The sequence below is a fragment of the Providencia sp. genome, from assembly GCF_003533305.1.
Taxonomy (GTDB): Bacteria; Pseudomonadota; Gammaproteobacteria; order Enterobacterales; family Enterobacteriaceae; genus Providencia.
The window spans coordinates 1-57671 of sequence record NZ_DOEH01000032.1; the positions used below are offsets into that span (position 1 = coordinate 1).

A 57671-nucleotide genomic window follows, 5' to 3' on the forward strand; every position below is an offset into this window, starting at 1 on the left:
AGGATAAGTGACTTAGCGTAAACTGGTTGAAATATCGCTATATAACTCTAACAAAAACACCAAAAACGAGCTATATCAGAATAATCATCGAGCAAAGAATAAGCAAAACAGCAATAAGCCCAGTAAGTTCTAATGTACATAAAAATAAACTATGTAACGAAGTATTGCAAACTTAAAAATGCATCTTAATCATTTGATTTATATCAATATAATACCGATTAATAATAAGAAATGTTAATATCATGATTATCAAAGCAATATAGCTCGATATATTAAATATAAAAATTAAAATATTTTAGAATTTAATATCGAAATCAGAAAAAAATCAAATTAGTATGTAAGTTTAACCGTTTTTAACGACGTTGAGTTCACGGTATTATTCAAAAAACAGGCTGGCTAAAATAAGGGATATTTAATCGATAGTACAACAAGGGAAATCAATACCAAATCAAAAAGTCGTTTTTACTTAGGTGATGTTATCAATGCTATCTCTGGTGGGTACTCTGCATTAAATGAGTACACCACTGAGTAAAAAAAATAAATATCGAAATAAAATCATTACAATTCAATTTGATAATCTATAAATCACCGTTTAACGTGTAAGCTTACAGTTTAGGCTCATACTGTTTCATAAAGTATCAAATTATTATTACGCAGCATAAAATTCATAGAGTTAACTTGGATTTATGCTGCTTATTGTCTCACTGAAAAACCCCACCACTAAATGAGTATGTAGATAAGTACAACTTATTTGCCTTCTCTTCCCAAATGAGTCAATCAAGTTAACTTACATAACCAATTGAGCTTATTGATATTCACGTGACTGACCCTGACTGATAATGAACAAAATTGTTGAAATCAGTCACTGAATAATCTAATAATTTACCTGTTTAAATTTCTACAATCACTACACCGCGAGCTTTGCCTGAACAGGCTGCTTGTAAAGCAAGAGGTGCTGATTCTAAACCTTTAAATAACGTTGATGAGAATGTGATTTCTGCCCATTCGGGTTCATCAAGGCGAGCTATCCATTCCGAAAACATTTCTGGATTATTATCAGCACTATAACCACGCATAGTTACGCCTTTAACAATCAGCGAAAAAGAATCGATTTCAACTGGCGCAAACTTAGTTGATTCCTTATCTGCCAGTTCAGCTGAAAGTGCACCAAGCAATACCAAACGTGCACCCTCTCTAGTATGTGAAACCGCCGCAGCTAATTGTTCACCACCGACAATATCCACAAATATATCAATGCCATCCGGAGCGTATCTGTGTAACTGTTCACTGATAGTGCCCTCCCCTCGAATAATCACTTGGTCATATTTGAGAGTTTGTTTCATCCATTCAACCTTATTCAGAGAACCAGTACTACCGATAATATATTTGGCTCCCATTTTACGAGCAATCTGGGCTGCCATTGAGCCAATTGCTCCAGCCCCACTCGATATAAAAACGACATCACCTGAGTGGACTTGAATACCTTTAGAAAGAGCGGCATAAGCTGTCCAGCCATGACCCAGATAAGCGGCTGGATGATGAATGTGAGTACCTAAAAATATACAATTTTCTTGTTTAACCATGGCGAACTCACGCCAACCGTAGGGATGAAATACGTAATCTCCGGGTTTTAGATAACTATTCGTTGGTGCACTAATGACTTGCCCTATGGCTGCATCTGCCAGAGTATCTCCTATTGCGATAGGTGGAAAAGGAATACCTTCCACAGTCTCAGCTTCTTCACTCATCATCAGACGAGTAGAAATAGAGACACGAAACCAGCGGTTGCGGATCAATACATCACTGTTTCCATTAGTACATAAAGGTGTTTCCACTATTTGAAAATTATCGGGCTGAGGCATGCCCGTCGATCTTTTGCTAAGGCATATCTCTCTATTTTTTCGCTTTTCAAATAACAATTTGCTTTCCTTTAATAATGTGAGTTAATACTCATATTATCTATTGGAGAAGACAATTTGAAAACTCGCGTTCCAGAATCTCCCATTGTAATGCGTAGAGCACCAAGTCAGAACCGTTCACGGATGATGGTAAGTGTGATCCTTGAATCTGCAACTCGCGTCTTAGCTGAAACTGGTTGGTCCAAATTTACTACGAATCAAGTTGCAAGTATTGCAGGTGTGAGCATTGGATCGCTTTATCAATACTACCCTAATAAACTTGCACTGGCGGAAGCCATACGTCAGCAACATCTTGAGGATATTCTACAGGTGCTTGATGCGTGTAACAGGCAAAAAACTAACGTGACAAATGAGTTGCAATTGACTGATAGAGTTGAAGGATTAATTGATGGGATTGTGGCAGTTCATTTAATTAACCCAAATTTACATCGCATTCTATTGGAAGAAGTTCCGCTATCAGAGCGAAATGTTCACCAGAACTTTGAGCTTCTTTATGCGAATCATTACCTTAATTTCACTACTCAAATACTCGGAGAGGATTCTCCTCGCAATAAAGTGGTCAGTAAGATCCTCGCTTCGACAATAGAAGGCGTAATGCACAATGCTGCACGCCATGGGGAACTTAAATCTTCCGAAATCAAGCAAGAATTGATGTTACTGATCTGTTCGTATCTTAAAAACTAAAGAGGCCATAAGATCAAGCACTAAACCAATTTGTTTGAAAAAACCTCTTGATGAGATAGAACTTAAGAGTAATTCTATTTCCTACTCAGCAACCAAGAATGAATAGAGAGTCATCACCATTAGCAGTATCCCACCCCCAATGTTAATCACTTTTTTTAATTTAATGACATCAATTTTCTTTGAAGAGTATATTAACAAGCTGCATGCCAATATCAGCCATAGTGACATCATAATAATATGAATTAAGGATAAAATAATAAAGTCAGCTAAAAATAGCAGCTTATTAAAGCTAACTCAATAAAGTAAAATAAAAAATGGAGAGCTCTTTTTCCATTGTCATTTAACTGTGTATTTTCAGCTTTACCTCATTATTGTCTACTAAGCCCTTCTCCACTCTATTTTGATATTCACTTTGTGCTCCAAGTTGATCCTGCAAAAACTCAATCAATACTGCAACTTTTCTTGGTAAGTATTTTTTTTCTGGATAAACGACATAAATGCTATGATCAGGTAGCTCATGATCAACGAGTATTGGTACTAAATGATTATTAGTTTCATCGGCTAAAGTGATAAAATTTGGCAATAAAGCAATCCCTATCCCCTCCTCCACCATTTTTACTAAAGCTTGGCTATTATTAACACGAAAACTACCTTTAGGAATATGGCTAAATTTTTGTCCTTTATAGTAAAAAATCCATTCCTGCCCCGCTTGATAAAATGAATATGCTAAGCAATTGTGATTTTTTAAATCTGAAACTTTTTTCGGTATTCCATTTCTTGCCAGATATTCTTTAGATGCATAAAGTTGGCTCTTACAGGGAGATAATCTTCTCGCTACCAATAACGAGTCAGATAACTCACCGATACGCAAAGCGATATCATATCCACCACTAATTAAGTCAGTCACCTTATCATCTAAGAATAATTCAATCTCTAAATTAGGATATTTACGCATAAATAATGGCATCAATTTAGATAAATGTAATGTACCAAATGACATTGGTGCACATATCCGAAGTATGCCTGAAGCCTTTTCACTATATTGCGAAATCATATCATCAGCTGTAATAGCCAATTGATGAGATTGCCGAATATAGTCAATATAAATGATACCAACCTGAGTAAGACTGATACTACGTGTCGTTCGGTAAAATAACTTAACGCCTAATTTATCTTCAACGCCTTGTAAAGCCTTACTTACCGCAGATTTAGTGAGATTTAATGATTCTGCGGCCTTAGTTATATTTAAGTTATCTGCCACAGCAATTAAAATAGGAAAAACATTCATATCAATCATGTAATCACCCATTGTCAACTATAAGTAAACAGTATGTTTTCTTGTCAGCCAAAATAAAAAAGCATATCTTATCCATACAAAAATACAACTTAAAAAAATATATCAATATGAATAACAAGTATATTTTATCATTATATGCATTCATTTCGGGAGTACTTCTCTCATTAATGATTATGAGCAATAGCTACCTAGCTCATTTTACTACCCCCCTAACCGCCTCTTGGATAACCCATGCAATTGGCTCTCTTGTTTCCTTAATTATATATTTTTTGTATCTGAACAAAAAGAAAGTCATTCACTCAGAACATAGAACTATTAAAATAATTTATTATCTCGGTGGAATACCTGGAGCATTCACGGTTCTTTTAGCTGCAATTACAGTTAATAGCACTTTATCATTATCTGGAAGTATTATTTTGATGATAACCGGACAAATACTTTTTAGTTTATTAATAGATGCATTTGGATGGTTTGGCCTGAAAAAAAGAAAAATTAAATTTAAAGATTTTTTAATGTGCATTCTGCTACTTAGCGGTAGTGTTTTATTAATTGTTAGCAGGTAATTAAATGACTATTTATATTTTTATTGCACTATTAAATGGTATTTGTATTGTAGCTAGTCGCACGCTAAATGGAAAACTAGCTTATCAATATAACCCATTCTATAGTGCTTTAATTAATCATGTGATCGGTTTTATATTTCTAACCTTTTTTATACTAATATTCAAAGATTACCAATCTATTAACTTAACTGAAATTCCACTAATTACTTTTGTTGGTGGCATTATTGGCGCATTTTTTGTCGTCATTAATAGTTATGTATTGCCACTATTAGGCGTTATGTTGACCTCTGTTCTAGCTATTTGTGGCCAAATGATTTCAAGCTTACTCATTGATATTTTTAATAGTGCGCAGAACCATAACTTATTATTACAACTTGTGGGTGTCTGTTTGATTGTTGCAGGTGTTTTAATCAATTTCACTGAAAAAAACAGATAGTTCGCAAAGCTAAAACGGCACTTTAAACACTACATTAGTAGTATGCTTAAAATGCCGTTTTAATACGTTATAACTCAATTTGTTTTTATTGCGCTTGAACCCAAAAAACCCCACTACCATCTAATGCAGTAAACGTTTTATGCAAATAATCGCTATCGGCTTGAGGGTCAAGATCAGCAAATAATTCAGGATGGATGAATTTTGCTATGGCTTCCACGGCGATAATATTAAATGGCGTATCATAATATTGCTGATACAGCGCCAAAACGCGTTTATGTTGAAAAGCCTCTAGAGGACGTAATTTAGGACGCTCTAATAAAGCGGCAAGTCTATCCTGTGACTTTTGCTTTTCTCCTGTATAGCCTAGTGGCACTGATACACTGCCTTTTCGTGTACTGTCCCAATCTGCAGCCGTCATAAGATAGTAATATGGATTGCTATGAATTAATTGTTCCTCATTAATTTCACCGCCCATACCGGTAGAAAACCATTGGGAACCTAAATTATTACCACCCGCTGTTTCAACAAACTCACCAAAATTACCGTTACCAAAGGTTTTACAGCAATAATCTTCACCCGTGACGCCCACTGCTCTTTCAATAAAAACGGTGGGGCGTTGCTCTTTAGTCAGCGTTGCAACACGAGAGCGGATCAATTCTAATTTTTGCTGGTAAAAGCGATTGAATTCTTCTGCTTGTTTTTCTTCACCGAAAACACGACCAAGCAATTGCATACTCGGAACCGTATTTTTTAATGGATACTGTCTGAAATCGATAAAAATAACAGGTAATCCACTTTTTTCTAACAGTGATAATGTACCGCTTTCCGTTAATTTACTTTGCAAACCAATGTCAAAAATAAGTAAATCGGGTTGCGCAATTAATGCTTTTTCTACACTAAAATCAGTGGTGTAAGGATTTGGAAAAACAGGAATATCTTTAAGTTCAGGAAAATTTACCCCATATGCAGCACTGAGATCGGGCGCTTTTTTTATCAACGCATCATCCCAAGCAATTATTCCTTTTAATGGTGTTTGCGGATGTAAAATATTTAATGCAACCAGAACACGACTATCTGCTAACATCACTTTAGAAACAGGTGCATTGACCGATACCGTTCTACCTGCGATATCGGTTACTGTAATCGGTGCTGAATAGCTCGATAATGAAAAAGCCAAACCCAATATGATGTAGCTGATTTTACTTATTAATCCTTTCAACATATTAATGCCTTGTATTAATTAAAATTTCACTGATGCTTGAACATAATAAGTTCTTGGCTGTCCCACATAAATACCTGCGTTATTATCTGTGGAGCGAGTAAAATAAGTTTGATTAAATAAATTTTTAATCCCTGCTGATAGTGTTAAATCAGACAAACTTTTACCAAAATGATATTCACCACGGCCATCCCACACCATATAACCTGGAATAGTGCCATAACGACCATCAGCACTCCCTTCAGTAATATAAGAATTACCAGTACCCGGTGATTCTTGAGAGGACTGAGCATAGGTGTTCAAATTCCAAACCCAATTACCCGTTTCATATCGACTACCCGCGGTAATAACTTGTCGTGAATAAAAAGGCAGATCTTTATCAGCAAAATTTCCTTTTTTACTAATTGCTTTGGTATAAGTGTAAGTGCTGTAGACGCTTGCGCCTTCTAAAACATCTGATAGCTCAGTTAAATCATATTTTGCTGCTAATTCAATGCCTTGATGTGTAGTTGCACCTAAATTAGTCCAACCTGTTGAATTTTCGATATATTGTAGCTGATCATCAAAATCAATATAAAATAGCGTCATTTCAAGAGATAGCGCGGTATTATCGAATCTTGTGCCCACTTCATAGTTATGCGCTTTTTCAGCACTTAAACCGTTAGCTGGAGAATTTCCTACACCAGCGGTATTAAGCTGAAAATACTGTAAGCTGCCAAAGGAAGTGCTCGCGTTAGCAAATAATTTCCATTCATCATCAATATGATAAATGACGGCAAGTGCTGGTAATGGTTCGCTATAATTTTTACTGCGATTTTGATTTTTAAAGCTATCATCTAAGTGAATTTTGATATTTTCATAGCGTATCCCTGGAATAATTGTCCAGTTGCCAACATCAATAGTATCATCCAGATATATAGCATGAGCTTCTGTACCGCCAGATGTGTGTTGATAATATTGTCCAGTATCTGGACGAGAGCCTTGAGAGCCAGTTTGATACCAATTTGAACGGTACGCTTTTTCATCTGCTGTTTCATTTAAGTAACGATAACCCACCGTTACCTCATGAGAAATATCATTAAAACGAAATAGTTGTGAATAGCTTGGCTCAATTGCATATGCACTATAATGACGAGGATAAGAAACTAAACGGCTTTGCCCACCATTATCCTTTCTCTCGCTCTCAATATAGCTCCCCCGATAACTTTTACTAAACCACGTCATCAATTCAAACTGCTTGTCATCTTCTTGATGTTTATACTTAAACGACATATCTTGGCGATTACCCTCAAAGCGATCAAAAGACCGAACTGATTGGTAAGGATCTGCGTTGTATTGTGCTTGAGTCAACCCACCAGGCATGCCTGATATCGCACGATAATAGTGAAAATTAGCGAGAATTTCGTCGTTATCGGTTAATGCATAACGTGTTTTTAGGATAAGATCATCAATATCGGTATTATCATTACTTTTACGATACCCTTGACCATGTAATCCCGAATAGAGCAATAATGCGCCTGCTGAATTATCTGATTTTGAACCCCCAACTGAAGCATCCACGCCGGTTTTCAAGCCACCCGTTTTTGCACCTTGGGTCTGTATTGCCGCACTACCGCCAAATTCTTTAGGAATTGGTTTTGTCACAAAATTAATAACACCACCTACGTTTTGGGGCCCATAACGTACCGATGCCCCACCTCGGATCACATCAATAGACTCAATTGAGCCCAAAGATAGCGGTGACATGGATAGCTGGGGTTGCCCATAAGGTGCGGCCGCTAAAGGCATACCATCGAGTAAAATTGTTGAACGTGGTGAAAGGCGTGATGTCAGCCCCCTAACTCCCACATTCAAAGAAACATCACTGCCTCCTGTCCCATTGCTTTCACGAACCTGCACACCGGGTATGCCTTTTAAAGCATCAGCAATGGTTGCACTTCCTGTCTCTTTTATTTGCTGTTTTGTTTTGACCGTTCTAGCACCTGGATGATTAAATACCACTTCGCTATCATCTGCACTTTCTAACCAATTTCCAACGACAGTTATCTCATCATTTTTATTGTTATCAACAGCATAGGATTGGTGGCTAAACAGTGCGATAAAGACAGCAAGAGGAGTAAGTCGTGAATATTTTTTCGGTTTCATAAATAAAAGCATAATCTATTAAAGTAATTAAGAGCGATAATGATAATTATAATCATTGCTCATAATCAACTTAATTTACTTATTATTTTTTACATATTTAATTCTATAAAACATTACATAATATAAGGTTTTTCCCCTACTTTAATTTATTGTTTTTATTTATACATTCCATTTAATAATATTTAAGATAAGGTTGAATTAGGTAAAATCTCAATCCAAATTAATTGACTCTCTGAAGTCTGCGGTGTTAACTCTCCTTCGCCGATATCAGGTAACCACCAACCACCTTGCCCTACCGTCATCACATTGCAACTAGCCCCTGTTACACGCCATTCCCCTGATAATACATATACGATACCCGCTTGATTTATTGGTAATTTTTTCGAGTTACTAAGAATGTGTTCCTTCACAATCCAACGCTCTTCATTAAAAATAAAATTCAATAAATGTACCGGTGTTTGTTCTATTTCAACACTGACATATTGATATGCAGGTAGGCGAATAGCTTCGCCTAACTGTTTTAATTGATGTTTAAAACTGTAATTATCCGTTATGCACAGTTCTTGGTTATCAAGGAGAATCGCGAGTCGCTCCCCTGATGAATATTGTTTAAGAAAACTATTTTGATTAATTGTAGAAATGCTTGCGCGCAATGAATAATCAGATGCAACGGGCCAGCAAAAGACCTCTTGACTAGCACCGCATCCGTCACTCCACTCACGAGTCGGCAATTCAATTACATTGAAACATTTAATTTTCATATTCCCCCCGAGTACAACTACTTAATGCTATTCACTCAACACTTAGATTCGCAGAGTTAATATCTCAAGGCAATGAATTTTCAACGATAATGTGACTAATCGCGCCTCTCTTCAATTAAGTAATGACATAAACGACCTAAAACTTTCATCGCCTGCTCAATACGCTCATTCCAGGTAAAAGATACATTAAGACGAAATGCATGATTAAACTGTTCACTCGTAGAAAACATGCTTCCCGGCGCAATACTAATACCTTCTTTAAGTGCAAGTTGATATAAACGAAGTGCATTAAAGGGCGGTTCAAATTCTAACCAAAGAAAATACCCCCCTTTTGGCGTGTTCACCTTGACGGACGAAGGTAAATATTTCGCTATTGCACCCAACATTTGATGTTGACGTTGCTCCATTGTTTGGCGCAATTTTCGCAAATGATTATCGTATCCACCTTGCGTTAAATATTCAGCAATCGCAAGTTGTGTTGGCACGCTAGCTGATACGGTACTCATCATCTGTAAATGTTGAATTTTAGATGCATGATGCCCAGCAGCAACCCAACCTACTCGATAACCAGGTGCTAAACATTTTGAAAATGAAGAACAATGAAAAAAATTACCCTTGCTATCTAATGCTTTCGCAGGGATTGGCTGTTTATTACCGAAATAAAGCTCGCCATAAACATCATCTTCAATTAATGAAATTTGACGTTTATTTAAAATATCCACCAATCGTTTTTTATTAGATTGTGGCATAGTGCCACCTAATGGATTTTGAAAGTGAGTCATTAACCAACATGCTTTAATCGGGTACTTATCAACAATATCCTCTAATGCGTCAAGATCGATACCAAATAAAGGATCTGTTTTGATTGCAATCGCTTTAAGTTTCAAACGTTCAATGGCTTGTAATGAGCCATAAAATGCAGGTGATTCAATAACAACCCAATCGCCAGGCTGCGTCACTGATTGTAAGCTCAATACTAACGATTCCATTGCACCCGCAGTGATAACAATTTCATCAGGGGCGACATGAATACCTTGCATAGCATAACGTTGAGCTATATTACGTCGTAATTGTTCATTTCCCGGTGGTAAATTAGCCGTGGTATTAAATTTTGCTAATCGCCTTGCTACCGACGCCAGAGATTTTGCTAATTTAGGATCATCTAATAGAGCAGGTTCTGGAAAAGCAGAGCCAAAAGCAATGATATCAGGATCTTTACAAGCCTGTAATACGCCAAAAATGGAAGCATTAATCTCTACATTCTCATTCAGATGTAGCCCTTTACCACCTTTTGCCGCAGCAAATGCATTATTACGGTTCGCGACGTAATAGCCCGATTGTGGACGCGCAACAACCCATCCTTGGCTTTCAAGGAGTTGGTACGCTTGTACAACGGTCATTAAACTCAGACCCGATTGTTTTACGCTTTCCCTAAGAGAAGGCAATCTATCCCCAACTTGCCAGATATTGTCTTCAATTTGTTGACGAATTTGTGCTGCTAATTGTTCATATCTCGTCATCGTCGCCCCAACTGTTATAGTTAATGTCTCAATAATTGTTACTATTATAGCTTATCGTCTCATGTTCTACTAATCCACACTTTCACCTGACTTTTTTTAACTATAAGCACAAAACGTTTTGAATGAGGCTGTGCTTTTTTAACAGCCTAACGAATGCAATGAACCTTTATGCTAGGGATGAGCGACGACATTGCTAACGCAAACATTTTAAATGCCGCGTGCACATTACCAATACCTTTCAGGGGTCAATATGTTTGGACTTAGTGCGCTGGAGCTAGCCCGTATACAATTCGCTTTTACGGTCTCGTTCCATATTATCTTCCCAGCTATTACCATTGGGCTTGCTAGCTATTTAGCAGTGCTTCAAGGTTTATGGCTAAAAACTCGTGATACTGACTATATAAAACTGTTCCATTTTTGGTCAAAAGTTTTCGCTGTAAATTTCGGAATGGGTGTTGTTTCTGGATTGGTCATGGCATACCAATTTGGCACCAATTGGAGTTTCTTTTCCGATTTTGCAGGCAGTGTAACCGGACCATTATTAACCTATGAAGTTCTCACCGCCTTCTTCTTAGAAGCAGGTTTTCTCGGTGTAATGCTATTTGGCATGAATCGCGTTGGCGAAAAACTTCATTTCTTTGCAACCTGTATGGTGGCACTCGGAACGATAATTTCAACATTCTGGATATTGGCATCAAACAGTTTTATGCAAACACCACAAGGATTTGAAATTATTGATAATCGCATCGTTCCTGTAGATTGGATTGCGGTTATTTTTAACCCTTCATTCCCTTATCGCTTGCTGCACATGACAACAGCTGCATTCTTAGCTGCCGCCTTTTTTATTGGTGCATCCGCTGCATGGCACCTGCTAAAAGGCAACAAATCATCAGCAATGAAAAAAATGTTCTCCATGTCATTATGGCTGATCCTTGTATTAGCACCATTACAAGCACTTATTGGTGATTTTCATGGTCTTAATACCCTAAAACATCAGCCCGTAAAAGTCGCTGCGATGGAAGGACATTGGGAAAATAAACCGGGTGAAGCAACACCGCTGATCCTATTTGGTATTCCAAATCAACAAACGGAAACCACAGACTACGCCATTAAAATACCTTATCTTGCTAGCCTTATTTTAACCCATAGTATTGATAAACAAGTACCTGCGTTAAAAGAATATGCGCCAGAAGATAGACCAAATGTATTTATGGTGTTCTGGTCTTTCCGCGTAATGGTCGGTCTTGGTCTATTAATGATAGCTGCTGGTGTGTGGAGTGTTTGGCTGCGTTATCGTAAAAATCTATATGAATCGAAAACATTTTTACGTTTTATGTTTGTCATGGCGCCATCTGGACTCATCGCTATCCTAGCAGGTTGGTTTACGACTGAAATAGGAAGGCAACCTTGGGTAGTCTATGGATTACAGCGGACCTCTGATGCGGTAAGTGCTCATGGGGAAATGCACATGAGCATTAGCCTAATCGCTTTCTTTGTGGTTTATGGCGGTGTTTTTGGAATTGGCTACATGTACATGATGAAATTAATTCGTAAAGGTATCGCGGAGGATCAACCCCATGGGCATTGATTTACCACTTATTTGGTTTGTCATTATCGTATTTAGTATGTTGATGTATATCGTCATGGATGGATTCGATTTAGGCATTGGTATTCTCTACCCTGCACTAAAAGATAATCAAGACCGTGACTTAATGATGAATAGCGTTGCGCCAGTGTGGGATGGCAATGAAACCTGGCTAGTTCTTGGCGGTGCTGCCTTATTTGGCGCTTTTCCATTGGCCTATGCAATTGTACTAGATGCGCTATCAATTCCCCTCACTTTCATGTTACTAGCGTTGATTTTCCGTGGCGTAGCATTTGAATTTCGCTTCAGAGCTGATGAATCTCATCGTCGTCATTGGGACCATGCTTTTATTTGGGGTTCGATTATTGCCACTTTTATGCAAGGGATCGTTGTTGGCGCATTCATTCAGGGATTCCATGTCGAAAACCGCGTATTTATGGGTGGATATTTTGATTGGTTCTCACCATTCCCATTATTTTGTGGTTTAGGTTTAGTTGTCGCTTATGCCCTACTTGCTTGTGGTTGGCTGATTATGAAAACTGAGGGGCATTTACGCCGTACAATGTACCGTGTTTTACGCCCATTAACCTTATTCATGGTTACAGTGATCGCGGCAATTAGTTTATGGACCCCCATTGTCAATGAGGCGGTGTTTGAACGTTGGTTTTCATTGCCTAATCTGTTTTTCTTCTTACCAGTTCCATTATTGGTTATAACTTGTACATGGCTAATATTCAAAAGCGCAAAGCGTCAACAACATGACAGCATTCCTTTTTTAGCCGCATTACTATTGATTTTCCTTGGTTTTACAGGTTTAGGTATTAGTATTTGGCCAAATCTTATTCCACCAGCAATTAGTTTCCGTGATGCAGCAGGGCCATCAGAAAGCCTAGGCTTTATGCTAGTCGGCGCATTATTTATTATTCCTGTTATTTTGGTTTACACCTATTGGAGTTACTATGTCTTCAGAGGAAAAATTACCCCAGATCAAGGCTACCACTGATAATCTAGTCATCTCCCCCTGGTGGAAGAAACTGGGCTGGTTGGTGGCAATTTGGCTAGGCAGTGTATTAGCACTATTTGCATTTTCTTCCGCATTTAGATTACTGATGACCGCCGCTGGAATGAAAGTAAAATAAATATTCCTGATAAATACCGCACTGATAAAAGGTGCGGTATTTTTATCTGAAAATACATATAGTTCTTTTTTAATTTGAATGGTTATACTATTTCAATTCATGATATGATAATGATAACAATTACCATATAATAATATTATCATTTGAAAAAGGAGACCGTCCGTGGCTACAGAAAACCCCGTCGAAAAAAATATATACCGCCCGGCGCCACCACAGCTCATTCAAGTTAAATCCATTATTGATGTAAGCCCTTCAATCCGCAGCATTACCTTCACGGGTGAAAAATTAGCAAACTACCCGACAGATTGTGAAGGTGGACACCTTAAAATTTTTCTTGCCCCCGATTTAAAAAGCAAACCGACATTACCTGTCTTAACAGAAAAAGGTCGCAGTTGGCCAGAAAATGAACCTCGCCCTCTCGTACGCACTTATACCGTTCGGGCCATTCGTCCACAAGTTAGTGAAATTGATATTGAATTTGCAATGCATGATGGCGCTACTGGCCCTGCATATCTTTTTGCCCGTGATGCTAAACCGGGAAATTGGATGGGAATAAGCAATCCTGGTGGGCCAGATCCACTATTACCGATTAAATCTCAATATTTTATGGCTGGCGACTCAAGTTCTTTGCCTGCTATCGCATCGTTACTAGAGAAAATGCCTGCTAATGCACAAGGAAAAGTTGTTTTACGTCTCGACAGTCAAGGAGATGTACGTGAATTAACCAAACCTGCCGCTGTTGAAGTGATTTGGATTTGTGGCAATATCAGTAAAACAGCTGAGCTAATTAGTACATTTAAATCATGGGATATTCCCACTTGTGATGCTGCATTTTGGATCGCAGGTGAAGACCAAATTATTCGTGAGTTACGCCGTTTTATTAGGCGCGAAAAAGGGTTTGGTCGTGATGATATTTACGCTATTCCATACTGGCGCCATGGTTATGATGAAGAAGGTTATCACAACCAACGTCATGAAGTTATGGATAACCCTGACGACTAGCCTACATCAATTTAACGTATCAATTAATCGGCCGTGTTTATCTCGGTCGATTATCTTTCATTATCTTCTAACTCTATTTTAATCCAAATCTATTCTTCCCTATTTTAATTCAATAGCCATTTCATCAATAAAAAACTTTCCTTATACGTAATTGTTATGTTATAACGTTTCAATTGATTATCAACATAACAAAATCATTTCAATAGACGGGGAAAATATCAGTGCCTAAAAATAAACTGTTAAATATCACACTAAGTGTCTCTCTAGCCCTTGGTAGTTTTAGTGTATTTGGTCATGGATCACATAGTCATACACATCCTCAATCTGAAAAGGCGATACAGGCATCGAAAGGAATTTTTGAAGAAAGTGATGTAAAGGATAGGCAATTAAGTGACTGGCAAGGTGTCTGGGAGTCAGTCAACCCATTACTACTTAATGGAAAACTTGACCCTGTTTTAGAACTCAAAGCAAAAAATAATAAAGACAAAAGCGTTGAGGAATATCGTCAATATTATAAGCAAGGTTATGCAACAGATATCAGTAATATCGGCATTGAAAATAACGTCATTGAATTTACCGAGAACGGTGTAATAAATTCATGCCATTATACTTATTCAGGGTATAAAATACTTAATTATATCTCTGGTAAAAAAGGGGTGCGCTACCTATTTGAATGCCAAGATGCAAATTCAAAAGCGCCTAAATATATTCAATTTAGCGATCATATTATTGAGCCTCAGCAATCAGGTCATTTCCATCTTTATATGGGAAATGAATCACAAGAAAAATTATTAAATCAGCTTGATAATTGGCCAACTTACTACCCCTACTCTCTTACGGATGAACAAATTGTTCATGAGATGCTATATCATTAATTAAGCAACACCCCATAATAAATATGCCCCTATTTATTTACTAGGGGCATATAAAACTAAAACGCTGCTGTAGTAGATTAGATCGTTATAAATTAGTTGTTATAAGCTAATAACGCCTTATGACAAAGTTGCGATCTGACGCAATCATCAATAGTGAAGTTCACCATCGATACCATTTCATCACTGCTAAAACGTTGCAATGCATCAGCAAGCCCCGATGATACACCTTCAGGTAAATCACATTGAGTCACATCGCCGTTTACAATTACCGTTACGTTCTCTCCCAATCGAGTTAAAAACATTTTCATTTGGGTCACAGTGACGTTTTGTGCTTCATCTAAAATCACTATCGCATTTTCAAACGTTCGCCCTCGCATATAGGCAAAGGGAGAAATTTCTACTTTAGCAATTTCAGGGCGTAAACAATATTGTAAAAATGAAGTTCCTAATCTTTTCACCAGAACGTCATATACAGGGCGAAAATAAGGTGCAAATTTTTCGGCCATATCCCCCGGTAAAAAACCGAGATCTTCTTCGGCCTGCAAAACGGGTCTCGTGACAATAATTTTACTGATGTCCTTATTAATCAGTGCATCTGCCGCCAATGCAGTACTGATATAAGTTTTACCACAACCAGCTTCACCATTTGCAAAGATCAGCTGCTTATGTTTAATCGAATTAATATAGAGCTTTTGCGCTTCATTCCGTGGAATTATTGGGCTACCATCACGGCGTTCTTTTGCCATACCAATAGGCTCAATGCCTGTGAAATCAGCAAAAGAAGTGACGTTATTCATATCAAACCTACCTGAACGTTCTTTACGTGATGTACGTTTTGTTTCGCGACGTGCCTTTATTGCAGCTTTTTGTCTACTCATAATATTAATCCTTTCATGTATCAGTGATAGTCAATTCAAATGGTGAACGATTAAAAACACTGAGGAGCTCCCTTCAAGCTCATGATGTAAGACATAGAGTTTAAAAAAACCAGTTTGCAGATAATAAAAAAACCGGTTAACAATCTCACCATGACAATTCCATGATGGAGTGATAACCGGTCTTGCTTGTTAGCTAACAAATACCTAGTTTCCATTAGTTTCTCCTTGAAGGTGATACCCGTAAACTAAAGAATCTGTATGACATTACTATGACAAAATAAATTTTTTTATCACAAAATACTGGCTTAACGATTATTTAACTGAAACATAAGCCACAGTACGCATTGATTATAAATATAGCGCAATATATTTTTTTAATGCAACATTTTTTTAACAAAAAAACATTATTTATGTTCATATAAAGCTTAATCGTTCAAATAAAATACATAAATAATAGCTAGATTAAAAAATGTCTATTGTTTGACAGCGCTATGAAGTAAATAAAAGATAACAAATCGAATACCTAAGCTGATTAATGCGCCTAGGTAATTTTATCTATTACCTACTTATATTTTTTATAACGTCACTATTAACGCGGTTTACAATTACCTGCTAATTGATATCCTGCTTTTTGTGCCGCTAATTCGTTATCAAATAATACCGCATTTTCCTCAGCTGTTGTTTTAAAGCCACCACAATGAGACAAATGGTATTTTTTTGAGTTTTGATTTCCTTTCACTTGATTATTTTGTGGACTAACTTTATTAAGTTGAGTTGTCTTGGGCTTTGCAGTCACTAACGTATTTTTCACGCCTTCACCACTATTTTTATGCCCAATTGACCATATTTTATCGCCTGTTACAAAGCCATTATGATGCCCCATAACTTTTGCAATGCGCGCATCTCGCAGCTTTTCCCATTGATTAACAGGATATTGATTATTCCATGCCATTAATAATTGCTGTTGTTGCCGTGACATAGATAAATTATAGCGATCATGCATATAAAAATAGACCCGTGCGACTTGCCCTTTCACTTCATCACGTGGCTCAAATACTTTTTCTTTAAAATCAACTCGACTACGACACATTCCATACGGATACGATACATTCGTCGCTAATTGTGCAAAACTAAAATTACTGCGATCACCATTAACCTCACCGATTGAAGGTGCCAGATTATACATATCCGCCTCCATTTGACGGAAAGTCTCATCAGTAGATACACAATTTTTACGTCCACCATTTTGCCAACACTGTCTTTGATGACCGAATACCCACGCAGGGACAATATGTTCCCATTCTATTCGTTGAGCACGGCTTTGCTGTTTACGTACCTGATAACCACAAGACGCTAAATCGACTTGTCCGCCACTTTTTCCGACCCACTCCCACTGACAGCCACAATACAAAGTACCTTCCCCTTGATTATGTTGATCAAAATACACTTTAGTTTTACTTAAAACTTTAGCGTCAGTGAACGAACTCGGGGCTGCATTCAAAGAAAATGAAAATAAAAACAATAAGATAGATAGCCCCGTATTGAGGCATTTAAGCAAACTCAGCTGTTTCAAAATAACACCATTAATCAGAAAAAAAGCAAATAATTAAGTTGAAGCGTTACATTTTCATATAACAATACAACGACTGCCATAAGATAAACGCTATTTTTATGAAATATAAGCTTTTTTGATATTAATGGATACTCAATTTTATTAAATAAAATACACTCTCAGAATATGTCCATCTTAAATAGAAAAAGTAAATCAGTATTGTAAATAGAATACATAACAGCCTAACTAAAAATAAAACAAGACCGTAAGACTTCTAAATGTTTAATATAAATTGATATTTATAAGCATAAAAATCATACGCTTGGTCTTTTACGATATATCCACAAACCCGGAAGCGATATTCCAATTGATAGCGCTCCTACAATAAACGAGGCATTCAAAAAGTTAGTAACTAATGTTTCAACAAGTTCAGGGCTATAGCCAAAATGTGATATTTTAACCACCGAAATCATCGCTACATAGGCACTTATCCCTGGAAACATAGGTATAACAGCAGCGACGGTAAAAACTTTTGGGTGCGCAAGCCACCATCGAGACCACTGAATACCAATCATTCCAACGAGAATTGCTGACAAAAAACTCGCCCACTCAATGTGCAACCCTAAGGTCATTAGCACCATTCTTGAACCGTGGCCAATCGCACCGAGCAACGCGCAATATTTTAAGGCTCTAATTGGCACATTAAATACCATAGCAAAACCAACTGCGGGTATTGCTGCCAAGAACATATCAGCCAATAATGCAAAAATGAAATTCATGCCCATTCCCTTAAATTCCACACAACCATAGCCAATACAACCCCAATACAAGTTGATAATGTTAATAAGCTCGCCATTGCCCAGCGCGCTAATCCCGTATTAACATGGCCTTTAAACATGTCAGCGACTGCATTAATTAAAGGGAAACCCGGTACTAGTAGTAGTACACTTGCAGCCATTGAAATAGTTTCTGTCAATACAAAATAAGGAATTTTCAATAATAAACCGGATACCGATGTCGCAACAAAAGCGGTAATACAAAAATTAATTAATGGATTCATTTGGTGAGATGTTAAAACTTGCCTTATATACATAGCACAACTACTTGCAATAAAGGTAATCAAGGCGCTCTCCCAACCGCCACCATTTAACTGACTAAAACAAGCGCAAGATAAACCAACCATTAATACCATAAGCCAACGTGGATACCGCAACGGCTTAATTGATGCTAATTTCTTTTTTAATTGTTTCCGGTCAAGCAAATGATGCTCAACTAAAATAACCGCATGCTGTACTTCAGTAACCACATGCATATTAATACCGCGATCAATAATACGACGAGTAGAAGTTAAACAGCGCCCGTCAATAATCGTCGTTAATACGAGTGAGTTAGATGAAATTGCACTATCAACTTGGCTCGCGCCTAATGCAATCCCCAAACGCGTGGTTAGTTGCTCAACCAGCATACTCTCAGCACCATGCTGCAATAGAAGTAGGCCGCATTCAATGCACAGTCGAGTGATTTCTCTTTGTACATCAACAACAATATCATTCGTGATCGAAGTCTCTAATACACATTCCTTCATCATACCCCCCAAAGTTAACAAAATTCTGATATTCTCTTAAACATGTTAGTCTCTATATGTATCATAGAACTAAATAACAGCTTAGATGATGATCTCTTTCAGGTAAATTAATCAATTAAGCGACTATTTCTAAACTATTTTGCTAGACTGAGCAGCACTATTTTCTTCATAAATTAGCATGCTAGGATAAATATTCCATGAGTAGCCTATTAACCGCCAAAACCCCTAAAGGTCAGCGCCGAAATAAAGCATTAATCACTGCCGCCGCTGAAGTGTTTCTTCAATATGGGTTTGAGGGGACGACTCTGGATATGATTATTGAACGTGCAGGAGGTTCACGCTCAACGTTATATAAAAATTTTGGGGATAAAGAAGGGTTATTTGCTGCCGTTATTGCGCATATGATAGATGAAATTTTTGATGAGCCAGAAACTAAAGCGCCTATTTCAAAAAATATTGAAAGCGTACTCTCCTTTTATGGTTCCCGATTTTTACTCAATGTTATTAAACCCCAATCTATCGGCCTTTATCGCCTTATTCTTGGCGAATATAACCGGTTCCCAGAAATAAGCCATGCTTTCTTCGAACAAGGCCCAGTCAAGAGCTATCGATTATTAACACAAAAGCTTGCCACACTACCCGATGTCAATATTGATGAAAATATATTATTAAGTATTTCATCTCGATATTTAGAAATGCTTAAAGCAGATGTATTTATTACCACTTTTTGCGTTGCCGATTTTACGCCTAGCGATGAATTTATCGAACAGCAAATAGCCTTATCTGTTGATATCATCGCCAGCTATATTCGCAAAATAAGCAGTTAATAATTTATTTATGAAAGTAACTTTCTAGCACGCTCCTGCGCCATTAATGCATCGGTTTCAAGAAAAACCTCTGGCCCATATAATGCAGATAACATAGGAGCAAGACGTTCCATTTCGTCCTTATCACTTCCATCTGGCTGTAAAGTCACTACCATCGCTCGGCAATATTCCATCATTGGCTCTTTCGCCTGTTTTAACCAACGGCGTACATACTTCATTCCCTCCATATCTTCAGCTGACGGTTTACCTTTTGGAGCAACGGGTGGATAAACAAGGGCAAACTGTTCTCTTTTTGATAATAAAAGATCCATTTCTTCTAACCATAAACGTGTTTCATCCATAGAAGATGGGAAAGAATTTAATGTACATATAGGCCAATTATCTGTATTGACAATAACTTTATTCGACATGGTGAATCCTAAAATCACAAAAATGTACTACACTGTACACTTTTGTGATTTCAATAGTCAATAATGATTCTCATTTAAAATTTGCAATTTATGCTATTTGTGATTTTCTTTTAAGACAGAATATTCTTAATATGTTGTAAATATTCATCACATAAAACATTAATAATGGCTTAATGATGCGTTTTTTTATACGGAATGTTATTCTGACTCTATTATGTCTTTATAAAGTGAAAATATTATGAATAAAATTTTTCCTGTGGTATTTGGATTAATCATGGCAATAACTGCATTTAATGCAAGTGCGGGTAAAACATGTGATACCTATTTTCAAGAAATGAATGAACTCGTCAAACAAGCTGAAGCGCAATACAAAAATGAGCCTAATGCGGGAGAGCAAATTACGATGATGAAATCGCAGTTAGAAGAAGCGAAGAAAACATTAGCAAGCTATCCTGAAGATGCTCAAGAACAAGCATGTAGTCAAGCTCTTAAAGCTATTGCACAAGCTAAAGATGCGGTAGAAACAAAATAGCCATGCTCTGTAGAAAACCAAATTTATCAATAAATACAGCCTGATATTTCAGGCTGTATTATAGAAATGGATTATTTTAACGAACAACTAGTACTGATATTTTCGCGTACGAAACAATACCTGATGCATTTGATCCTAATAAATGGGTCGAAAAACTCGGATTTCGTGAACCGACAACAATTAAATCTGCATTAATATTTTCTGCTTCCGACAACACTTTATCTCTTGGTGAGCCAATTTCAACTCTGTAGGAAATTTTATCTGATGGGTAATCAATTTTGTCGATAATTTCTTGTAATTGCTCTTCAGAACGCTCAATTGCCTTTTTTGCAAAAGAGGCTAGTAGATCGTAATGATAGCTATAACTCATCGAAAATCTTGAAACATCAGGTATTGAATGGAATAAATGAATTGTGGCATCAGAAATTTTCGCTAAATAAATAGCATGCTTAAGTGCATTATCTGTTAACACATCTTCCGATATATCCACGGGAACCAAAATAGTTTTATACATATGATACCCTCTTTATTAGATTTTCTTTCTTTTCAAACCGTGACGTTATTAGTTTTACGATTTGACAGTTTAAGAATGGCTGGTGAATGTTTGTTATTTTCTCTAAAAGTATAAACCTAAGCTTATAAAAATGTCGTGAGCATTCCAACGTTATTTCAATACGCCTCAAGCTTAACTTTCTTCCAAATGCCATTTATGTAATAAGCGATGAATAAATGGAGTGACTATCAGACCGATACTAATGATAAAAACGCTTTGTAGGAACAAGCCATAAATTGCGATAAAAAAACGTCCACCACGGGTAATTGGGGCTGGTTCTATTGCTTGTCCACTTAACATTGATAACGCATTCAACATCGACTCTACAATTGAATGCCCTTCTATAAAGTAAAAACCAAAAATACCCGGCAATAGACCAAGGAAAAAAACCAAAAGTGCGATAAGATAAAAACGTAACACTCGAAGAATAAAATACTCAACTCGTATTAATTCTTTTGAAAATTTTTCCATAAATAACCTAATAACACGTTATTACTCATACAATTGTTCGATCAAGCTATACAACAATGAATATGCAACTACACATTCGCACATTTATGATACTAGAAAAGAACCTACATCATAAATCGATATAGGCCCTATTTAATCTGTTAGCGTACGACTAAAACCGATGTTTCTGCGTAACGTACGATCCCAGCAGCAGTTGAGCCTAAAAGATGAGTTGTAATATTTGGTCGACGAGAGCCAATCACAATAATATCTGCATTAATATCTTTAGCTGTATTAATGACTTCATCACGAGGTGAGCCAAATGTAATGGTATAACTCACATCTTCATGAGGTAAATTAATTGAATCCATTAACATTTTCATATCTTCTTCCGCTTTCACCGTTGCTCTATCTTTTATTTCCATATAGCCAAGAGCATAGGCATTAATAATTGCTGAAGATATTGGTAATACGTGGATCAAGTGAATTTTAGCACTCGATTGTTTTGCTAAATTAACCGCATGACGAACAGCTTTACTCGTTAGCTCTTCTTCGGTTAAATCTATAGGGACCAGAATCGTTTTATACATAACCCCTCCTAAAAAATTAAAAAATAATGTTAACGATAAAATTATAAACAATTAGCTGTGAATGTCTCTCGTTCAAAAAGATAAATGAGATCTCTAGCCACAAAATATTAATTATTGAACAGTTTTTATCTTTATTTTTTAATATCAATAACTCAACTGGTTATTCTCTTAGCCATGGTGTAACCGTCAACCCAACGAGCATACCTTCAGGGCTTAATAATCGGGTTACCGTTTGCCCCCAAGGCTCAATTCTATTTTGAACCAATAATAAATACCCCTTATCAGTTAGATTTTGAGTCATCCTTGCGAGATCAGAAACTTCAAATTCAATCCAACTTTGTGGGATTGTTAACTCTTCAGGCCATTCATCACGCAAAAAACAAGATTGTGCAGCTTGGTTTAATGGCCAAAGAGCAAAATGTTTAACGCCACCTAATGTATCTTGCTCACAAACTAGATAGTCACTATTTTCTTCCATTGGTTTCAATGGTAAACCAAGTGTTTTAAGATAAAAATCGCTACTATTTTGGGTATTTAGCGTCACAGGACCAAAACCGGCGACAAATAATACATCAGAGTTATCTTGTAGATTAAACATTGAATATTCCATTTTAGTTAGAAAGTTATTAATTTTTATCAAACATTTTTTCAATAATTCTTTGAGCGGCAATCGCGTTTTCACCACTGGTACACGGCTGAGATTGGTGACTTACAGACTCAATAAAATGACGAATTGCACCATCAAACCCACGCTGTACCAATATCGAATCCCAACTTGATGGGTATTTATCATTAATACCCCGAAGATTTTCACTACGCCACTGATTCATGTTAGTTATTTGATAAATAGCATCTTCATCCACGGCAATGACTTGCTCTTGCTGACTACCCGCTTTTCGGTGCATCGATGTTGTTACCCAACCATTTTCCGTTTGGAAATGATGTTCTGCATAAAACAATTCGCCTTTCTCAGTCGTTTTTACCCCACCGCTAATTAATTTCAACTCAGTCCCAGCTATCCATAGAACCGTATCAACGACATGTAAATAATCATCGAGCAAAGTAAAACGCGCATCTTTAGGCCCTACACTGTCACTTCGATGCTTATCCATCCTCAAAGAGGAAAACTGTGTCATATTTTGTTTTAACGAAACATAAAAAGGCGCGAATCGACGGTTAAACCCCACCATTAACATACGCTTTTGTTTTATTGCTAATTCAATAAGTTGCTCTGATTGTTCAATATTATCAGTAAGCGGTTTATCGACATAAACATGAAGTCCCATTTCTAATAGCAACTTAACAATTTCGAAATGAGTGGTCGTTGCGCTATGAACAAATATGGCATCACATTGGCTAGCAAGACTTTTAATCTCTGCAAATAGTGGGATCCTATAGCTATCACAAACTAGTTTTGCTTTGGATTGATTCGGAGAATAGGCGCCAACGAACTCCCAATCATCTTCTTTACAAAGAATAGGCAAATATGCTTTTTGAGCGATTGAGCCTAAACCGACAACACCGATGCGCAATTTTCTCATGTTATGGAACTCTTCTAATATATTGATAAGGAAATTATTGAATATATTTATATAAATAAAAAATATTTTTTCTAAATATATGACAATAACAGAAGAATAATGAGGAAAGATATAATTTAACACCTTGTTTTTAATAGCTTTAGTAACCTAAAAACAATCTTTAGGTCAAAAAAAGCAGCATAAAAAAAGGGGTTGATTTCTTAAATGAGAATGGTTATCTTTTACCTCATGGAATACCTGAGTAAATTACTCAAGAATTTCATAAACGACATTGCTCACATTGCTTCCAGTTTAGCAGGCCAACTTTATAAGTTGGCCTTTTTTTTATTCTCAATATTATTAAACGATTACCAAATATTACGAATTTAATCGCCTATTTATTACGTATTGCGCTCGCAAAACTCCATGATTTTAAATGACCAACATAGGTTAATCTATGTGTCGGTTCAAATGTAGGCACATCCCCAGTACGCATATGCAAAATATCAGCCGGTGTTATCCATGATGAATTACCTTCAAACAAAGGCATTCCTGCATATTTATAAGCATCTAGGACAAACTGCGAACAAAAGAATCCATTCGCTTGGTCTATATCATCACCTAATTGAACAGTAGCAAGTGCTTTTAAACAAAAATTTCTAACCGTTTCACCAATTAGAGGTAACTCACAAATTCGTTTCGTGAGCATCCATGGCGCGATCATAACAATACCTTTATAATTATATTTATTACCATCATTTTGTACGGAAAACTCACGTAGCTTGTCAGCATGTAAAGACGTTAATCCTGACTGTCTTAAGACCACCATATTATTCGAGTCACCAATTGCTTTATCTAATGGTATAATTCGAACACCACTGCCAACTGATTCAGCAACCTCTCCTAACCCTAAATAGATTGATGCATGGCTCACACCACTCACACTGAATAAACGTATCCCCCAAGAATTAAGACCCGTAGCAGACGATAACAAAATATCGCCAGGCAACATATCAGAAACTGAGAGCACTTCAACTGAGTCTTTTATAGGAATTGTATTTGCTTGCTGCATACTGAATTTTAGGCGATTTGTTTCTGCATCTGATTTAAATTGAGTTGAGCATCCCGCTAAAAAAAAGAATCCAAAGTACAACAGCCAGATTTTAAAGTTCATCCCTAAATTACTCATCTAATTACACCAATTATATTTAATTTGATTGTATACGGATTTTATCTGCTCATTCCCGTAATGACTACCATTAATTTACTCACTATCAATATGAGTAAAAATACCTTTTTCTATAAAAAACTCGAATTCTCTAGCTTTAGTCTAATAGACAAGAAAACGCTCAGCTCATGTGATAATTCCAATTAATTTCACTATAAATTAGAGAAAACTAAATTTTCAGACTAATTTTTACTAATTTAAATATAATTAATATTAAATTAATACTAGATTAACTAATGGTGAAATAATTAACTCACCTAATAAATATAGTTAATGTTTCAATTATAAAACCCAATAAATAAATTGCAAAAGGAAAAATACATATGGGCATAACCAATCTAAATAGGGAATTCATACATCAGGAAAACTCAGTAAATATAAATAATAAAAACATAATAGATGGTAGTGATGTTTCCATTAGTTTTAACTCTCTTCCCAATATAACTGAGACTTGGCATATTATGAATGAATACAATCATAATATGGACGAAAACCATACAAGTTATCATATTAGTAAAACACAAGCAGACAAAATAAATCATACTAAAAATATTTATTTCAATGAAAACAGCTTTCCAAGTGACTTACAAGGCGAACTAAAAGGCAATGTATTTTATGCACAAAGTAGTATTATCCCAGCAATAAACAATATCAAAGATGATATTCATCCTAATTTGGTCACTGGACGTAAAACTTTATTATTATTTAAGCCCCATGATATTATTCAAAGTGATACGGAAATTAAATTAAACGTTTATGATAATAAAAATAATCTGCTACACTCAAGTGTTATGCTCTCCCCGGAATATTTACCTAAAATTGCGGGAGTAGATCCATATTATACTAATATTTCACCCGAATATTTTGAGCGGCCAATATCATCAGATATATGCATTGAGGAAAAATATGAGTTAGAGCAAATAATAAACGATAAAATAAAGCTAAAAGAAATAATTAAAATGAATGAAACTGATATAACTCACATTGTTTTTTCTGATGTTATATTAAAAAAACCATTTATTTTAAACTCTGACCCTGATCTTTCGAATAAGTCAGTTGCATTAACATCTTACATTAAGGATGAAATAGAAATTAATTATGGTATAAAAAAAATATTACTACCCCCTAATGAAACAATCCATTTTGTTTGTGATAGCTCTGGACAATGGGTGACTTATCAAGATGCATTATTATCAAAGCAACATTTCTCTTCATTATTAGCTAGTTCAAAATTATCAGTTAAGCCTTCATTACATATAAATGAAAAGGAGGAAATTAAAAAAATATCAATAAATAATTGTTATTTAAACAATCTAATTTCAGATAATGACACAATAAAAATATCAATTGATAATTTCAACTGGGTTAAAAATATAACCTTAACAACAAATAGAGACTTTAGTTCAAAAAAAATTATATTTACCTCAAAATCACAATCTGTAAGTGAAATACTCCATAACAATAAAATCACTCACTTAAAATATAGTGATGAGATATTATTTGAATGTGACTCGAATGGTAAATGGTTAAAAGTTGAGCCTAATATTAATGAGCCTTCTATTATTCTAGATATTGCATACCCCGAAAAATTCTCTTTAACATTAGATACAAATGAAAAAATAAAAAAATTTGCTACTATTAATAGAACTTTTATTGATTTATTAAATAAGAATAACTCGATTAAAGTTGCCACTAGCAATTATAACTGGGCAAAAAATTTCTCATTAACAGAAAACGACTCTTTTCATAACAAGAAAATATTATTTACATCTACCGCAGCCTATACTAGCACTATAAAATATGGGAATAAAAATATAAATCTGAAAAGAAATGAAAGTGTGCTTTTTATTTATGACTACTATCATAAATGGATGACCATTAATGATTATTCAATAATGCGTGAGTTAGCGAATATTCAATATATTGAACATGGTTGGAGTACAACCCTACCTGCTAACATTATTAAGCCTGGTATTAAATTTGAATTTAACTCTCAAAATAAAAAAGGAATACTTAAGAATATTCAAATAGATGCACCACATGAATTATTAATGAATACTATTGATATTGGAATGCTAACCCCTCCAAGAAATAATTTTAAATTTCAAGATAATCCAGAACTTAATCGTCAATATTTTCAAACTATTCCTGTTAGCCAACTTATAGTTTCGCGTTTTGAACCACTCCATATTACCAAAGTAGTAATGCCTGATGGCTCAATATTCACTGAAAAATCAAGTGGAGATGGTGGTTATCATTCTGGAAACATGAGAGAATCTATTGGTAAAAACCTTATTTCTGATGGAATTAATCTTGCCAATTATGGGATAAATAGCTCTTCTTCCTTTTCAGAAACATTCTTACCTACATCTCAAATTACACTCCATAATTCAATTGGTTCATATAAAAATGGAATTATTGTACATGGTCTATCAGGCGGAGGCGGTAAAGCGACATTAGAAGACTCGGATGGCAATGAGTTTAGTCATGAAATCGGTCACAACTTTAATTTAGGTCATTATGAAGGGGGATTCAATGGTGGTATCCATTCAGCTCCAGATAAGCGAAATTCAACCTGGGGTTGGGATTCTCTCTACAATAACTTTATACCTAATTTTGAAGTTAAAAAAACAGACAAAGCAACATATCTTGAAGTAAAAAAAAACAATAGCCAAGCCCAACCACCTTATAGAGGTCGGTCTTTTAACCGTGACGCCATGTCAGGAGGCAAACCTTATGACTTTAAATATAATCGCTATACACTCTATACGCCATATACTCTTGCTTCCATTCAAAAAGATATGACTAAAAGTTATATACTATAAAAACTCCTAACCATATGATTAAAAATAGTTTTCATAAGAAAAACAGTCATTATTATTGTTTTTATATACTACATTTAACCTCTTGATTTTTCAATGTTCCACTAATAGTTTTGGGGAGTTGATTTTTTCCTAACTCGTCACCCCAAATCTCAAAAATCTAATAATATTTCTTGATTTCCCACACTGACTTACTGTATATAATTACAGTTATAATTCACTGTATATAAAACCAGTCATTCGAAATCTAAGGGAAAGTATTATGGTTACTATTAAGGTGCGGTTTAATAACAACATGAAAGGCAAGTTACCAATGGGGGCTTTTGACGCATTGAGGAATGAGATCACAAAAAGATTGAGTTCCAAATACCCCGAGTTGAATATTGATATCAATTGGGGATCTCAAGTTGTGGTGTCTATTGACGGTTTGGGTAAGAACGAGAAGAAAACCTATATCGAGGAAACGCTGGAAGAAATATGGAATGATGGGGAGTGGATGCCAGAAATGAATGAAAGAGAAGAAGTGGAGTATTTTGATAAGTAATAATCTTAATTGTTCAGCCTAGCATTTACATATAATTACCAAGTATTTATACTCCTTGGCTCTATAATTTAAGTTAAGGATTAACGAATGAATTGGTATCTGGAAGTTATTAAAAATAATTATGCGAACTTTAATGGCAGAGCTAGGCGTAAAGAGTATTGGATGTTTACATTAATTAACACCATTATAATAGCCGCTTTATACTTTATAGTGTTTTCATCTATAGATTACAACACTGGTGAAATGAGTGGTATCGGGTCTGTTGTTTCGGTGCTAGTCATTATATATGCTTTAGCTGTTTTTGTTCCTAGTATTGCGGTATGCGTTAGAAGACTGCATGACACTGATAAATCTGGCTGGTTTTTTCTTCTCAACTTTATTCCTTTTGGTGGCCTTGTTGTTTTCGTGTTCATGTGCCTTGATGGTACTCCGGGTAATAACCGATTTGGCTCAAACCCTAAAGACTAAACGTTTAAATGCGCCAATCTCTCGAGCTGGCGCTTCTTCATAGCTTACTTTTTACCCTTCAATTCCTTATCTAAAATCATCCGACCAATATTGATATAGTTCATCGGTCTCATTGCATAATATACCGCCTCAACTCAAGAGGACTTTATGAACACAACTCAATTGCTTTTACTTGCACTCAACTGTATTAACGAAAATAGAGAGCTATCTCACACTGAGCTATCAAAAATATACGTTTTTTATAGAACTGAGATAGATTACAAAAACATTTCGATTGATGAATTTATGCTTAATCAAAACTGGTTACTGACTGATGAGTACAATACTCAAAAAGTGATGAACTTTATTGAAACTTACCTTCATCTATCATCAAAAAAGGCTAAAAGTAGAAAACGGTATGTCGAACAGAACTCTTGGTGAATTTATTAAAAATTTGCGTATTTCACTAAATATATCAACTTCGGAGCTAGCAAGAAACCTGACTATATCCGAAGATGAATATATAAAATGTGAAAATGGCGAGATGTCTATCTATGTAGATGACTTAGTGGTTATTGCAGATATGTTAGGTACTAATAAGTCCGAGTTAATTTGCAAGTATATTGATTAGGCCAAATTGTCTTGGCCTTCCTGCTCTGCCCTTTCTTCTTCCTCAGCAATACGCTCAGCCTCTTCTTTCATTACTAGTTTCGCTCCTATCTCTATAAATCGCTGCGCTTCAGTTACTACTAAGGTACGGTTTAATCGCAATATGAAATGATGAAGAGTGGATACCAGAAATAAATGAAAGAGAAGAAGTGCAATTTTTTAATAAGTAATTTAAATGCGCCAACTGCTTGAGCTGGCACATCGATCCTATAAATAATTATGGTAGGTTAACCATCAGTTATTATAGAGACATCTAATCGCTACCTACTAGCAGAGTACGGGAAGAGGGTTCAATTATCATTTGAGTTTCGAGATAATGTTTTTCTTTATCAATATCCAATAAATCATCAGCAACTGAGTTTTCTTTTTCAAGCCGCTCGAAAAACTCACCAATATTAATGTCTAATGCCTTTAAAGCTGCCACTAATTCATCTATGCCTATTTTATTAACTCCCCGCTCATAACGATACAGTTGCTGTTCACTTTTTATTCCTACTAATTTAGCAAATTGAAAAGCAGTGAAGCCAGCCTCACATCTTAACTTCTTAAGATTAAGTCCTACTAATTTAGATATTGAGCCAGTATCATTCATGTTATGTCTCCTTGGTGTGATTAATATCTCATCATGAAGCGTCAACATAATTTTTACATTTAAAACTTACAATTTGCAATATTTAGAATTATAAATTTACAATAACTTTACATCCCTGCATTCTCAGCCTCTTCTTTTGCTAATCGTTCCGCTTCTATCTCTGCGAGTCTCTGTGCTTCAGCTTGCTTTTGATTGTAGAGTGAATCACTTGGCATATTGACACGAACATCAATCCAGTGGCCGTTTGGAATATCGCAAGGGGTGTAACTGTCGAGTTCGTTGCCGTTTTCGTCCATAAATTCAGGGTAGGTAATTAAACGGTTTAGAACAACAGGAGGCGGTAAGTCAGCGTACTTTCTGTAATGTGTTTCGATAATAATGTCGCCGTCTGCTTCAACTTTAAAATCGGCCCACACTAATGGCAGATTATTAATCCCATTTGGTATCACCAGTCCACCGTGATAACCACCCCATGATGCATCGGAATTCATGCCGAGTGTACCTTTGAGCTTATAGCGACCCGTGCTGAGTTTCTCTAGCTCAACTCCCTCAGATTCGTCATTGAGTTTGATATGGTCGGCAAAGACTTTAATAATTGGGGAGGCTGCTTTTAAGTTACCGTTGGCGTCCTTTGTCGTATTTCCTGTTGAATACAATATTTCCCATGCAGTTTCAATTCCACCTTTAGCTATACTTCTACATGCTATAAGACCGGGAAGATGAAAGGCTCTATATTCTTGCAATAGCCGGCTACCACCAGATTCTCTAACAATTAACGTCCCAGCGTAGGAGAAAGGATATCCATTCGCCAACTTTGCATTCCCACTCATTTGCTGTGTGTAAGTCCCGACATTTATAAGTGATGCAAGTTTAATACCGTCAGGAATATTAATTGATTCTCCAACACCAAAATCACCCACTTGCATTAAAGTTCCGTCGGCATCAGGTAGTATATGCCTGCGCCAATTAGATGTTTTTCTCTTAGAGCGAATATTTGGCTCAGCAAATGTTGCATCGAGTTGCATTGAAACGCCAGATTCAGTGTGAATCGCCTGTACCACTGCGTTGACTGCTTGAATATTTGCTTTTACTTTTAGCTCTCCACTAACCTCCCCGCCAGCCTTATCTAGCTTCCCATCCAACTGCTTATCCATTTCTTTGGTGGTGCGGAGCTGCTGGGTGGTTTGGTCGGGCAATGTGACCGTGATAATGCCCTGCTCGGTCATCCAGCGCGTGAGTATGTCGCTGAACTGCACATTTGAACCATTCATGGACACAATCTTATTCATCGCATCTGAAACAGAGTGAACCATGGTTGTGAGAATGACGTATTTCGCTGTCGCTGCTGCTGTTGGTAATGGGAAATTAAGTGTTAACTCGGTGTCAGATTGAATCGATTGAATGCTGTTGTTGTGGACTGTCGCACCAATTTGAATTTGTATCGCTTGCTCTACGGATACGCGATTAATGTTGTTGAGCCATTTAGTGCCGGTACCGATGAGTTTAGTGCTATTTGCTGTCGCGGTAACTGTGCCTGTGTTGTACATATGATTCTCCGAAATTTAGACGTAAAAAAAACCGCAATTAAGCGGCTTCTTGTTTGTGTAGGATGTTTAATTAAACGATGACGGGTTACTTTTGCATGCGAGCACCAGTGCTGGGTAGATTTTCAGCGTACAATCAGAGTTATCCCCCCCGTTTCCACGCCCCGTTAATCTCACAATTATTTTTGTATTTGACTGCATTTTGGGGATTTTGATGTAACAAGATGCAATCGCAGCCCATGTCGAATCAGGACTATCAACTGTTGTGATAATAACATTTTGTTTAACTCCGTTAGCATAAACGGCAATTTCTATCGGCTGACTTATTGCTGGGGTTTTATGCTCGGATGCAAAGTGCATGGTTGGCATGATTAAATCCACATCATACGGCATACTCCCTATATAGGTCGTTATCGACTCTATTGTCATTGTAGATTGTTTATAGAAATACTTTGACACTCCACCGTACAACACTCCAGTTGCAACATCGCCGATAAATTTCTCTGCATACACAGTGCCTTTGAAATCACCGTCTGTCGCATAAATAGTGCCTGTAATTTCTGCATTAGTTGCAATCAACCTTCCGTTTTCAAAGTCAAGCATGAGACCTTTTTTAGTTTGGTCCCAATTTTTAGATTTAATTGTTGAGCCAATGAGTAGCTTCTCAATCATTGCCTGGTTGATAAACGCCTCATTGATAAACACTTGCCCATTTTCAACAAAGAAAACAGGCTCTAACTTGCCGCTGGAGGGATTGAAAATACCAAAGGTGTCCGCTGAAAAACCGATTTGTGTCACGACCTTGCCGTTTTTAACTTCGGCACCCATCATAAACTTGGCATCGAAATACTGGCCGTTCCAGTTAATACCGGTTTTGATAGTGTAAATTGCTGAACCATTCCCTTTGTGATCGAAAACAGTTTGCCCACGAAGTTCAATAGCAGATTTATTCTCACCAACTTCTGATTTAATGAGTTCGTTAACTTCAGCTTGCGCTTTTTCACTATCAGAAACCGATTTTTTAATCGTAGTGATATCTGCACTCACCCCATCAAATTGAGCCGATATTTTCTCAAACGATTTAGCGGATGCCTGTTGATTATCAGCGACAAGATTATCAGTACGCACAATAGCAGCACGCGATTTGAGTATTTCAGTACCCTGCACATTTTGCTGAACTTGTAGCTGCCCGATAGCTTCAACTTGTGAACCTTCCGTGGTGGCCATTGTTTGTTGAATGTGGTTAATTGACGCTTCATTATCTTCAAAACGTGATTCAGTTTTCTCGATTTCCTTGGTAAGTGCCTTGTCAGTGTTAGCGGTGGTTTCTTTTAGCTGACCGATACTGGCTTGAGTGTCATCGTGTTGGCTCTGCTGAGTTTGCTTAATCTGAGTTGTCGTTTCATCAAGTGTTGCAAGAGATTCCGTGTGTTTAGTCACTACCGCATTGGTTTTTGATAATTCATCCTTGTTATCGTTGATATCTTTACTTAGCTCAGCACGGACTTGCTCTGTATGTTCCGATTGGGCCTTATCTTTCTCGGCAAGAGATTTACGCACATCGACAAACTCTGCTTCTGATTGCTCCTGCTGCGCTTTCACATTCTCAGTCAGTTCAGCCGTCGATTTAGTATTATCCGCAACGGCCGTTGATAACCGGCTCACTTCCGCTTTGGATTTTAACAACTCAGAGTTAGTTTCATTCACCTGTGCATTGGTTTGCATCAAGGCTTCAGTAAAGGCGAATTCAGCGTTAGTCAGTGATGTTTCAACGTGAGTGATATAACCGCGCATTTCGCCAAACTCAGTGACTGTGGATTGCTCAAAGCTTGCTTGAGCTTTTTCGAGGTCAACTGTGGCTTTTTCAACTGTCGTCACTCGGCCTTTAATGGTACCGACTTCTTCATTGGTACTCGTAATCTCAGCGCGAACTTGACCGATTTGTTGTGCAAAGGATTCATTGGATTTCGCTAATGATTCCTGAACAGTTAAAACATCTGCTGCTGTAATCTCAAATTCTGAAGCAACTTCTTGCTGGAACTTGGCGTGAGACTCTCTATCATTCGCTTGCACTTGCTCAAGTCGAAAGATTTCTGCTTTTCCGTGAGCCGTTGTTTCGCTAAGTTTGAAATGAAGTTCAGTAGTAAATTGCGTATTGGTCATTACTGCTTCATTAACCGCTTCTATCTCACGATCGATGCTGATAATTTTTTGCTTAAAGTCATAACCATCAATTTCTAAATCAGTCACTTTGTCTTTATTAAAGTCGATTTGCTCCTGCATTTGTTGACCAGCTTCATTGCTGAGGAACTCATTTTTTAACTCATCCATCATGTCCTGTGGCGTTCCACTGGCTTGCCCTACCGCCTCAACGAACTGTGACTTTCCATAACTATTAACCGTACGAACATAAAACCAATAATTGGTACCCGGCTTTAGATTATCTTTCGACCAAAATTGCCCCTGACCTTGACGGTTAGCCTTGGTGGTCACTTCAATATCATTAGTGCTGGCCAGTTTCTTGTCGCTGAACCAAAACTCAAAGGTATAACCGTGTTGCGCGGTTTCGCCACCATGAGGAATACAGGTTAACGAGAACATGCCGCCAACCATTTCAACATTGACCGGTTGAGGTGGGGCTTGAATATCAAAATCAACAATAGCCGGCGCTGACATTGCACCAGCGGCATTAATAGCACGAACTTCGGCACGATAAGAACCACGAATAAGGCCCGATAAATCAACTCTATCCTGTGGAACTTGAATAGACTGAGCAACCTTGCCATTTTCAATAATATTGACAGTGTTATAGCGAACATCAGCGGCGGCTGATTGCCAACTGAGATAGCCCTGAACCACTTCACCGATATTGGTCGGCACAAACGTAAGGTTAAGCGGTGGCGCCACACCACCGGTTGGCAAAACAGTGAATGGCGGCCTGACAAAAGGCTTGCCGATAATATCTTCATAAATATAAGCGCCGTCCTCCTCGAGGAGAATATCAACACCTTCTTGCGGATGAAATTTCCATTCAGCAACACGAAACTCAAGGTTTTGAATACCGATGTGTGGCAGGTTTAATAAAATCACATCCCCTGGTCGATAGGCGTAACCGTCCATATTCATTTTGAGCTGAACACGACGCCCTGCACGTTTTTTGCGTAAGTATAAATTAGCGAGTCGACTTGCTTGATAAGGGCTACTGACAAAGCGGTAGTCCATATTTTCTTTAATCTCTAATCCGTCCTCGTCAATCCATTCATCAATAACAACGGGTTCAAAATCCGTTTTGATATACTGCTGCTCTGCATCGATAAACGTACCGTAAATCGCATTAGTCGCATCACGTAACCCAAGTTCGGGCGTGATATTCACAGTATCAATGATTTGATTAGGCTCGATACGTAAAACAGCCGGTCCATTATAAGCTTGCATCAGAATACCGTGCTTGCCTGCAACATAGGTCGGCTCAGCTGCAATGCATTTATGCATGTGATCAAGGACAGATGAAGGTGACTCCGCTAATTCATATGCACCATTAATGGTGTATCGAGGTTCACTTACCCCTTCGGGTGACGTCACTGGCTCCGCACATAAATCAGCGGCAGCTTTAAATGCATCAAAATCAATATCTGAATCAGGGACGCTGAGGTAGCTACGATAGAAATCTAAAATCACTAACGCGCCGTTGTTGCTCCATGCGGTCTTGTTTGTGCGCGGATCATAAACCTGCTTTCCCCACACCTCAACTTTGACATTCGGCACACCGTACGGGAACTTTTCAGCGTCATATTTTAGTGCTAAACGCAACCATGCCAGCCCGTTACCTATCATGTCCTCTTTCCATGATGGCGCGTTTTTCAACATATAAGGGTCACAATCAGTACGTCCGTTATGAAATTCATAGCTGGCCTTATCACCAAAGGTGCCGATTAAATCATCGTTTAACCAAATCTGGCCAATACGGTCAACTTTATGAGCGGCAATCGCTAATGCCATGAATAGGCGTTCATTTTCAGTCTGATCGCCTTTTTCCTCTTCAGCAAAAAATAGAAGCCCTGAACACACAGTTTTACCGACTATAATTGTTTCAGGTGCCACTGATGAACGTAGCATTTGTTTGCGTTCTGACTGGTCGCGATACTGCATTGAGGGCATTTTATCTTGAAAAATGAATGTCCCTGCAGCTTGAACGGCAATACCGGCAACAATTAATGCGGTACCAAGACCACCGGTTGCCATAACACCAGCAATCATCAATCCTGCGGAGACAACATTAGCAACAACCTTTCCCATTACTCGACCCTCCATGCTTTGATAGGTTGATGATCAACAGGCATTGCGCCACGTTCAGTAACCGCCCATATTTTTTTAGCCCAAATAACACCAAGCGTTTTACCTTCAGGACCAATGAACATCACAATGTCGCCGCGAGAGGCAGTGATAGGCTCTATTTCATTAAAGAAACCTGATAATCCAGACTCCAGATCGCCAAACTCAGCTTTTAAAACCCGCAATGCACCGGCGCTGGTTTTGTACCTACCGCGAACTTTTTCAGCGATATCAATCTCACAGACAGCAATGGCACAATTGGCAGCAAATAAGCAGCAATCATGCTCACCCCATGAAAACGGCTTCTGCATGGCTTTTTGCAATGTTTCTGGTAATCGAGTTGTCCAATTCAAGTGCCGCATTTGCTGTCCTCCGGGCATAAAAAAACCCGCCGTAGCGGGTTAATATAAATGTAGTATATTAGTCAGCCAATTTAATCACTTCATACATAACACCAGTGGTAACATCTTGGTATTGCCCTGAAATATACGCTATATGATAAAGGCTGTAGCCTGTATAACCACCATAGCTATTCTTGCCATTCACTTCTACTGGGACAACCATTGCCACTAGTTTTTTAGATGATTGATACCCCTTTTTAGGGTCATGAAAAATATATTTAGCAGAATCAGGATCTTTTAAGTTTGCCGAAATAAATTTTTCTATGTCAGATTTATAGCTACTAGGTAGCTGTTCAAATTTTGCAGTGGCTACTTCTTCTTTTGTCATTTGGGTAACGCATCCCATTAAAGCAAAAGAAAACATTGTCATCACAAAAAACTTAAAGATACTGTTCATTTATCCCCTAATTTAATGTTATTTGTATATGAATGTTGGTGCATCTTTTTTACTACCCCAGTATATAGCACGCTCAGCCATTTGTGCTACATACCTAAAAATACGATCACCCTTATGGCGCTTTATCCACGATTCATCAGTAAATCTATCTGGTAGCCCTTGAGACCATCGTTCAAAACGATTAGATACCGTAACTGCAACCTCGTTATTATTACCCGTAGTAACTCCAATATTAGAAATTTGCCCAGCAAAAATAATTTCAGCTAATGCCGGTTTACCGTCTAGATCTAAAGCCACCAGCATTAAACCTACATTTCTACCACGACTTCGCTCATTCATAACATCGGCAATAAGAAGAGAATCAAAACCAGAAAGTGACAATATCAATTGCTGTGGGCTGGTTGAATTATTTTCGGTAACTGGCTCTATGCTCCCCAAGGAACCAACCCCTTGATACACTTCACCCGCAATAATTAAGTTACCAAGGCCAGTATGTGTTCTTGTCACTCCAGATTTGAGGTCTAGATTGGCTGCAATCACCAGCTCAAAGCCATCATTAATGGCCTTTACCATTTCATTTGAAAAAGGATGATACAGCATCAGTATAAAGCCTCCTCAAATGTTATGGTGACATTAGAAAATACACCGGGCTGGTACTGAAAATTCCCTTGATCATTACTTGCTAGCTTAAAAATACCAAACGGCTTCACGGACTCTATTTTTCCATCGATCTGCGGAGACAATCTCAACATGGGCGAAATGGGAATAATTGCATTCCCATCTTTATCGCTTATCACATTTTCAGTAACCATCTTTAGCTCATTACTCACCGTGATGTAATCGCCCTTACGCGCTACAATTGAATTTTTTATCCAACCTTTAGTTTGTAGAGATTTCCCCGTTTGGTTTCCAGCGCCAATCAGTGGTGCTCCTTTTCCTTGCAGCCCTTGCCTTATCCAATTGCTGATTTTTATACGGCCGCTTTCCCCATCTAATTGAGCCATTAGAACCTCTAATTCTCTGGAAATGGTTTCAGTGAGATTATTGAAAGTTAAAACGCAACGCCAGCGGCTTCCAGAAAATCGTACGGTTTGACTACTCCCTGTAAACACAGAAGTAAATGTTTTGCTGTTACTCATTAACTGCCAATTCATTGAGTTTGGCACTACATTTTCTGGCCATTCAAGCACCATAATTCTACCTCCCAAGGCTTTTTCTTAGTGTGCCGTTATTTTGAAAATCTCGTTGAATCTTGGATAATGCATCCTGTGAGCCCTGCTTTGCTCCCATTTCTGCCGCCTGTTGAATAGCTTCTTGCAAGGCCTGATCTCCATTCCCTGTTAGATGGAAAGTTTGTTGGATGATGATATTCGGTGCTTGTTGTTGTGCATCCAAACCAAGAACCCTTACTCCCAAAGAGCCATCGCGACCTCGAGTTAATGGCATTATCGCCTCAGGGCCAGCCTCTCCCATTAATCCCATTTTCGGTGCGCCACCCTTTGCAAACGGAAATAATGTAGGAGATTTCACAATGGTATTGCTATATGCACTTAACCCTGGTGACCTGTATGTACCACCTTTTGCATTTGGTGTTGCCTTAAATCCCATAGCATCTCCGAATGAAGTGCCTGCAAAACCAGCTTTAAGTGCATTAAAGATCATCATTTGGAAAATCATTTTTGTAATTTCTGTCACAATAGATTGCGCAAAATCTGCAAAATTTAGTTTCCCAGTAGCTACGAAATTAGCCAACACTCCAGACATGTCACTTAATGTGTTATTACTGATGGAGCGCATCTGATCATAGACACTACCGGCTGATTCTCCGAAATCCTGTATCCCCCTAACCATTCCAGCGCTAGCGCTTCTATTAATTGCTAATTTATCTCGCGAGGACTGCCTGACAATATCTAATTGACGCTGTTCCTCTTGAGTCAAAAATAATGTCTGTTCAGAATAAAGTTGGGTAGTTTTATCTGACACCTCTTTATCTAGCTGATAGCGCCGCTGACGAAACTCATCTCTCACCCTTTGCTCTTCAAGCATTAAATCATATGCTGATTGGCTCATTGTTGTTTGTAACATCTGATTTGTTGCATCTTGACGAATTTTTGAAGTTTTTTGTATTATCTCGAAATTTTGATCATCAAACTTTTTTCTTAATTCTTTGTATTTTAATTCTTTTTCTAAAGATAGATTTTTCACTAACTGCACACGAATCTCATCTGAGTGAGCTTGAATACTCTTTTGTCGAGCATTTAGGTGTTGCCCCTGTAGCCCAATTAACTCTTGCTCAAACGATACTAGCTTACGCTCAGACGCTGTTAGACCTTCCGTTTCCTCCAGTTGAGCACGCAAGGTAGCACCTTGTTGTAAAAGCTGCTCTATCCGTTGCTTTCCTTCATCTATGGAAGTACTTCTGTCTGTTTTTGCAGGCTTAGAAAATAACTTATCTAACCCTTTCAGGGCTTGCTGGTATTCAGTTGCTGAAATAGTTCCCTTATCCAACATTTCTTTAAACTGCTTTTGCCGATCTGTTCGTACTTTTTGCTGATCAACTCCAGCATTAAATGCCGCATTAAAGTTACTCTGAAGCTTCACGTTTTCGGTTAATTGTTTCTGTTGTTCTAATAATTGTTGTGTTCTTTCCTCTTGCTCTTTTTTTAATTTATCCGCTAATAAACTTTTAGTCGTAATATACATGCCCATAAAGGGATCTTTACCGCCCATGTCAATATTACGGACGGTCATTTGTAACCCTGCATAAGCTACATTAAGGTCTTTTATTCTCTTTTCATGCTCAGTAGCGAAAGTGCTAGATTTGGAGTTATATTCAATTTCAGCAATAGCTGCAGCAAGCATTGCCGCGTTGGCCGCCTCCCTTTTTTTTCCTTCTCGCTCAAGCCTAGCCACTCGTTCTATTGCTTGATTATCTATCTCCCTACCAGCATCAATTATCCTTTGCATCCCTTCAACTGGCTGCTCACCTAATGCAACTAAACCAGAAATAAACTGATCAACATTTCCACCTGATTTTTCTAGTTGTGTCCCTACCTCAGCGATCTGGTGTAATAAATCACCAGAAAAACCCGCGCTGGCTGCAGCCGTAACGGATTTATAAGCTTCTGCGGTGCCACCGAGCTCATTAGCTAAGTTACGCAGATCATAGGCGGTTGTCGTTAAACCAATACCCCCTTTTTGTAAAGCGCCATTAAAGGCCTTTTGTCGCTCTTCAGCTTGCTGGTACTGAGAATAAAGATAAGTAAATGCACCGGCTGATGCCATGATCCCAATGCCAACCGCACCACCCATCATGCCCCACGCACTTTTAAATAAACTGGCACTATTTGCCGCCGCACGCTGGGAGAATGTGAGTTCTTTGCTAGCTTCCGATAGTTGGTTAGTCGCAGTTGCTAAATTTTTCTTACCATCTAATTCGCTTTTATCTGCAGAGATAATATCCCTTGAGGCACTTTGCATACGCCTTTTAGCTTCTGCCTCGGCAATATTCGCCTCACTGATAATGCGCGCATTTTTAGCATGATCCTCCGTGTAGTTAGCAGTAACACCATGCTGTTTGTTAACTTCAACTTGCTTTTCGAGGTACTCATCGAGCGCAAAAGCTTGTTCACGGCGAGCAATCGCCTCATCACGCATTTTTGCAGCTAAATTAATCTTTTCTTGGGCGCTCTTCCTATCTGACTGAGCACCTTCAATCTGCGCCTTAGATAAATTAATCGCTTCTCGCGCTACGTCCTGATAAACCTTTTGCTGATCTGCTAGTGAATACTTAACACTTTCTACCGTATCGAGCGAACGCTGCAATGCTGGAATAAAAGCACCAATTAAGCTACTAGTTGCTACATTTGAGCCCGCTGAAACATTATTAAGTGCAGTTCGTAACTGAGAAAAACCCACTTGTGAATGCCTTGCTAATTGCCCTGATGCGGATAAATCAGCGCCAGCCTTACGGGCATTTGCGGAGACTTCCAATAATTTCTCTGCTGTGATGCCAGCATCTTTTGTGGCTGACTGCGCAAACTTTTTGGACTCTTTACTTGCAGTATCATAGGCATCAAAAACTTGAGATTTGAAAGAGGCTGCGTTGAGGTGTAACGCAACCGCTAAACTTGCAACGTCAGCCATTTAAGATCCTCATTACATCATTACATTGGGCTTCAACATCAGGTGAAACTGATGACGTTATTTGTGGGATATTTGAAACTTCTTCGTGCTCAGGCATAAAAAAAGCCTGCCAGTGAGTAATAATTTCGGCAGGCAATTGAGCAATTTTTCTGGGGTCAGGCTCACCCCATCTATCGGCCAGTTGAAAAATGAGCTTTAGATAGGGTGAGTTGATTAGTTTTTTTGCGCTTCCTCTACTGAGCCATAGCTGTATTTTTGTACAAACGACATTGCAGCAAGCAGAGTGGGTGTATCATGAGCTTTAATTAACTCATCAGGGCTTGGTAAATCTTTTTCGGGGATAGACTTACCATTTTCGTCACAAATCGATTTTAAAATTAATTTAGCGCCGGCTTTGCTCGCATCAGAACTAAACCCTGTTTTTTGCGCTTCTTGCAAGTCGTGCTCATACTCATCTAACTCAGCAATAGTTAAGCGACGAATATAAGTATCAGCACCAAATATTTGATGTTTTTCAACATGAGCGCTTGATTTTAAAAGCAATGACTTTAATGACATTATTTTGTCCCCCCAGCGGCAGCTACGCCCCAAGTTAGGTTATTTTGTTTCGCTTTTACCGCGATTTGAATAACTTCATTGGCTGGAGCTGCAATATCATTCATTTCCCAACCCGCCAGCGCCAAAATCATAGTGGCGGTGCGCTTATTCGGTAACTCAACATAGAATTGAACAACCTCGCGCGCCTGAGCGGCATTGAGAAAAGCGGCAAAATCCACATTCTCCGGATCGTCAATAAAGCCCAACGTCTTTTCCTGCCCGTCTGGCAAGTCAGAAATAGATTGTTTAGTTTTATCTATCAAGGTTGTGCAATCAACAAAACCCCCTGTTAAGCCTGTTGTGCCTGTTGATTTACAGTTTATTAATGGTTTCATCACGGCGACTGCATCACCAGGCTTGCCGAACTTAACAATTGTGCCAGCTGGAAGCATGGCGTACTCTGGCGAAGATTTTTGTTCTGCCATAATTTAGACTCCAATTAGATGAATTAACGATATTTTTCGATACTTGCTCGTATTTCAGATGCAAGTGTGCTTAAAATAAATTGACGGTTATAATCAAGTGCGGGACGAATAAAAGGTCTGGGAATTTGTTTAATTGTGCCGAATTCTTGCGCTCGTGCTTTCATAGCGTGAGCTTTACTTGGTCCAACACGTACCGTCATGACGGAGAGTGTTTTTTGGTCTTTCATGCGACTAGTCGTACGGATTTTAATACTATCGCGCATATGTTCAGATTCACTGGTAGCGTCATAACCAGCATTTTGTTTCATATCTTCAAGCACTGGCGCCATTGCTTCGCGCCCTGCCTGTCGTAATACTTTAGTTGTAATATCCTCCCCTAATCGATTTAATTCATATTCCAAGTCTTTAAGGCCTTTTACCTCAACAGATATTCTCATTCGGCATCCTCCGGGTAAGTGATAATAAAATCACGCATCACTCGCCAGATAACCCGTTTATCTGTTTGCTCCTCTCGATATTGCATAAAATTTCCACGCTGAACCGCTTGAACTGGATATTTACCGATATAACCATGCGTGATGGTTTCCCATGCTTTAAGCACTAATTGCTCAAGCTTTAATGCTTTTGCGTAATCATTCGGAATTTGAAAAGTTACCTGAAATCGAGACTGAACAAGTGAAGTGTTAGCGAGACCGGTCATCATTTTAGGGTCGCTGATCCGTTGATAAATAACCCCTTCAAGCACATTTGAGGGTAACGCGACGGGATAGGCTTTTAAGCCTGTGAGCCGCTCTAAATCAGCTTTAAGGTCAGTTTCTATCATGTCGGCTATCGACCTCCGCTGTGATAATCAAACGGTCTGACTGATTTCTATCAACGGCTCGAACAATAAAATTTCGCGTTTGATAAGTTACAATCCAGTCACTTTCCACATCTTTACGAGGGCGAAGTGTGAATTGATAGGTTTCGATGACTTGCTGCTGATCTGCGGTGCGAATTTTACGATTAGACATTGCCTCCGCTTTTGCCCACGCCTCTTTAACTTTTACTAACTGTGATTTAGGTTCGCCAAAGTCGTCCCTAACTTCCTCAATACGTAACAACGTGATCCGCTTGTTGAGTTCGCCGGCTAACATCATTTAACCCTCATTGGAGAAATACGGTAATCACCCAGTAACTCATAAAAGCCTTGGGGTATTTTCTTTAGCTCCCTTGTGTCATACCAGAAACCAACCGCCAGCATTAAGGCTAATTTGATGATTGGCGTTATTGCTATGCCGTTTGAGTCATCCTCTGGAACGCTGTCATCATGTAATGTTCTATTTAAATAATTACCTGCCTTTTCTTTAGCTGCTGATAGGTAACCCAACAAAAGAGCATCTTCATCTTCAGTATCAATGCGGCATTGCTGGCGTAGTTCCTCTATTGTTGGTAACGACATAAAATTCTCCAATAAAAAAGGCCGCTGAGCGACCTATTCAATACTTGGCAATAACAATTGCCCCCTTTCTTCTATCTCAACAATTCGATTGAGTAATTGAGGTTTTTTAATTCTACCCCATCGATTTAATAACCGACCCGACATGCTGGCCACATCCTTCTCTTTCATGAATTCGAGCATAACTTCATTTCGCTCTTGCTCCATGTTACGGATGTTGTTTGTAATCACATTAGCCATCCAGTTAAAAGCATTTATATATGCCACCTTAATTTTCATAGCTTCTTTCTTTGTGTACGACATAACTAGTAGCATCAAACCGTCTTTTCTTATTTTATAGAATTTCTGTGGCTTTCCATTTTGTAACTCGTTGTTTTTATAGCAAAGCTCAAAATTGAGCCCTGCATCAAACTCAGGAGGACATGCCTTTATTGTTCGCTCAATATCACGAATGACGTTCTTTGGCTCCTTACCAAATGCTTTTGCCACGCAAAAACTATCAGTAATAGCCTCAGACCCAGACATAAAAACGATATCTCGAAAATCTATTCCATTTACAATTGTTGGATATTGCATAATGTCTACCTTGATTTAGTAATGAATCCTTGCCGAAATAGGAAATCAGTCCATCGAAGCGACATCAGCTATAACTGATTACCTCAAAGACTCATTACCTAAATTTTGGCTCGATGATTTACATGTGAATGTGCTTTCGGTGCACAGAATGAAATGCATTAAAAAGGCGGCAATTAAGCCGCCCTTAATAAGGGTTGTAATTATTTCGCTGCTGCCGACTTCAGTAACTTCACAGCGTTACTATCAACCATCATTGAGCCAACACGTTTTGTGGTATAGAAATGCACAAAAGGTTTGTTGGTGTATGGGTCACGCAACATGCGAACGCCAATACGGTCAAGAATGGTGTAGCAACGTTTAAAGCTACCAAATGCAATCGGTGTTGCATCCGCGATCACGTCAGAAAACTGCTCATTTTCAGCAATACCGTAACCTAACAATGCTGAAGGTTGACCTAATTGTAAGCCCGGCTGCCACAAATAATTACCTTGGCTATCTTTCAGCGTACGCACTTGGAACAAGGTATTGTTGTTCATCATGAATTTAGCACCAGAGCGATACACTTTACGCATGGTGTAAATCAGTTTCATGATTTCATCGGCTGTGACTTCGGTTGGCTTTTTCAGTAACAGATGCTGTAATTTACCCCAATCGCGATCTTTATCAGTTTTGTCGTCACTGCCGTAGGCCAGCAAACCTTTTGGTTTTTTAGCTCCATCACCATTTGTGAATGCGGCCTCTTCTTGCTCCGCAAACTCAATCGCTAGCTCACTGGTAATAAATTGCTCAACATTAAAAAAGGCATCATCAAGCATGGCTTGGGTGGCTGCTGGGTTACCGTAAATTTCACCCCAAACCGGCTCAATAGAAGCAAGTTTTGAGGTATTGGTTTCTGGGCGCTTATCAACTTCACCCACCCAGCCACTATTGGTACCACCCTGATTAATGAGACGCTTAAAATTAGGCGTACCAACAGTGACTACATTACACTCTTGGCGCATTACCACTTCATCACGTAACATGCTGATGATATTACGGTCCAACTCTTCCGGTACCGCATAACCACCATCAGGATCGGAGCCGACTTGCATCGCTTTTCGCTCTAATTCCGCAAGGCCATCATCTTTACCTTTACGAACAAATAGGTCGAACGCCGTTTTATGCTCTGCGACATCTTTATTGGCCGCGCTGCCATCGGGACGTTTTACTGCGGCAAGTTCAGCTTCCAAATTAGTTTTAAGCTCATCTAACTCCGATAGTTTGCCATTTAATGTTTCAACCGTTTCAGACAACTTGCCTTTTTCTGCTTCAATAGCGTCAATACGCTTATTGTTTTTTTCCTGAAATTCAGCAAATTGACCTTTCAGCTCCTGCGCAACTTCACTAACATCTTTATGATCTACAGCCATAATGTGTACCTTTATTATTTAAAAATGGATTTCAATGTATCGATAGCGTCTTGCTCAACATCACGCAGAGAAAGTGCATCGTAGCCTTTAGCCATAAAGGCCTTAGCTTGTGTTCGCGAAAGCCCAACATCGCGCAGGACTCGCTCAATACTTTTTTGTGAGGGTAATTCGCCACGAGCAAATGCCGATTTCACATCACTAACTCGGGCTTCATCATTCGACGGGAACGTCACTAAACTCACTTCCCATAGGTCGATTTCTTTTAGCAAAAAAGCATCTTTGTTACGGTCATACTCCCAATCTTTGAGGATGTACCCAATAGAAAGGCCGGATAATGATCCGGCCTTCATGTGTGCATGTGCGCGTTTAGATAGGGGGTCGTCGTCAATTAACAAGCGCCCTTTCACATAAAGCCCGGTATCGTCCTCGCGCATCTCAGTATAAATACCAATAGGCTCTGCCATTTGATGCTGCCAAAGTAATGCAGGTAATGACCCCTTTTCTTTCCACTGATTAAGTGAATTGAGGAATGCACCGGGCATCACAATATCGGCATAACTATCTTTCACGCCGAAAACTGAGCCGTATCCTTCAAACTCCCCCGAGTCGCTAACTGACTTAATTTTCAGTGGCACATCAAGCCGTTGTTTCGTCATCGTCGGCATGCGTTTTTCCCTCCTGTTTTTGGGATTCAGGCTTGGTTGTCATGTTCATTGGTGTGAGATAGACGTCACCGCCCTCACGAGGGTTAAGCTCTTCAAGTTCACGGCATTCATTCGGGGAGTAGATCCCCCAATTGATACCCGTCGAATACGCTTCAAATCGTGATTTCATGTCTCCGCGTAATAGCGCACCCGTATTGAATTTGGCGTAAAAAGTCCCCTGCTTGCTGGATTTAACTAAACCTGCATTAATACGCTGCTCAATTCGAGTAAGGTAAGGGACTAAGGAGTAATTGATAAACCCGATCCCGAGATTTTCGATATTATTGAAAGTAGCTCTGTCGGTGTTTTGAACCATGTGAAGCGGGACACGAAAAATACGGCAAATCTCCTCGAGCTGAAATTTGCGTGTTTCTAAAAATTGGGCATCCTCCGCTGATAGGCTAATTTGTTGCCATTTCAGCCCCATTTCTAGAATCATCGGTTTATGAGCATTCGCCAGTCCCTGATGCCTATCCGCAAAATCTTCTTTCAAGCGCTCATAAGCATCATCTTTTAAATATTGTTCTGTTTGCAACACACCACTCGTTACCGCGCCATTACCAAATAATCGAGAGCCGTGCTCCTCTGTCGCTAGCCCTAGTCCAATCGCCTGTTTTGCGTAGGCGATAGGGCTTAAGCCCGTTAAACCATCCAACGTAAATATACGAACATGCCAAATATCTGCTTGCGATAGTGTTTCACTTTTACCGTTAGGGAATGTCACGTTATATTCAGGTTCCCAATTACTATTTAGCTTTGGTGTGACTGAACTCGGATTTAAAGGAAGCAACTCAACGACTTCACCTAACGCACGAACTTTATAGGCATAAAAATTGCCCCTTAAGCACAAGCAAGCAACTAATAGCTCCCAAAATTCTTGAGAGGTCATATAGTTGTTAGGTTTCACGGATATGAGTTTGTGGACTCTTTCGCGTGTCGCTCGTTTATTTCCTATTTCCAGTTGCTCATACAAAGAACAAGGCAACATGCCGACTGATTCAGCCAGCACCCGAACGCAGCTGAATACGGCCGTTAATTGCATCGCCAACTGTGGGTTAACCCGACGCCCAGAAAACGTATTATAAGAAAGGCCAATTAACTCACTGAGTTCATGTGATGTCATATCGTCATTGGATTTCCGAAACAGACCAGGAAAGAACATAATTACTCCTTATCGGCTTTCGGTTGGCTCATTGCTTTTGAAACTAAATAGGACCATACAAGACATAAGCTACCGCCAGTTATGTAGCCAATGGGTGGATATATCAGCCAAGCACCAAATGACAATAAAAAGGCACCAGCAATCCCAACCAGTAAGGCTGTTATTGTTAAAAATTTCATCGCGTTTCCTTAAAGGGATCGTAGACCTCTAGAGGCTAAAACATCAGACAAGCTTTGCTCTTGTTCACCACCGCCCACCAATTGACGGCTTTTCGCAGTAAACATCGCTACCGGCCCATCGATTTTATTTTCAGGGGTCGATTTGTTCGGGAAGATATTTTCGTTTTTGTCGGGCTTGACTGTGACGTTTGAAAGCATCCATCCCATCATAGGGTTGTGATCATGGTGAAATTTACCCGAATACACATCAGCCTGAACACTTTTCATCGCTTCTGACATGTTTTTCACTGTCTGTGCGACTTCCACCAGCGGCACACCTTCTTCGGCTAGTCGGCGAGAAAATTGCACTGCGCTCCATGGGTCAAAGCCCAACTCACGCACTTCGTCACCTTCGCACCATTTAAGAATGTCATCTTTGATAATGTCATGGTCAATAACTTCGCCACCAGTGAGCTCTAGGTGTCCCATCTTCTCCCACTTGCGATAAAGTTCCGCAATATGCTTAGGCGCCGTTTCAATACGATCTTCAGGTATCCAAAATTTGCACTTAATATGCGTTTTACCCTGATTGTCCTCGTACATTTTGATTGCTGCAGCAACGTCAATTTTGCTGGCCAAGTCCACACCCACCCAAACAGGGTAATTTTTCAACTCATCATCGGGCGCATTTACGGGGCATTTGTCCCACTTACCCATGTCCATCCAAACCGATTCCGCATTTACCCACTTATTTAAATGCTTAGTCAGAAAGTTAGGCCGCGCAGCAACTTGCTCTTTGGCTTTTTTGGCGAGCCGGCGCATATCATCAAACCGCTTACAGACACCCAGCCCCGGATTGGCTTTTATCCAAACCGATTCATCAAAATCACCATCTTTCTCATCGAGTGTATAAATGATCGCGAAAAACGTATCATCTTCAACAACACCCGTGAGCACTTTGATTGCGTAGTCTCTTAGTTCATAACAAATACCCTCTTTATTAAATCCCGAGGTAGTTATGGCAAAAAGCAGAGACTGCAAACGTGCACCGGTTGCTGTTTCTAGAACATCCCACACATCACGGGTTTTATGTGCGTGCAACTCATCGACAATCCCGCAGTGAATATTTAAGCCGTCGAGGTTATTCGCATCACTGGAAAGCGGCTCAAATTTAGAAGCGGTTCGCTCCTGGTATATGGCGAGTTTGTTGTAATCAAATAGGCGTCCAAGTGTGGCTTTTGCCTTTTTAATCATGTTCTTTGCATCTTCAAATACAATACGAGCCTGATCGCGAGTCGTCGCAGCTGAATAAACTTCAGCCCCACCCTCACCATCAGCGCCTGTCATGTATAAACCGATGCCACTTGAAAGCGTTGATTTGGCATTTTTACGGGCTACTTCATTAAATGCCGTTCTGAATCGACGAACAAGCACCGTATCGCCATCGTCATCTAGAACCTGCTCACCGGTTAGCTCATCAATCAATGGAATAACAAAACCAAAGATATTAATCAGTATAAAAGTATGCCAAGGCATTAAATCAATGGGCTTTCCTGCCAGCGCCCCTTTGACGTGAGGAATAAAGTTATAAAAGTCGAGTATGTGCTGTGCGCGGTCTTCAATGAAATAGATGCCACGCTCAGGGCCATGCTCTAGATCATTCAAAAACCGTTGGCACGCCAAACGCACCAATTCGCACGCAACAATTTCTCCAGCGACGACCTGTTCGGCGTACTGAATTCCATCTGTTACGATTGCCATTCATCATTTGCGCTTTTTCAAAAATGCATCAAGTGGATCTTCCTGTTCAGGGCCTTTTACATTCACCTTAGTTCGTGCCGATGGGGTCATGCCAAACTCGCTAAGCATTGCCCTGATCCGCTTCCATACATCCGCCTTCATAATTGCGGCTGGATGCGCTTTGATCATCAATCCGCTTTCGGTGTTGTTTTTATAAGTGTATCCCTCCTCATCAAGCACTTCACAGTGGTGGCGATATTCAACATAAGCTTCCACCAGCAATTCAAGTGCCTTGGCATCGAGTTGACTCATCACACCTAATGCGTTGAGCTCTTCTCCAATTTTCTTAAACCAATACTTTCCGCGCTTATCAAAATACTTCGGCGTTGGGGGTACCCCTGACGGAGGTTTCGGTTCATTTTTATTAATGGGTCTTTTTGATGGGTTACCCCTCACTAATTGCAGGTGTGACGGGGTTTTAGGTGGTCCAGCCATGATAGGCACCTCCTATTAATAATTGCTTTGGGGAACCCCAAAAAAAGTTTTCTAACCTGCGGCGATATAACAAAAGGTAAGGCGGCGGTACTTTAGGGCGAGAGTGGTAGAGATTTTACCCGCCCCTCCCTGCTATTGATAATCATTATCATTTACGTGATATCTTAAATTAATTAATTATAATTCAATTAATTATGAATTCTTTCTGTTGCTGTCTTACGTCTATGACATGGCCAGCACAATGACTGGAGATTACTATCGTCATCAGTACCACCATGCGCTTTAGGTTTGATGTGGTCGACTGTCTTGGCTTCTACTGCCAGCCCTTGGTTTAAGTGGTCTTGGCACAGATACTTATCGCGCTTTAGCACTCGTTCGCGTATCTTATCCCACTTAGCCCCATAACCACGTTGGTGTCGGCTCTTGCCTTGCTGGTGGGATTCCCAGCCTGTATTCATGTGCTCATCACAATAACCACTGCGATCTATTGTTGTCTTGCTACAGCCATGTTTACGGCAAGCACGCGGTATGCGAGGTGGCATTACAACCACCCAGATTTAGCCGATTGAATGTCAGCGCGAACCTGTTCGATAGCACTAGCCATAGCCATATCAGAGCTAGCTTGCGTATGCTGCATTGCTATAATTAAAGATTGTAGTTGCTTGAACTCAGACTCAACCTGTTGCTTATACTTATCGAACTCAGACTCTTCATGAGATATTGATTCGCTAATACTTGCAATAGTAGCTTTAGCCGCTTTGCTTAGTGGTACAGCTTCTAACTTATCAACATAGACAACGCCGCCACCTTCACTCACATCAAGCTTAGCTATAGCGGATGATTGCTCGTGGTTATCATTAATACCTGTGGTTATTTCAAACCGCGCTTGCTCAGCACCTCTTCTAGCGCCTTCTTTTGCAGCTTTTTGCATGGCATCGCTAATGGTTGTCGATGTTATGAATGCGCTATTAATAAACACCTGTCCGTCATTAACGCCAAAGTATGGATCAATAACAAACCCACCTTTCGCTGGCTCCTTCAGTCCTGTTCTGACCATTAGCCCAGCAATACGTTTTAACTGTGCTTCTAACTTATCTAAGTCAGTGCTATCGACTGATATCTTTATAGATAGGGTGGCTATTTCTTTTTTATCTGACATGACTGTCTCCATAAATGAAAAAGCCATCGGTGGTTAACTGATGGCTTTTTCATATAATTTAAATTTTTAATCTAAGGTTATTTATGCGCTACTTCACGTCATTATTTTTACTTTTATAATTATCATTTCTTTTTATATTGATTTTTCGATAGGAATGGATACGGTAAGCTCGCAACAATCCATTTACAGTCCACACTGAAAGAATAACCACTACAGTCACAGGCCAAATAAGAGCAAAAAATATAGCACCGATAAAAGGAGTTTTTTCTACTCGCTGATGAAATCGAAAATAAAAGAGTAGAAGTACAAAGCCCAGTATTACGCCAGAAGCCCAAACAATCGTAATGTCCACAAAATAGCCTTTAAAATTTAAGCCACCAAACCTATTATTCTCATTTTATAATACTAAAAATATTTCAGCCAACGATTCTTTCTAAGAATGGCTGCAAATCTATCTATTTAGCCTATCTTACTAATCCTGCAAAGGCGATATGCTCCCATATGTAATATAACTAACAATTACTTCACGCCTTTATCGATTATCCATTCCGTATTTAGTAACAATTCATTAATAGATTAATTAAATATTGTTGATATTATTCACATACCCATTTGACATTTGGGTTATTCATAAACAAAAAATTAATATTATTTAATCTATTCCCCTGCTTACAGGGGCTTTTTTTGTTCTTTCGAAATGCTTTTATCCAACTCTTCACAAAATTGCTCTGGTCCATCGAAGCCTTGTGTTGCCATGATATTTTTCCATTAAAAAGCCCGCTCTTGGCAGGCTGTTGTATATCATCTTAGGTTTATTATTTAGTTGGACTCTTACTATTTACTATATCAATTCTTATTTTCAGTATAGACGATAACGCCTTCATAGAATAAACCTGTAGTTGTAATAATTCCTTATCATTGACTGATAATTTACTAAACATTCTACTTTGAACAAATTTGGATAAATATTCTATCCTTAAACTCAAAAGCGCAGAATCATTCAAAAGCTGTTGTTTTCTATTTTTCATCTTAGTTTTTAGAGACAATATGCTTGTTGTATTTCGGGTTTGAAGTAACAAAACTAATTACACGATATACGTGTATGAAAAAAATAACAATATAGGTATTAATACTTAGTAAATTTCACTATACATAATATAAATAATATTTACATAACAAAGAATTTATTTTTACCCTCTTAACTTGACTTAATTTAACCATTGTGAAGATTAATGATATTAGTAAAGTATTTTGCTATTTATTTACCTTAATCTGATATATTAGAGGTATATCTATCAATAATAGAACGGGGTTTCTTTGAATCTCACTCTACCTACAATATAGATAACTCCTTAAGCTATATTAACCCAGACTCAGTAATTAAATAAGCTATTGCAGAGTTAGAGTAATCTATTTATTGCTGTTTAAAGTTCAAAACATATTTATTTCTCTGTATTGATTTGTCTAATACCCTTTAATTGCCCGTTAGCCTTATCAAGTGCTGCTAATAAATAGTCAACCCAAATCACCGCTTGGCAATACGTTAAAGTTCGGGAGGGAGCGGCACTAGTACTGGTTGCGTGAGCGTTTCCGGTATCGGTGTACATTGACCTAAGACTATCGGTGTACTTGAGCAGCCGATCAGCAATAGGCTGAGGCACAAGCAAATCACAAGTGGGCTCTTTTTTAAGAATTGTTCTGTATTCAATGACTCTCTCCTGCGACTTAACTTCTGCCTGAATACCATAGCGGTAGGCTGATGTGGCTATTTGATTAAACCGATTGAATTGAAGTGATTGGCTGGCAATGATTTTACTTTTATTACTGTTATCTACTTTTAGTAATGAATTGCTTTCATACTCAGTTACAGCCCACCAGCCTAGGCCAACAATCATCAAGAATAACCAAAATGACTTATCTATTTTCATAAGTTAACCTGCCGGGCTTTATAGTGATTGACTGCACTTTGACAGCGCTTTTCTAAACTCACCTTGTCAGTGCCACAGGTATCATCTCTGAGTGCGTATACGCCAGTTGCCATAAAGACAATGGTTCCGATGAGGAATAAGGATAAGTAGATGCGAATTCGCCAAGGCATACCGCGTTTTCTACTTCTCGTCTTGTCATTAACCCTTTCCACGGCTTGCCCCCTGCGTATATCCAGCGTTTTAGTTCATTGCATGCGCCAGTGTGGTCACCAGCATTAAGTTTTTTAAGTAACGTAGAACGTGAGAAAGCCCCTGTTCCGATGTTGTAAGTAAATGAATAGAGCGCCGCCCTAGTGTAATCAGGGATATTGACCTTAATTAAGGGATTTACCGCTTTAGCAACGATTGCCAAGTCTTTTTCTAACAGTGCATCACACTCAGCTTTTGTATAAGTTTTTGTGGGGATAATGTCAGAGCCCGTGTGCCCATAGCATACGGTTAACACCCCTACTACATCGCGATAGGGCTTAGGTTCATACCCTTCAAAATTAGTAACCATTGCAACAGTTAGGGCTATCAACCCACCAGCGGCAGCAGTTTTGATTTTATTTGGTATCTTTGCCACTGTTAGCCCTCTCTCTTAATTTGAATTCTTTTCGTTTGAAATACAGATTTGTTAAAAATGTCAGCAGACCAAATAGCAAACTCCCTAACACACCAATCGCAGCCCATTGCTCAGATGAGAAGCCATCCAGTAACTGTTTAAGCCAATACAAGGTTCCCCCTGCTGATGTGATATAGGAGGTAGTTGTCGTTATTTTTTCCATTCGCATATACCACCCCCTACGGAGTGCCCGAAATTAAGTTAGTGGAAATCCACCAGCTATAGCAGCTAGTGTGATTGATGAATTTAATTGATATTTAAGTTAAGTTAGAGGTTCAGCCCTATGTGACTTACCGAAGGGATGGCTGATTAAATTCGGTGTGATGATTTTATGTCTAAATTTGTTGTTCGTGGTGTTTATGATTTATCTCATGCTTACATAGTAGATCCAATTCCCAATGTTAATTATTTGGTAAATGTAAGTTTAAGCGTCAACGGTATAAGTACAATGATTGGTATTGATGCTGTTTCGAATGACTTAAAAAATAAAACAATAGATGAAATTGGAAAATTAGCCTATCAGAAATTTTTAGCTAGCACGAAGTGTGACTAACAGCCTCAGTTCGTTTATTGCTGTTACGTTGGTTTCTTGTGTGTATTTAACAGCTTGATTGACGCTATCAAGCTGTTTTTCTAATGCTGTTATTCGCTCCTCTAAACCACGGTCTGCTTTTACCTTTGAAGTACGGGTAATTCGTGCTTTTCTGATATTTCGACTCATAACTACCTCTCTTAAATAGAAAGCCACCAGCAACGTCATTGCAGTAATTAAACATGTTGATAGTGATTTGCGGTGGCTATATACGAAAAAGGGTCACGTAATGCGTAACCCTAAATTTGATAATTAATTGAATGTGGCTATATCAGCGTCATCACATTATCGAGTTAATGTGTAGATATGATCGGCAAAAGATTTATTACCTATAACATAATTATTTTCAATAATTTTTGTAAGAATAAAGCCATTTTTCTTTAAAACACTCTCAGAGGCAGCATTACCCCCCGTCACAACTGCTCGGAATTCACTTAGTGGTGCCAACTCAGGTAGTGATATCAGCATGGCTAACGACCTAGTTGCCAAAGATCTTCCGGTATATTCCGGCGATATAATGTAACCAACCTCCGCGACCCTACGCCCACCGTCACTGACCATTTTTAGTCCAGTCAGCCCCATCGAGGCATTGTCATCAACATTGCGGATAACAAGACATAACCAATGATCAGATGTGATATTCCATGAAGGCAAGCGGCTATCGAAAGAATCTTTAATTTTATCTTCTGGCATCAAGTCTGATATAAATCTCATAACATCATTGCTCATATGCAACCGTTTAAAAAAGCACCAATCAGCCAGTGTTATTTTTGTTAAAACAAAATCCATAAACCCCTCCCATGACCTGTATTACTATCATATCAAAATAGAGAAGACTATAAGATTATGCAGGTGTCCTTGAAATCAGTTACTCGGAATAACCGAACATATGAATTATCGCTATGGTGATTCCCATAATGTAACAATATCAATGCGTTAGAAACAACAAAGCCCCACGGGAGTGAGGCTTTATTTATTTTTTCATTTGGACCGCCATCGGGGTATCGAACCCCGACTCTTAGTTTCGCTAAGACTAAATACTCTTCCAGTTGAGTTAATGGCGGGTAGGTATTATTTAGATAAATTGATTATATAGGAAAATATAGCGATGAATATAATAACCAATACAACAGCAACAAACATATTTTGTGAAAATATCACAAGGCGTCGATAGAAGGCTGGCCATTTCATAGGTAAATCCTTAGGAAATAATTTCCTTTGGATACCGCATCTATTGTTTAGATAAAAACTCGCAAGTGCAAGATTTGCTGTTTATAGCAATGGGGTATGTGACCTAGGTACTATAGCATGTCGGCTATAAATTAGCGCGATTAATAACCTGAAAGCAAAAAAACCACGATTGCGAGATCTTTGAGTTGGTTTAATGCGGCTAAGTATAGAATATCCATTATTAGAAGATAATAAGCCAACATCAGACGACATATAATAGCTCACAGATAAACATTAAAGAATAAATATTGTGACTCATGCTACATAAATTAAATTTATATTATATCGCTTGGTAATTTAGCTTATGTTAGCACTCTATGTTTCATTTACACTTAAGAAATTAATAGAGGTATAGCAATGTTTGGTGAGGTAGCATTAACCCAATTTAACGACTGGAAAGGTAGCTTGGCTATTGATAAAAAAGAGTTAAAAAGTATCTCATCATGGGCCAAAGAAAAAAGCATATTATATAAAAACGAACGTATCCTTGGTGCTCATATTTATTTTTCAGAACCCTCAAATAAATTTACTATCACGTTTAAGGTATCATCAGTAACTGATTATAAAATAAAAACACCACAAGCTCTTAAGTCACTTATATATAATAAAGAGATTACTTTAACTCCTCATCAACTTATTGATTTACTGGTTAAACATTCCAAGCAGATCAATGTTATTCTATCAGCTAAAGGATTAGATTAAATCGAGTCTAAGTTGTACCAATGTATTTGAACTTATTTGTGGGCAACAAATGCCCATTCTCGCTTTAAAAAATTGCTTACAAAAAACGTTAAAAACCACCGAATAGGCAAATTATTTATGCCCTGTCGTTGAATGGTTACGCTGTTTACATACACAGCAATAGCTATCCGCTTTTTTGTTGGTTCTCGCTATTACGGCCTTTCTTTTTTCATTGACAATATAAGCATCGTTAACAGCCTTTATGTCGTCGATAGTCATATAAGTAGCCCTTGGAATAATTTTTGGAATATTTTGTTGCTGGAAATAGTGTTGTGGATGCGTACGCTGAGAGTGTATGCGTTCAGGTTCCCCCATTGCGTGTAATCATATCAAACGAGGTGGTTATTTCATTCCCTCACGCTACTGACTTGTGTATAATTTAATCACCAGCGTAAACGAGGAATGACTTGCATGTCTAGCACAATCAATGAATTATCTTTAAATGAGTTGGTTTCTCAGATTGATGAGATTAAAGCTGAAAATAGCGCCCTAGGTATACTGTTAACCATGGTTATTCACCAGCTAAGCAATGAGCAAAAGTCGCGAGTTAAGTTGAGAGCTTATGAGTACAATAGTCTCATGAATAAAAATGGAGATTCAGAAGCTGAAAAGGGCTCTGCTGTACGCCTTGAAACACTTAGTAAAATTCTTGACGCAGTAATTTAATCCTTCAATCTATTAATGACTTCTACATAAATGTAAGCATATCTTATTTGGATGTGCTTTTGATTTGCAATTAATCTATAAACTTTATATCTATCCTTTTACCGAATATTCATCAATCTTACCGCCCTTTAGTTCACTGCATTAGGCTATTGCTGGTACTAACTGGCTTTAGTATTCCCCGCAATGAAAACCCTACTCGCTTTAATGCTGCTATGGGAATCACCATAACGAAACAATATCAATACGTTACAAATAACAAAGCCCACCGGAGTGAGGCTCTATTTTTTCCATTTGGACCGCCATCGAGGCATCGAGGCATCGAACCTCGACTCTTAGTTTCGCTAAGACTAAATACTCTTACAATTGAGTTAATGCCGGGGTGGATTTACATCCAGTAGACCAATGCAAATGTCGCCAAAAGCAATCCGGAAATAGTTAATGCACTTTGTGTAAGTGATAAAATTCGCTGATAAAATGTAGGTAAATTCATAGGTAATCCCTTGGGAAACAAATCCCTTTGGATACCACATCTATTTTTTAAATAAAAACTCGCGACTGCAAGATTTGCTGTTTATAGCAATGGGGTATGGTGGCCTAAGCACTATAGCACGTCGACTATGAATTAGCGCGATTAATAACCAGAAAGCAAAAAACCCGCCATTACTGACGGGCTTGACCGGGATAATGATTCTACAACTGATGTGATTCGCTGTATAAATATAGTCAATAAATTTAGTTGTGCAAGTTAGTAGTTATTGACTATTTAATCCAATATGGAATAGCCACAAATAGAAGTATCAATACTAATGCCGCCATTACAGTT

General features: G+C 38.4%; 64 protein-coding genes and 1 tRNA gene. 17 read left to right on the top strand and 48 right to left on the bottom strand.

Annotated elements, in window-relative coordinates; all coding sequences use genetic code 11:
• Positions 1-890 precede the first annotated feature (890 nt).
• Entirely contained in the window at positions 891-1919 is a 1029-nt protein-coding gene (locus DD649_RS19230; RefSeq protein WP_294110697.1) for an NADP-dependent oxidoreductase, read from the bottom strand.
• Positions 1920-1976: 57 nt separating this feature from the next.
• Here DD649_RS19230 and DD649_RS19235 point away from each other — a divergent pair, with 57 nt between their 5' ends.
• Positions 1977-2603: a TetR/AcrR family transcriptional regulator gene (locus DD649_RS19235; RefSeq protein ID WP_294110699.1), complete on the top strand. Its 627-nt coding sequence runs from the start codon at positions 1977-1979 to the stop codon at positions 2601-2603.
• 340 nt (positions 2604-2943) lie between these two features.
• Here the strand turns inward: DD649_RS19235 and DD649_RS19240 are convergent, their stop codons facing one another.
• Positions 2944-3900 (bottom strand): LysR family transcriptional regulator, encoded by a 957-nt coding sequence (locus DD649_RS19240; protein WP_294110701.1) that lies wholly within the window; start codon positions 3898-3900, stop codon positions 2944-2946.
• A 41-nt stretch (positions 3901-3941) separates the two neighbouring features.
• Here DD649_RS19240 and DD649_RS19245 point away from each other — a divergent pair, with 41 nt between their 5' ends.
• Together DD649_RS19245 and DD649_RS19250 are read left to right on the top strand one after the other, a co-directional pair.
• Positions 3942-4463 carry a DMT family transporter gene (locus tag DD649_RS19245; RefSeq protein ID WP_336431055.1) on the top strand — a complete coding sequence of 174 codons (522 nt, stop codon included), beginning with the start codon at positions 3942-3944 and terminating at the stop codon, positions 4461-4463.
• Between the two features lie 4 nt (positions 4464-4467).
• Positions 4468-4899: a DMT family transporter gene (locus DD649_RS19250; RefSeq protein ID WP_294110703.1), complete on the top strand. Its 432-nt coding sequence runs from the start codon at positions 4468-4470 to the stop codon at positions 4897-4899.
• Positions 4900-4984: 85 nt separating this feature from the next.
• On the opposite strand, the gene DD649_RS19255 is transcribed toward DD649_RS19250, so the two are convergent.
• The 4 genes from DD649_RS19255 to DD649_RS19270 all read right to left on the bottom strand — a co-directional run bounded on the left by DD649_RS19255 (position 4985) and on the right by DD649_RS19270 (position 10544).
• A complete protein-coding gene (locus DD649_RS19255) occupies positions 4985-6121 on the bottom strand; it encodes an ABC transporter substrate-binding protein (protein WP_294110705.1) in 1137 nt (378 codons plus the stop codon).
• Between the two features lie 18 nt (positions 6122-6139).
• Positions 6140-8263 (bottom strand): TonB-dependent siderophore receptor, encoded by a 2124-nt coding sequence (locus tag DD649_RS19260; protein ID WP_294110709.1) that lies wholly within the window; start codon positions 8261-8263, stop codon positions 6140-6142.
• Positions 8264-8445: 182 nt separating this feature from the next.
• Entirely contained in the window at positions 8446-9024 is a 579-nt protein-coding gene (locus tag DD649_RS19265; protein WP_294110711.1) for a HutD family protein, read from the bottom strand.
• Positions 9025-9119: 95 nt separating this feature from the next.
• On the bottom strand, positions 9120-10544 hold the full coding sequence (locus tag DD649_RS19270) for a PLP-dependent aminotransferase family protein (protein WP_294110712.1): 1425 nt from the start codon (positions 10542-10544) through the stop codon (positions 9120-9122).
• Between the two features lie 250 nt (positions 10545-10794).
• Here DD649_RS19270 and DD649_RS19275 point away from each other — a divergent pair, with 250 nt between their 5' ends.
• The 5 genes from DD649_RS19275 (at position 10795) to zinT (ending at position 15145) form a co-directional block, all read left to right on the top strand.
• The gene (locus DD649_RS19275) at positions 10795-12132 is read left to right on the top strand and encodes a cytochrome ubiquinol oxidase subunit I (protein ID WP_336431056.1); all 1338 of its coding nucleotides are present in this window, start codon (positions 10795-10797) and stop codon (positions 12130-12132) included.
• Positions 12122-13132 carry a cytochrome d ubiquinol oxidase subunit II gene (gene cydB / locus DD649_RS19280; RefSeq protein ID WP_336431057.1) on the top strand — a complete coding sequence of 337 codons (1011 nt, stop codon included), beginning with the start codon at positions 12122-12124 and terminating at the stop codon, positions 13130-13132. The genes DD649_RS19275 and cydB overlap by 11 nt, the downstream gene beginning before the upstream one ends.
• A complete protein-coding gene (locus tag DD649_RS19285; protein ID WP_294110718.1) occupies positions 13089-13268 on the top strand; it encodes a DUF2474 domain-containing protein in 180 nt (59 codons plus the stop codon). The genes cydB and DD649_RS19285 overlap by 44 nt, the downstream gene beginning before the upstream one ends.
• Positions 13269-13430: 162 nt before the next feature.
• Positions 13431-14270 carry a siderophore-interacting protein gene (locus DD649_RS19290; RefSeq protein ID WP_294110720.1) on the top strand — a complete coding sequence of 280 codons (840 nt, stop codon included), beginning with the start codon at positions 13431-13433 and terminating at the stop codon, positions 14268-14270.
• 245 nt (positions 14271-14515) lie between these two features.
• Positions 14516-15145, top strand: coding sequence for a metal-binding protein ZinT (zinT, locus tag DD649_RS19295; protein ID WP_336431079.1), 630 nt, complete (start codon positions 14516-14518; stop codon positions 15143-15145).
• Positions 15146-15237: 92 nt separating this feature from the next.
• On the opposite strand, the gene phoH is transcribed toward zinT, so the two are convergent.
• The 4 genes from phoH to DD649_RS19315 all read right to left on the bottom strand — a co-directional run bounded on the left by phoH (position 15238) and on the right by DD649_RS19315 (position 19160).
• The gene (gene phoH / locus DD649_RS19300) at positions 15238-16023 is read right to left on the bottom strand and encodes a phosphate starvation-inducible protein PhoH (protein ID WP_294110722.1); all 786 of its coding nucleotides are present in this window, start codon (positions 16021-16023) and stop codon (positions 15238-15240) included.
• A gap of 589 nt (positions 16024-16612) precedes the next feature.
• Positions 16613-17587 (bottom strand): endonuclease, encoded by a 975-nt coding sequence (locus tag DD649_RS19305; protein WP_294110938.1) that lies wholly within the window; start codon positions 17585-17587, stop codon positions 16613-16615.
• 302 nt (positions 17588-17889) lie between these two features.
• The gene (locus DD649_RS19310) at positions 17890-18360 is read right to left on the bottom strand and encodes a threonine/serine exporter (RefSeq protein ID WP_336431058.1); all 471 of its coding nucleotides are present in this window, start codon (positions 18358-18360) and stop codon (positions 17890-17892) included.
• Complete coding sequence (locus DD649_RS19315; RefSeq protein ID WP_336431080.1) at positions 18351-19160, bottom strand: threonine/serine exporter ThrE family protein; 810 nt, start codon at positions 19158-19160, stop codon at positions 18351-18353. Before DD649_RS19315 ends, DD649_RS19310 begins: the two co-directional genes overlap by 10 nt.
• A gap of 197 nt (positions 19161-19357) precedes the next feature.
• On the opposite strand from DD649_RS19315, the gene DD649_RS19320 reads away from it, so the two are divergent.
• Entirely contained in the window at positions 19358-19987 is a 630-nt protein-coding gene (locus DD649_RS19320) for a TetR/AcrR family transcriptional regulator (protein ID WP_294110726.1), read from the top strand.
• Between the two features lie 8 nt (positions 19988-19995).
• On the opposite strand, the gene DD649_RS19325 is transcribed toward DD649_RS19320, so the two are convergent.
• Positions 19996-20397 (bottom strand): hypothetical protein, encoded by a 402-nt coding sequence (locus DD649_RS19325; RefSeq protein ID WP_294110728.1) that lies wholly within the window; start codon positions 20395-20397, stop codon positions 19996-19998.
• A gap of 238 nt (positions 20398-20635) precedes the next feature.
• On the opposite strand from DD649_RS19325, the gene DD649_RS19330 reads away from it, so the two are divergent.
• Positions 20636-20929, top strand: coding sequence for a DUF5339 domain-containing protein (locus DD649_RS19330; RefSeq protein WP_294110731.1), 294 nt, complete (start codon positions 20636-20638; stop codon positions 20927-20929).
• 76 nt (positions 20930-21005) lie between these two features.
• On the opposite strand, the gene DD649_RS19335 is transcribed toward DD649_RS19330, so the two are convergent.
• The 6 genes from DD649_RS19335 to DD649_RS19360 form a co-directional block, all read right to left on the bottom strand.
• Positions 21006-21443, bottom strand: coding sequence for a universal stress protein (locus tag DD649_RS19335; protein WP_294110732.1), 438 nt, complete (start codon positions 21441-21443; stop codon positions 21006-21008).
• A gap of 171 nt (positions 21444-21614) precedes the next feature.
• Positions 21615-21953, bottom strand: coding sequence for a hypothetical protein (locus DD649_RS19340; protein ID WP_294110736.1), 339 nt, complete (start codon positions 21951-21953; stop codon positions 21615-21617).
• Between the two features lie 140 nt (positions 21954-22093).
• The gene (locus tag DD649_RS19345) at positions 22094-22522 is read right to left on the bottom strand and encodes a universal stress protein (protein ID WP_294110738.1); all 429 of its coding nucleotides are present in this window, start codon (positions 22520-22522) and stop codon (positions 22094-22096) included.
• Positions 22523-22682: 160 nt separating this feature from the next.
• Positions 22683-23132, bottom strand: coding sequence for a glyoxalase (locus DD649_RS19350; protein ID WP_294110941.1), 450 nt, complete (start codon positions 23130-23132; stop codon positions 22683-22685).
• Positions 23133-23148: 16 nt separating this feature from the next.
• Positions 23149-24063 carry a Gfo/Idh/MocA family oxidoreductase gene (locus tag DD649_RS19355; RefSeq protein WP_294110740.1) on the bottom strand — a complete coding sequence of 305 codons (915 nt, stop codon included), beginning with the start codon at positions 24061-24063 and terminating at the stop codon, positions 23149-23151.
• Between the two features lie 373 nt (positions 24064-24436).
• Positions 24437-25231 carry a YaeF family permuted papain-like enzyme gene (locus DD649_RS19360; RefSeq protein WP_336431059.1) on the bottom strand — a complete coding sequence of 265 codons (795 nt, stop codon included), beginning with the start codon at positions 25229-25231 and terminating at the stop codon, positions 24437-24439.
• A 362-nt stretch (positions 25232-25593) separates the two neighbouring features.
• Here DD649_RS19360 and DD649_RS19365 point away from each other — a divergent pair, with 362 nt between their 5' ends.
• From DD649_RS19365 to DD649_RS19380, 4 genes are all read left to right on the top strand, one after another.
• On the top strand, positions 25594-28095 hold the full coding sequence (locus DD649_RS19365; protein ID WP_294110744.1) for a M66 family metalloprotease: 2502 nt from the start codon (positions 25594-25596) through the stop codon (positions 28093-28095).
• Positions 28096-28354: 259 nt separating this feature from the next.
• On the top strand, positions 28355-28636 hold the full coding sequence (locus tag DD649_RS19370) for a DinI-like family protein (RefSeq protein WP_294110745.1): 282 nt from the start codon (positions 28355-28357) through the stop codon (positions 28634-28636).
• 87 nt (positions 28637-28723) lie between these two features.
• Positions 28724-29104 (top strand): DUF805 domain-containing protein, encoded by a 381-nt coding sequence (locus DD649_RS19375; RefSeq protein ID WP_294110747.1) that lies wholly within the window; start codon positions 28724-28726, stop codon positions 29102-29104.
• Positions 29105-29501: 397 nt separating this feature from the next.
• Positions 29502-29714 (top strand): helix-turn-helix transcriptional regulator, encoded by a 213-nt coding sequence (locus DD649_RS19380; protein ID WP_294110749.1) that lies wholly within the window; start codon positions 29502-29504, stop codon positions 29712-29714.
• A 291-nt stretch (positions 29715-30005) separates the two neighbouring features.
• On the opposite strand, the gene DD649_RS19385 is transcribed toward DD649_RS19380, so the two are convergent.
• The 27 genes from DD649_RS19385 to DD649_RS19510 form a co-directional block, all read right to left on the bottom strand.
• Positions 30006-30344 (bottom strand): helix-turn-helix transcriptional regulator, encoded by a 339-nt coding sequence (locus DD649_RS19385; protein WP_294110751.1) that lies wholly within the window; start codon positions 30342-30344, stop codon positions 30006-30008.
• A 107-nt stretch (positions 30345-30451) separates the two neighbouring features.
• Positions 30452-31891 (bottom strand): pyocin knob domain-containing protein, encoded by a 1440-nt coding sequence (locus tag DD649_RS19390; RefSeq protein WP_336431060.1) that lies wholly within the window; start codon positions 31889-31891, stop codon positions 30452-30454.
• A gap of 66 nt (positions 31892-31957) precedes the next feature.
• Positions 31958-36184, bottom strand: coding sequence for a DUF1983 domain-containing protein (locus tag DD649_RS19395; RefSeq protein WP_294110754.1), 4227 nt, complete (start codon positions 36182-36184; stop codon positions 31958-31960).
• Positions 36184-36582: a hypothetical protein gene (locus tag DD649_RS19400; RefSeq protein ID WP_294110755.1), complete on the bottom strand. Its 399-nt coding sequence runs from the start codon at positions 36580-36582 to the stop codon at positions 36184-36186. The genes DD649_RS19395 and DD649_RS19400 overlap by 1 nt, the downstream gene beginning before the upstream one ends.
• 58 nt (positions 36583-36640) lie before the next feature.
• Positions 36641-37018, bottom strand: a complete 378-nt coding sequence (locus tag DD649_RS19405) for a hypothetical protein (protein ID WP_294110757.1) — start codon at positions 37016-37018, stop codon at positions 36641-36643.
• Between the two features lie 18 nt (positions 37019-37036).
• Positions 37037-37618 carry a hypothetical protein gene (locus DD649_RS19410; protein ID WP_294110761.1) on the bottom strand — a complete coding sequence of 194 codons (582 nt, stop codon included), beginning with the start codon at positions 37616-37618 and terminating at the stop codon, positions 37037-37039.
• On the bottom strand, positions 37618-38226 hold the full coding sequence (locus DD649_RS19415; RefSeq protein ID WP_336431061.1) for a hypothetical protein: 609 nt from the start codon (positions 38224-38226) through the stop codon (positions 37618-37620). The genes DD649_RS19410 and DD649_RS19415 overlap by 1 nt, the downstream gene beginning before the upstream one ends.
• On the bottom strand, positions 38216-41011 hold the full coding sequence (locus DD649_RS19420) for a phage tail tape measure protein (protein WP_294110765.1): 2796 nt from the start codon (positions 41009-41011) through the stop codon (positions 38216-38218). The genes DD649_RS19415 and DD649_RS19420 overlap by 11 nt, the downstream gene beginning before the upstream one ends.
• 366 nt (positions 41012-41377) lie before the next feature.
• The gene (locus DD649_RS19425) at positions 41378-41722 is read right to left on the bottom strand and encodes a phage tail protein (protein WP_294110767.1); all 345 of its coding nucleotides are present in this window, start codon (positions 41720-41722) and stop codon (positions 41378-41380) included.
• Positions 41722-42186 carry a phage tail protein gene (locus DD649_RS19430; protein ID WP_294110769.1) on the bottom strand — a complete coding sequence of 155 codons (465 nt, stop codon included), beginning with the start codon at positions 42184-42186 and terminating at the stop codon, positions 41722-41724. Before DD649_RS19430 ends, DD649_RS19425 begins: the two co-directional genes overlap by 1 nt.
• Positions 42187-42209: 23 nt before the next feature.
• The gene (locus tag DD649_RS19435) at positions 42210-42623 is read right to left on the bottom strand and encodes an HK97-gp10 family putative phage morphogenesis protein (protein ID WP_294110771.1); all 414 of its coding nucleotides are present in this window, start codon (positions 42621-42623) and stop codon (positions 42210-42212) included.
• The gene (locus DD649_RS19440; protein WP_336431062.1) at positions 42620-43009 is read right to left on the bottom strand and encodes a hypothetical protein; all 390 of its coding nucleotides are present in this window, start codon (positions 43007-43009) and stop codon (positions 42620-42622) included. Before DD649_RS19440 ends, DD649_RS19435 begins: the two co-directional genes overlap by 4 nt.
• Positions 42996-43325: a phage head closure protein gene (locus DD649_RS19445; protein ID WP_336431063.1), complete on the bottom strand. Its 330-nt coding sequence runs from the start codon at positions 43323-43325 to the stop codon at positions 42996-42998. The genes DD649_RS19440 and DD649_RS19445 overlap by 14 nt, the downstream gene beginning before the upstream one ends.
• Entirely contained in the window at positions 43322-43627 is a 306-nt protein-coding gene (locus DD649_RS19450) for a head-tail connector protein (protein WP_336431064.1), read from the bottom strand. The genes DD649_RS19445 and DD649_RS19450 overlap by 4 nt, the downstream gene beginning before the upstream one ends.
• Positions 43628-43660: 33 nt before the next feature.
• Entirely contained in the window at positions 43661-44200 is a 540-nt protein-coding gene (locus tag DD649_RS19455; RefSeq protein ID WP_294110779.1) for a Rha family transcriptional regulator, read from the bottom strand.
• A 200-nt stretch (positions 44201-44400) separates the two neighbouring features.
• Positions 44401-45609 (bottom strand): phage major capsid protein, encoded by a 1209-nt coding sequence (locus DD649_RS19460; RefSeq protein WP_294110780.1) that lies wholly within the window; start codon positions 45607-45609, stop codon positions 44401-44403.
• A 14-nt stretch (positions 45610-45623) separates the two neighbouring features.
• Positions 45624-46274 carry an HK97 family phage prohead protease gene (locus DD649_RS19465; RefSeq protein ID WP_294110782.1) on the bottom strand — a complete coding sequence of 217 codons (651 nt, stop codon included), beginning with the start codon at positions 46272-46274 and terminating at the stop codon, positions 45624-45626.
• Positions 46246-47475 (bottom strand): phage portal protein, encoded by a 1230-nt coding sequence (locus DD649_RS19470; protein WP_336431065.1) that lies wholly within the window; start codon positions 47473-47475, stop codon positions 46246-46248. The genes DD649_RS19465 and DD649_RS19470 overlap by 29 nt, the downstream gene beginning before the upstream one ends.
• Before the next feature lie 2 nt (positions 47476-47477).
• Positions 47478-47654 (bottom strand): hypothetical protein, encoded by a 177-nt coding sequence (locus DD649_RS19475; protein ID WP_294110787.1) that lies wholly within the window; start codon positions 47652-47654, stop codon positions 47478-47480.
• A 9-nt stretch (positions 47655-47663) separates the two neighbouring features.
• Positions 47664-49394 carry a terminase TerL endonuclease subunit gene (locus DD649_RS19480; RefSeq protein ID WP_294110943.1) on the bottom strand — a complete coding sequence of 577 codons (1731 nt, stop codon included), beginning with the start codon at positions 49392-49394 and terminating at the stop codon, positions 47664-47666.
• A 3-nt stretch (positions 49395-49397) separates the two neighbouring features.
• A complete protein-coding gene (locus DD649_RS19485; protein WP_336431066.1) occupies positions 49398-49868 on the bottom strand; it encodes a phage terminase small subunit P27 family in 471 nt (156 codons plus the stop codon).
• Between the two features lie 188 nt (positions 49869-50056).
• Positions 50057-50410: an HNH endonuclease gene (locus DD649_RS19490; RefSeq protein WP_294110789.1), complete on the bottom strand. Its 354-nt coding sequence runs from the start codon at positions 50408-50410 to the stop codon at positions 50057-50059.
• Positions 50410-51027 carry a hypothetical protein gene (locus DD649_RS19495; RefSeq protein WP_294110791.1) on the bottom strand — a complete coding sequence of 206 codons (618 nt, stop codon included), beginning with the start codon at positions 51025-51027 and terminating at the stop codon, positions 50410-50412. Before DD649_RS19495 ends, DD649_RS19490 begins: the two co-directional genes overlap by 1 nt.
• 88 nt (positions 51028-51115) lie before the next feature.
• Positions 51116-51379 (bottom strand): hypothetical protein, encoded by a 264-nt coding sequence (locus tag DD649_RS20170; protein WP_336431067.1) that lies wholly within the window; start codon positions 51377-51379, stop codon positions 51116-51118.
• Between the two features lie 1090 nt (positions 51380-52469).
• The gene (locus tag DD649_RS19500) at positions 52470-52955 is read right to left on the bottom strand and encodes a hypothetical protein (RefSeq protein ID WP_294110793.1); all 486 of its coding nucleotides are present in this window, start codon (positions 52953-52955) and stop codon (positions 52470-52472) included.
• A 58-nt stretch (positions 52956-53013) separates the two neighbouring features.
• Complete coding sequence (locus DD649_RS19505) at positions 53014-53580, bottom strand: lysozyme (RefSeq protein ID WP_336431068.1); 567 nt, start codon at positions 53578-53580, stop codon at positions 53014-53016.
• Entirely contained in the window at positions 53561-53788 is a 228-nt protein-coding gene (locus DD649_RS19510) for a phage holin (RefSeq protein ID WP_294110797.1), read from the bottom strand. Before DD649_RS19510 ends, DD649_RS19505 begins: the two co-directional genes overlap by 20 nt.
• Before the next feature lie 162 nt (positions 53789-53950).
• Here DD649_RS19510 and DD649_RS19515 point away from each other — a divergent pair, with 162 nt between their 5' ends.
• Positions 53951-54172: a hypothetical protein gene (locus tag DD649_RS19515; RefSeq protein WP_294110799.1), complete on the top strand. Its 222-nt coding sequence runs from the start codon at positions 53951-53953 to the stop codon at positions 54170-54172.
• On the opposite strand, the gene DD649_RS19520 is transcribed toward DD649_RS19515, so the two are convergent.
• The 3 genes from DD649_RS19520 to DD649_RS19530 all read right to left on the bottom strand — a co-directional run bounded on the left by DD649_RS19520 (position 54149) and on the right by DD649_RS19530 (position 55275).
• Entirely contained in the window at positions 54149-54340 is a 192-nt protein-coding gene (locus DD649_RS19520) for a hypothetical protein (RefSeq protein ID WP_294110801.1), read from the bottom strand. The genes DD649_RS19515 and DD649_RS19520 overlap by 24 nt on opposite strands.
• Before the next feature lie 156 nt (positions 54341-54496).
• A complete protein-coding gene (locus DD649_RS19525) occupies positions 54497-55000 on the bottom strand; it encodes a GNAT family protein (protein WP_294110803.1) in 504 nt (167 codons plus the stop codon).
• Between the two features lie 197 nt (positions 55001-55197).
• A tRNA-Leu gene (locus DD649_RS19530) sits at positions 55198-55275 on the bottom strand.
• Positions 55276-55798: 523 nt separating this feature from the next.
• On the opposite strand from DD649_RS19530, the gene DD649_RS19535 reads away from it, so the two are divergent.
• Entirely contained in the window at positions 55799-56143 is a 345-nt protein-coding gene (locus tag DD649_RS19535; protein ID WP_294110805.1) for a hypothetical protein, read from the top strand.
• Between the two features lie 111 nt (positions 56144-56254).
• On the opposite strand, the gene DD649_RS19540 is transcribed toward DD649_RS19535, so the two are convergent.
• Entirely contained in the window at positions 56255-56497 is a 243-nt protein-coding gene (locus DD649_RS19540; RefSeq protein WP_294110807.1) for a hypothetical protein, read from the bottom strand.
• A gap of 96 nt (positions 56498-56593) precedes the next feature.
• Here DD649_RS19540 and DD649_RS19545 point away from each other — a divergent pair, with 96 nt between their 5' ends.
• A complete protein-coding gene (locus DD649_RS19545) occupies positions 56594-56848 on the top strand; it encodes a hypothetical protein (RefSeq protein ID WP_294110809.1) in 255 nt (84 codons plus the stop codon).
• Positions 56849-57671: the final 823 nt, after the last annotated feature.

Coding starts and splice junctions, on each gene's coding strand:
- DD649_RS19360 (WP_336431059.1), bottom strand. CDS start 25,231: ATGAGTAATTTAGGGATGAACTTTAAAATCTGGCTGTTGTACTTTGGA.
- DD649_RS19400 (WP_294110755.1), bottom strand. CDS start 36,582: ATGCGGCACTTGAATTGGACAACTCGATTACCAGAAACATTGCAAAAA.
- DD649_RS19275 (WP_336431056.1), top strand. CDS start 10,795: ATGTTTGGACTTAGTGCGCTGGAGCTAGCCCGTATACAATTCGCTTTT.
- DD649_RS19350 (WP_294110941.1), bottom strand. CDS start 23,132: ATGGAATATTCAATGTTTAATCTACAAGATAACTCTGATGTATTATTT.
- DD649_RS19255 (WP_294110705.1), bottom strand. CDS start 6,121: ATGTTGAAAGGATTAATAAGTAAAATCAGCTACATCATATTGGGTTTG.
- DD649_RS19385 (WP_294110751.1), bottom strand. CDS start 30,344: ATGAATGATACTGGCTCAATATCTAAATTAGTAGGACTTAATCTTAAG.
- DD649_RS19495 (WP_294110791.1), bottom strand. CDS start 51,027: ATGTCAGATAAAAAAGAAATAGCCACCCTATCTATAAAGATATCAGTC.
- DD649_RS19485 (WP_336431066.1), bottom strand. CDS start 49,868: ATGGCTGGACCACCTAAAACCCCGTCACACCTGCAATTAGTGAGGGGT.
- DD649_RS19440 (WP_336431062.1), bottom strand. CDS start 43,009: ATGATAGAAACTGACCTTAAAGCTGATTTAGAGCGGCTCACAGGCTTA.
- DD649_RS19425 (WP_294110767.1), bottom strand. CDS start 41,722: ATGTCATTAAAGTCATTGCTTTTAAAATCAAGCGCTCATGTTGAAAAA.
- DD649_RS19320 (WP_294110726.1), top strand. CDS start 19,358: ATGAGTAGCCTATTAACCGCCAAAACCCCTAAAGGTCAGCGCCGAAAT.
- DD649_RS19315 (WP_336431080.1), bottom strand. CDS start 19,160: ATGAAGGAATGTGTATTAGAGACTTCGATCACGAATGATATTGTTGTT.
- DD649_RS19480 (WP_294110943.1), bottom strand. CDS start 49,394: ATGGCAATCGTAACAGATGGAATTCAGTACGCCGAACAGGTCGTCGCT.
- DD649_RS19450 (WP_336431064.1), bottom strand. CDS start 43,627: ATGTCGTTACCAACAATAGAGGAACTACGCCAGCAATGCCGCATTGAT.
- DD649_RS19270 (WP_294110712.1), bottom strand. CDS start 10,544: ATGACGAGATATGAACAATTAGCAGCACAAATTCGTCAACAAATTGAA.
- DD649_RS19520 (WP_294110801.1), bottom strand. CDS start 54,340: ATGAGTCGAAATATCAGAAAAGCACGAATTACCCGTACTTCAAAGGTA.
- DD649_RS19345 (WP_294110738.1), bottom strand. CDS start 22,522: ATGTATAAAACGATTCTGGTCCCTATAGATTTAACCGAAGAAGAGCTA.
- DD649_RS19445 (WP_336431063.1), bottom strand. CDS start 43,325: ATGATGTTAGCCGGCGAACTCAACAAGCGGATCACGTTGTTACGTATT.
- DD649_RS19430 (WP_294110769.1), bottom strand. CDS start 42,186: ATGGCAGAACAAAAATCTTCGCCAGAGTACGCCATGCTTCCAGCTGGC.
- DD649_RS19525 (WP_294110803.1), bottom strand. CDS start 55,000: ATGGATTTTGTTTTAACAAAAATAACACTGGCTGATTGGTGCTTTTTT.
- DD649_RS19285 (WP_294110718.1), top strand. CDS start 13,089: ATGTCTTCAGAGGAAAAATTACCCCAGATCAAGGCTACCACTGATAAT.
- DD649_RS19545 (WP_294110809.1), top strand. CDS start 56,594: ATGTCTAGCACAATCAATGAATTATCTTTAAATGAGTTGGTTTCTCAG.
- DD649_RS19240 (WP_294110701.1), bottom strand. CDS start 3,900: ATGATTGATATGAATGTTTTTCCTATTTTAATTGCTGTGGCAGATAAC.
- DD649_RS19330 (WP_294110731.1), top strand. CDS start 20,636: ATGAATAAAATTTTTCCTGTGGTATTTGGATTAATCATGGCAATAACT.
- DD649_RS19250 (WP_294110703.1), top strand. CDS start 4,468: ATGACTATTTATATTTTTATTGCACTATTAAATGGTATTTGTATTGTA.
- DD649_RS19435 (WP_294110771.1), bottom strand. CDS start 42,623: ATGAGAATATCTGTTGAGGTAAAAGGCCTTAAAGACTTGGAATATGAA.
- DD649_RS19375 (WP_294110747.1), top strand. CDS start 28,724: ATGAATTGGTATCTGGAAGTTATTAAAAATAATTATGCGAACTTTAAT.
- DD649_RS19500 (WP_294110793.1), bottom strand. CDS start 52,955: ATGAAAATAGATAAGTCATTTTGGTTATTCTTGATGATTGTTGGCCTA.
- DD649_RS19260 (WP_294110709.1), bottom strand. CDS start 8,263: ATGAAACCGAAAAAATATTCACGACTTACTCCTCTTGCTGTCTTTATC.
- DD649_RS19335 (WP_294110732.1), bottom strand. CDS start 21,443: ATGTATAAAACTATTTTGGTTCCCGTGGATATATCGGAAGATGTGTTA.
- DD649_RS19310 (WP_336431058.1), bottom strand. CDS start 18,360: ATGGGCATGAATTTCATTTTTGCATTATTGGCTGATATGTTCTTGGCA.
- DD649_RS19540 (WP_294110807.1), bottom strand. CDS start 56,497: ATGGGGGAACCTGAACGCATACACTCTCAGCGTACGCATCCACAACAC.
- DD649_RS19470 (WP_336431065.1), bottom strand. CDS start 47,475: ATGTTCTTTCCTGGTCTGTTTCGGAAATCCAATGACGATATGACATCA.
- DD649_RS19325 (WP_294110728.1), bottom strand. CDS start 20,397: ATGTCGAATAAAGTTATTGTCAATACAGATAATTGGCCTATATGTACA.
- DD649_RS19355 (WP_294110740.1), bottom strand. CDS start 24,063: ATGAGAAAATTGCGCATCGGTGTTGTCGGTTTAGGCTCAATCGCTCAA.
- DD649_RS19475 (WP_294110787.1), bottom strand. CDS start 47,654: ATGAAATTTTTAACAATAACAGCCTTACTGGTTGGGATTGCTGGTGCC.
- DD649_RS19490 (WP_294110789.1), bottom strand. CDS start 50,410: ATGCCACCTCGCATACCGCGTGCTTGCCGTAAACATGGCTGTAGCAAG.
- DD649_RS19365 (WP_294110744.1), top strand. CDS start 25,594: ATGGGCATAACCAATCTAAATAGGGAATTCATACATCAGGAAAACTCA.
- DD649_RS19460 (WP_294110780.1), bottom strand. CDS start 45,609: ATGGCTGTAGATCATAAAGATGTTAGTGAAGTTGCGCAGGAGCTGAAA.
- DD649_RS19455 (WP_294110779.1), bottom strand. CDS start 44,200: ATGCAATATCCAACAATTGTAAATGGAATAGATTTTCGAGATATCGTT.
- DD649_RS19340 (WP_294110736.1), bottom strand. CDS start 21,953: ATGGAAAAATTTTCAAAAGAATTAATACGAGTTGAGTATTTTATTCTT.
- DD649_RS19395 (WP_294110754.1), bottom strand. CDS start 36,184: ATGGGAAAGGTTGTTGCTAATGTTGTCTCCGCAGGATTGATGATTGCT.
- phoH (WP_294110722.1), bottom strand. CDS start 16,023: ATGAGTAGACAAAAAGCTGCAATAAAGGCACGTCGCGAAACAAAACGT.
- DD649_RS19515 (WP_294110799.1), top strand. CDS start 53,951: ATGTCTAAATTTGTTGTTCGTGGTGTTTATGATTTATCTCATGCTTAC.
- DD649_RS19390 (WP_336431060.1), bottom strand. CDS start 31,891: ATGTACAACACAGGCACAGTTACCGCGACAGCAAATAGCACTAAACTC.
- DD649_RS19265 (WP_294110711.1), bottom strand. CDS start 9,024: ATGAAAATTAAATGTTTCAATGTAATTGAATTGCCGACTCGTGAGTGG.
- DD649_RS19380 (WP_294110749.1), top strand. CDS start 29,502: ATGTCGAACAGAACTCTTGGTGAATTTATTAAAAATTTGCGTATTTCA.
- DD649_RS19370 (WP_294110745.1), top strand. CDS start 28,355: ATGGTTACTATTAAGGTGCGGTTTAATAACAACATGAAAGGCAAGTTA.
- DD649_RS19405 (WP_294110757.1), bottom strand. CDS start 37,018: ATGAACAGTATCTTTAAGTTTTTTGTGATGACAATGTTTTCTTTTGCT.
- cydB (WP_336431057.1), top strand. CDS start 12,122: ATGGGCATTGATTTACCACTTATTTGGTTTGTCATTATCGTATTTAGT.
- DD649_RS19410 (WP_294110761.1), bottom strand. CDS start 37,618: ATGCTGTATCATCCTTTTTCAAATGAAATGGTAAAGGCCATTAATGAT.
- DD649_RS19535 (WP_294110805.1), top strand. CDS start 55,799: ATGTTTGGTGAGGTAGCATTAACCCAATTTAACGACTGGAAAGGTAGC.
- DD649_RS19510 (WP_294110797.1), bottom strand. CDS start 53,788: ATGCGAATGGAAAAAATAACGACAACTACCTCCTATATCACATCAGCA.
- DD649_RS19465 (WP_294110782.1), bottom strand. CDS start 46,274: ATGCCGACGATGACGAAACAACGGCTTGATGTGCCACTGAAAATTAAG.